This window comes from Burkholderia sp. DN3021 (assembly GCF_049805555.1).
GTDB lineage: Bacteria > Pseudomonadota > Gammaproteobacteria > Burkholderiales > Burkholderiaceae > Burkholderia > Burkholderia pyrrocinia_C.
This window is the reverse complement of record NZ_JBNCAB010000021.1, coordinates 1-56,030: the sequence shown is the minus strand read 5'-3', so window position 1 is coordinate 56,030 and position 56,030 is coordinate 1. Positions and strand designations below refer to the sequence as shown.

The window sequence follows — 56,030 nt, the reverse complement described above, 5'->3', positions numbered from 1 at the left end:
TGGTCGGGTTGACAGTCAGACCTACGGCCCACTCATCTATAGCGAGGCGGTACACGGCGGATATGGCGTCTAGCTCTCGGATCACCGTACTAGGAGCGACCTCTCCGATACGCCGGTCCCGCCATTCGACCAAATGGGGTTTGTCGAGCTTCGCGGCCGGCACGGCGCATAGCTTTTTTTCGTTGCGGATGAAGCGGCGGCATATCCCGCGCTCCCATTCGACATTCCGGCGGCCCGGTAAAGGGGCTTTGATGTACCGGGCAAAGAGGTCCCCGACGGTGAGCATAGGGGGCTTCTCGTGGACCTTACGGGGTTGTTTGGGCGCTGGCTTGATGGCCTCTTGTTCGGCCGCCCATTGCTCCGCAGCCTCCCTCGTATCGAAAGTTTTGGAGCGGATGGGCTGGCCCTGGGTCCGAATTTTGGCCTGCCATTTGTACCCACGTTGAACGATAGATGCCATTCTGACCTCCATATAGTTACAGGAAATCAGATTGGGTCGGGCTGTCGCACGACCGCGAATTCGTGAGCGGGCTGGCGAACCGGATCATCGAAGTGCGCACGGATGGCACGTTGTTCGACTTTGGTGGGAACTACGAGGAGTTTCTGACGAGTCAGGGGCAGGAGTAATTGTCCTGACGCTTCCGTTCATGTGCCGCGGCTGGGCAGTGCGAAGTCGGGTGCATGAAGCGAAGCCGCCAGCCACGCATCAGGCCCGCATCGGCACCTCGCCGATGCGGGCTTTTTCCTTTCTACGCCGGCGAAGCCCGGCAGTATCACGCATTCCGGTTTTTTCTCGCCAATGGCTCGCTACGTTGCCCGGGCACCAGCCAATAAGCGCTACGCCCCCGCGTCACGCATCGAACACCACTGCGGCTCGTCGGGAATCGCCCGCTCCGCCAGCGCGACGTAATCGCCCGACGCCGTGCGCTCGACCCGCGCGTCGACGCGGTACGCGCGCCGCAGGTTCGGCGGCGTCAGCACGTCGGCCGGCGCGCCGTCCGCGACGAGTCCGTCGGCACTCAGCAGCACGAGCCGGTCGCAGAAACGCGATGCGAGATTCAGGTCGTGCATCGCGACCAGCACGATCGCGCCGCGCCGGCGGGCCGCCTCACCGACCGCCTCCAGCGCGAGCAATTGCCAGCGCAGGTCGAGCGCGCTGGTCGGTTCGTCGAGCAGCAGCAGCGGCGTGTCGCGCACGAGCACCTGCGCGAGCCCGACCATCTGTCGCTGGCCGCCCGACAGCCGGTCGAGCGACGACATCGCCAGCGGGTGCAGCCGCAGCCGCGTGAACACCTGTTGCAAACGCCGGTCGCTCGTCGCGTCGGACAGGCCGCCGCAGGTGGCGCGCAACGCGCTGCGCACGGCTTCGTACACGAGCAGCGACGACGGTTGCGGCAAGGTCTGCGGCAGATAGCCAACCTGCCGCGTGTGTTCGCGGCGCGACCCGCACAGCAGGTCGAAGCTGCCGAATGCCGCGCGACCGGTGGCGGACGCGAGCCGCGCCAACGCGCGCAGCAGCGTTGACTTGCCGACGCCGTTCGGCCCGAGCAGCCCGATCGTCGTGCCCGGCTCGACCGGCGCGAGCGACAACCCGTCGAGCACGACCCGGGCGCCGTAGCGGACGGACAGCGCGTCGAGATGCAGCATCGGCTCAGCCATCGAGCCTCCTGCGCCGGCTGACGAGCAGCATGAACAGCGGCACGCCGACCAGCGCGGTGATGATGCCGATCGGCAGTGTCACGCCGGGGATCAGCGTCTTGCTGAGCACGGACGCGCCGGCCAGCATGATCGCGCCGGCGAGCACCGCGCCCGGCAGGTAGTAGCGATGCTCGTCGCCGACCAGCAGCCGCGCGACGTGCGGCCCGACGAGCCCGACGAAGCCGATCGTGCCGACGAACGACAGCGCCGTCGCGGACAGCAGGCTGATGCGCGCGAGCGCGACGAGCCGCAGCCGTTCGACCGCGATGCCCATGCTGCGCGCCTGCTCGTCGCCGGCGCGCAGCGCCGTCAACGACGCAACGTCGACGCTCGCCCACAGCGTGCAGGCAGCGAACACGCAGGTCAGCAGCGCGATCTTGCCCCAGGTCGCGCGCGCCAGGCTGCCCATGCTCCAGAACACGATCTGCTGCAGCGCATTCGCATCGGCGATGAACTGCAGCAGCCACAGCAGGGCTTCGAAGCTGAACATCAGGCCGATGCCGAACAGCACGACGGTTTCGGTCGTCGCGCCGTGGCGCCACGCGAGCCAGACGATCAGCAGCGTCGCAACGCTCGCGCACGCGAACGCGCCGAGCGACAGCGCGACGTTCTCGTTCCACAGCACGAGGTGCCAGCCGGAAATCACGACGAGCGACGCGCCGACGCTCGCGGCGGCCGACATGCCGAGCGTGAACGGGCTCGCGAGCGGGTTGTTCAGCACGGTCTGCATTTCGGCGCCGGCGAACCCGAGCGACGCGCCGACGAGCACGGCCATCAGCGCATACGGCAGGCGCACGTCCCACAGGATCACGCGCTGTTCGAGCGGCAGCCCGTCGGGCCGGAACAGGCCGCCGACCAGGTCGGCGACCGGAAACGGCGACGGGCCGGTCGAGACGTCGACGACGAGCAGTGCGACGAGCACGCATGCGAGCGCGGCCAGCGCACCGACGCGCCGCGCGGCGACCGCGCGGTAGCGGAGTCGCAGCGACGGAGGCGAAACGGGTGTCGTCGTGCTCATGCGGCCGCTCCGGACGCGGGCTCGACAACCACACGTGACGCAAGCGCGAGGCTCGGCAGCACGACGCCGCCGTGATCCTCGCCGTCGATCAGCCGGAACGCGGCGTCAAGCCCTGCGCGGCCGCCCACGCGCGCGACGAAGTCGCGGGCGGAACTGACCTGCTTGCGTGCCTGCTGGCGGCGCATCCGTTCGGCGTCGTGGTTCGGTGCACCTTCCTCGAGGCCGCCTGCGGTCACGAGGACGCGCAGCGGTGGTGCGAGCGGGGCGGTTTGCGCGGCGAATCGGTCGGCATAGGGCAGCAGCGCGCGCTCGCCCCACCAGATCGACGGGCTCGCGGCCACGTAGCGCCGAAACAGGTGCGCGCGCGCGAGCATCGCATACAGCGTCAGCAGGCCGCCGTACGAGTGGCCGAACAGCGTCTGCCGCTCGGGATCGACCGGCAACTGGCGGGCGAGCCACGGCTGCACGTCGTGCTCGATGAAGTCGAGAAAGCGGTCCGCGACGACGCCGCGGCCGTTCGGCAACGGCGCGAGCGTGTAGTCGTCCGCGCGCGCGGCCATGTCGTAGGGCCCGTCGACCGGATAGCCGATGCCGATCACGACGGCCTCGGCGTCGCGCGCGCCGTCCGGCCGAGAGCGGAGATTGCGGACGAGCTGCTCCGCGAGCGGGAACAGCGCATTGCCGTCGAGCACGGTAAGCACCGGATGGGGCGCCGAGCCGGAACGCTCGGCCGGCAGAGCGACGAACAGACGCCGCGTGCGGCCGGCGATCGTCACGTCGAACTGGCGGCTGTTCGGCACGACGACCGGCAGTGCGGCTTCGAGGCCGGGCCAGGCAGGCGCATCGGCGGCGCGCGCGGGCGCGAGCCGGCCGCCGAGCGGACCGGCCAATCCGGCGACGAGCAGGGAGCGACGCATGGAGGAGGCGGGCATCCGCATGTCAGGACCCTTCCTGCACCCAGTATTCGCCTTGCAGCGGAACGGGCTGGAAGCGTCGGACCATCGTATCGAACGTGGCGCGCGGATCGAGATCGGCGAACAACGCCGGATGCAGCCACTTGGCCATCGCCTGCACGGCGACGACGTTGAACGGCGAATTATAGAAGTGATGCCAGATCGCATATGCGCGCCGCTCGCGGACCGCGCGCAGCGGTGTGATCTGCGGCCGCTTCAGCGAGCGGTCGAGCGAACGGACGGCGGCGTCGTGCGGCACACCGGCGCCGAGCGCGATGCGTTGCGGCGCGCTTTGCAGCGTCTGGAGCGAGCCGATCGCGGTGCCGATGTAGAAATCGGGCCGGCGGCTCAGCAGGTATTCGGGGTTCAGCGTGCCGTGCTCGCCGGGCACGCGGCCTTTCGCGACGTTGTTGCCGCCAGCGGCGTCGAGCAGGTGGCCCATCATGCCGGTCATCGTGTCGCAGCAGTCGCCCGACAGGCCGACTCGGCTTTCGAGGAACACGCTCGGCGCGGCCGGGCGCGCGGTCGCGAGCCGCGTGCGGACGAGGTCGAGCTGCTGCCGCCAGTACGCGTTGAATTCCGTCGCGCGCTGCGGCGAGCCGAGCACCTGGCCGAGCAGCGCGATGCTGCGTGGCGTGTTGGCGAGCGGGTCGTGCCGGAAGTCGACGAACACGATCGCGACGCCGGCCGCCTCGAGCCGCGCGAGCGTTTCGCGATCGCGCTCGCCGGGGCCGTGGCCGCCGCCGAGCCCGAAGATCGCTATCTGCGGACGCAGCGCGAGCGCGCGCTCGTCGCTGAAGCTGCCGGACTGCGAGCGCCCGATGCGCGGCACGTCCTTCAGGCGCGGGAAGCGCGCGAGCCATTGGGCGTAGCTCGCGGGATCGAGCTGCTCGAAATCACCCATCATGCCGACAAGGCGGCGCGCCGGATCGTCACCGTCGACTACCGCCAGCGCCGGCAGCAGGCGCCCCTCGCCGAGCAGCACGCGCTCGACGCGCGCGGGAATCCGGACCTGCCGCCCGGCCAGGTCGGTGACGGTCGTCGTGTCCGCCTGTGCGGCCTGCATCACGAGCCAGCCGCACAGCCATACGCCAAGCATGGCCCACATTCCGCTTGTATTTCTCACGTGACTCCCGATACGATATAAATGAGAACAATTCTCATTTAATTGTAGCCGAGCCGACGCCGCGACAGGGGCGTCGGTCGTTTGATCGCACGCCAAAATAGTTTGCGTGGGCGCAAGAGGCCTGCGCGCGGGGGTATGACGACATGACAGCGCTGACACCAGCCGCTTCCCATTCCGATCGCTATCGACACGACGCACATGTCGCGCGGATCCGCGAGGTGCGGCCCGGGCTGCGGATCCATTCGGACGACGCAACGGATGAATTCGACGCCGTGATGTCGGGGCAGTGTTCACCGGGCCTGCATCTCGTGCTGCTGCTCGAGGGCGCGCTCGACGTGTCGTACGGTGACCGGCGCGTGGTGCTGACGACGGACGGGCGCCGCACCGGCCGCACGGACCGCGAAGCCATGCGGCCCGCGGTGCGGATGCAGTCGTTCCTGCTCAACGCGGTCGAGCCGGACACGTTCCGCAGGCGGCTCCGCAAGGGCGGTTATGCACGGCGGCTGAGCCTCGCGATGTCGGGCGAATGGCTCGGCCATCTGCAGGCGGCCAGCCGCGGCGTCCTGCCGGAACGGCTCGATGCGATGCTGTCCGCGCATCTCGCGATCCGCTTCTGGCAGCCGACGCCGCGTGCAACGGCGCTCGCCGAACAGATCGTGCGGCCGCCGGCCTATCAGCCGATGCTGCAGGCGATCTATCTGGAGAGTCGCGTGCTCGAACTGCTCGCCGAGGCCTTTACGCCGCTCGAGACCGGTGCGGCGCAGGCGGCGGAGGCGTCGCTCGGCTCGCGCGACTATCGGCGGATGGCCGAGTTGCGCGCGTTCCTCGCGAGCGACGCGGTTCAGGAACTGTCGCTCGACGACATCGCGCGGCACGCCGGGATGAGCGCGAACGCGATGCAGCGCCAGTTCCGCGCGGCCTATGGCACGACCGTGTTCGACTTCGTCCGCGAACATCATCTGCAGCGCGCGCGGCTCGCGCTCGAGCGCGATGCGGTGAGCGTCAAGCAGGCCGCGGCGCTGGCCGGCTACACGAGCGCCGCGAACTTCGCGACGGCCTACAAGCGCCGCTTCGGCGTCACGCCGACGCTCGCGCGACGCAGCGACCGGCGTTGACGATGGCCGGCGACGGCGCTCAAACGACTTCGATGCTTACGCAAAGATTTCGATTGGTTACATGTTTCATAATGCAAATGAGAATCAATAGCATCATGAAACGTAGAAGGCGCCACCATGTCGAGTCAAGCTGCAAGCTTTGCGTTGAAGCCGGTCGTCGTTGCCGGCCTGTATCTGATGGGCGTGTCGTGCGCGTGGGCGCAGACGCCTGGCCGGGTGGCGGAACCCGCCGCCGCGTCGTCCGTCGCCGCCAAACCGGATGACCCGGGCAAACCGGCCAAAGCGGTCGAATCCGTACCGCCGGATGCTGCCGCCGATCCGGCCGCGCTGAAGGAGATCGTCGTCACGGCGAGCCGCCGCGAGCAGGCGATCCGCGAGGCGCCCGCGAGCATTTCGGTGATCAGCCGGGAAGACATCGACGCGAAGCCGTATACGTCGGTCGCCGAGATCGTCGCCAACGTCGAGGGCGTGAGCGTCGTCGGTGCGTCGCCGAACGACCAGGACATCTCGATTCGCGGGATGCCGGGCGAGTACACGCTGATACTCGTCGACGGCCGCCGCCAGAACACGCGAGAAACGATGAACCGCGGCACGGCCGGCGTGCAGTCGAACCTGATGCCGCCGCTGTCCGCGATCGAGCGGATCGAGGTCGTGCGCGGGCCGATGTCGTCGCTGTACGGCGCCGACGCGATGGGCGGCGTGATCAACGTGATCACGCGCAAGGTGCCGAAGCGCTGGGGCGGCACGATCACGGCAGGCAGTGTGTGGCAGCTCGAATCGAACCAGGGCGACACGCAGAGCGTCGACTTCTGGCTTGGCGGCCCGCTGAAATCCGACGTGCTCGGGCTGCAGGCGTCGGGGCGTCTCCTGCATCGCGGCGAAGACGACATCTACTACCCGAACAGTGGAACGGGCGGGGCGAACGGGCAGCGGATCGGCAGCTTCGACGTGAAGCTGTCCGCGAAACCCGCGAGCAACCAGGACGTGAGCGTGAACATCGGGCGCGAGCAGCTCACCTATCTCAGCACGCCGGGCAAGAGCGCCGCGCCGCTCACGCCGCGCACGGCGGCCACCGCGCTCACGGAGACGCGTCATGTCCGCGATTACTGGGGCATCACGCACGACGGCCGCTGGGGCTTCGGCGACACGACGGTGTCGCTGTACGGCGAGCGCGGCGTGCAGGACCAGTGGACGCCGGCCGGGCGTTCGCCGGTGAAGCCCGCGCTGACCGACACGATCCTCGAAGGCAAGGCCGCGATACCGTGGTGGGGCGAGCGCAACATCCTGACCATGGGCGGCCAGCACATCTGGTCGCGGCTGTCGGGCGTCAGCGTGCAGGACGCGGTGCCGAAAGGGCATGGGGCCAATGCGGATCGCGTCACACGCAACGCGTGGGCGCTGTTCGGCGAGAACGACTACTTCTTCAACGACCGCTTCACGCTGACGACCGGCGTGCGGCTCGATCACGACGAGCGTTACGGCAGCCACGTCAGCCCGCGCATCTACGGCGTGTACCAGATCAGTCAAGCGTGGACGGTGCGCGGCGGCGTATCGACCGGGTTCCGGCCGCCGTCGCTGCGCCAGAGCACGGCCGGCTACTGCATGACGTCGGGCGGCGCGGCGGGCGCGACGCCCGGCACGCTGTGCGGCAATCCGGATCTCAAGCCGGAGACGAGCCTGACCGAAGAGCTCGGCGTGCGCTACGACCTGGGCGACACGTACGCGGGCCTGACGCTGTTCAACAATCTGTTCAAGAACAAGGTGGCGAGCTACGACACGGGCAAGCCCGATCCGCGCTCGCCGGGCCGCAACATCTATGTGTACGACAACATCGACCGGGTCAAGCTGTACGGGCTCGAGATCGGCGCGGGCACGCGCCTGTCGCGCACGCTGAAGGTGTCGGGCGTGTACACGCTGACCGAATCGCGCCGCGAAGGCAGCGGCGAGAAGGCGTTCAACGGCAGTTCGCTCGACGGCTATCCGCTCGACAAGACGCCGAAGCACAAATTCAACGTGCAGGTCGACTGGACGCCGACCGCCAAGCTCGATCTCTACGCGACGGCGAACTATATCGGCAGCGAATACTGGGCCGCGTTCCGCAACGGCGCGCAGGGCGTGCGCGAACGGCCGTCGACGACGACTTTCGATCTCGGCGGGCGCTACCGGATCGACAAGCGTTTCTCCGTCAATTTCGCGGTGCTGAACCTGACCAACAAGATGGTGCCGATCGACGATCGCACGCGCACGACCGGGCTGAGCGGCAACTGGCTCGTCGACCAGGGGCGCCGCATCGCGGTGAGTCTGACCGCCGAAATGTGACGGCATGGCCGGCGCGCCGCGCCGGCTCGTTCAATCTGGAGGCAATGTCAATGAATGCGATTTCCCGACTTTCCGAACTATTAGTACCCCATAGCGTGCGGGATGTTTATCGTGCGGATACGCCGCTGTTTCTCGCAACGCCGGCGCATATGCTGCTGGCCAGCGATGTTGCGGCGGCGATCCCGCATGCGGGCGCGCCGCTCGCGGCGCGCGAGGTGCCGTCCGCGGATGCTTATGCAGACGCGGTCGCGCAGGCGGTCGCCAGGATTCGCGCGGGCGAGCTCGACAAGGTCGTGCTGGCGCGCACGCTGGAGGCGACCGGCGGCGCGACGCTCGGTGTGTGACGGTCCGGCCGCCTTCCGTTTCCGGCGCATCGTCATGAAATACATCCCGGCCCTGTGCCGAACAAGGCGCGGCAGGCGCGTTCGCGTTGCCGTGTCACGAGGAACGGCAGCGCGTCGGTGCGCGGCTGCCCGTGCCCGATGCGCCGCGCCACGCGGTGCCGGCGTCCATTCGCACTGACGCACGACGCTTACCTTTTTCATCGGAACACCTTATGTCGATGACTTCCGCTGACTCCCTGCCCACGCCGGCCGATGCCGGCGTGTCTTTCCTGCCGCTGCTGTTCGTGAATTTCGCGATGGTGGCCGGCACCTACGCATTCGTCACGATCGCCGGGCCGATGGCGCGGCGCATGCATCTCGAGCCGCTGCATGTCGGCGCGATCATCGGCATCGTCGGGCTCGTGTGGATGATCGCCGCGCCGCGCTGGGGGCGCGCGGCCGACACCCGCGGGCGGCTGCCGGCGATGCGTGCGGCGATCGGCGGCTTCGTCGCGAGTTCGCTGCTGCTGGCCGGCTACGTCGGCTGGGCATTGCGCGACGGCGGCAGCGCCGTGCCGCCGGTATGGGCGGGCTTTGTCGCGCTGCTCGTCACGCGCGCGGCGATGGGCGGCTGCTATGCGGGGTTGCCAGTCGCGGCCATGGCGTGGATCGCGGACCGGACACCGGCCACGGGGCGCGCGGCCGCGATCGCACGATTCGGCGCGGCGGGCGCGATAGGGATGGTGCTCGCGCCGCCGCTCGCGGGCTGGCTGGCCGGGATCGACATGACGCTCGCGCTCGCCGTTTTCGCGCTGCTGCCGCTCGCCGGACTGGCGGGGCTGCGACGGCTGCGCGACGACGGCGCGCATGCGGTGCGGCAGGCGCCGCCCCGGCTGAAGCCGACCGATCCGCGCCTGCGCCTGCCGTGGTGCAGCGCGTTCGCGCTGTACAGCGCGGTGATGATCGCGAACAGCGTGCTCGGCTTTTACGCGATCGACCGGCTGCACGTGCGGACGGGCGACGCGTCGATGGTGGTCGGCTACGCGCTCGGCAGCGCCGGCATCGGGCTGATCGCGACGCAGTCGCTGGTTGGCCGCCTGCGTGCGGTCGCGCCGCTCCGGTGCCTGCGCTGGGGCGCGCTGGCGGGGGGCGTGGGGTTCGTGTCGGCGCTGGCCGCGGAGGCCGCGTACCCGCTGCTGCTGTGCGCGAGCTACTTCGTGGCGGCGTGCGGGTTGGGCGCCGCGTTTCCCGCAGTCGCGGCGCTCGCGAGCACGCGAGTCGAAGCGCACGAGCAGGCCGCGTGCGCGGGCGCGATGTCGATGGCGCAAGGGCTCAGCATAGTCGTCGCGCCGCTGGCCGGTACGATGCTGTACGAACTGCATCCGGCGGCGCCGTTCGTGTCGATCGGCGTGGTGCTCGCGGTCTTGTTCGTCGCGGCATGCGGCGACGGGGCACGCGCGCCGGAGGCGTGACGGTTTTCACGAGTGCTGCGCGAATCGGTCGCCGGTTATTCGACTGGCGCAACGACCAGCGGACAGGTGCCGACCGGACGCAGCCGCGTGCCGGTCCATTCGTAGAAGAACCGGGCCGCCTTCGCGTTGTCGTCGCCGCAATCGTCGTTGAAGCAGCCCGCGACGATCAGCAGCCGGCTGCCGGCGCGGAAATCGACGCGTTCGTCGTCGTTGCCCATCACGCCCGCGATGGCCTTCACGCCGGGCATCGTGTACGCCTTGCCCGTGTACTTGTATCGGGCCGGATGGTCCGGACGGCAGGCGACGACGATTCTATGACGCATCGCATGTACCGGCGACACGCAATGGCGATCGTGCGCGAGTGCAGTCTGTCGCGCATCGAACCGGCCGCGCATGCTGCGCGGGCATCCCGTCAAGCATTGTCAAATCGCGGCGATATCACGATGCCTGACGTTTCAGGCCGCGCACGAAGGCTGTCATGCACCGGTTGATTGGGTATCCTTTGATTCGATTCGAGGCACTTATGCAGTCACAGCCAGGAGGCTTCACATGAATGCACGTCTATACCGCGCGATCGTTGCCGGCGCGCTGATCGGATTGCTCGGGCCGTTTTCGGTGGCTCATGCGCAGCTTGGTGATGTCCTGAAACAGGTCGGCGGTGGTGGCGACTCGGGCGGCAGCGCAGGCAGTGCGCTCGGTAACCTCGGCAACCTCGGCGGCGCACTGACTGGCGGCGGTTCGTCGCTGATGCCGGGGAGTACCGGCAACGTCGCGGGCCTGCTGCAGTTCTGTATCCAGAACAACTATCTCGGCGGCGCGTCCGGCAGCGCATCGTCGGTGAAGGACGCGCTGCTCGGCAGGCTCGGCGGCAATGCGTCGACCGACAGCGGCTATACCAGCGGCGCGAGCGGGATCCTCGACGCCGGCAACGGCAGCAAGCTCGACCTGAGCGGCGGTGGCCTGAAACAGCAGGTGACCAGGCAGATCTGCGACAAGGTGCTGACACAGGCGAAGTCGCTGCTGTAAGCGCAACAGCGCGCATTGCGCGTGCCGGTGCAGCGGGCGGTGCTGGCGCGCCGTACCCCGTCAGCCAGTCCGGCCGCTACTTCCGCATCGACGACAAGACCGTCGCGCGAAGCGGTGCCGCGGCCCGCACGCGTACGGCTCGATATGCGGCTCGATATGCGACTCAATCGGCCAGCCGCTTGTCCGCGAGCGCCTTGCAGCAGTCGTCGTACACCCATTGCACGAGTTTTGCCCGATAGTCGAGATCGTCGGTATCGACGATTTCCTCGACCGCGTCGCGCGCCCACGGCGCGTCGACGAACCCGGCGTGCCGCTTCGCGATGTCCTGCGCGAGCGCCGCGAGCTTGGCGATCGCGAGCCAGTCGGCCTGGCGGTGATGGCGGTCGAGCCAGCGGTGCGCGGCCTGGACCTGGAACGTGGCGTCCGGCCATGATTCGTTGAGGTAAAACGCGCCGAGATTGCCGCAGGTGAGCCAGCAAAGCAGCTCCAGGCGGTCTTGCGAGCCGAGGGTATGGGATGCGTCGGACATGGCAGCGCTCACGAAATGCGTCGATTCCGGGCGGCGCCGGTCGCAATGGGCCGGTGCCGATAATAAAAACATAGCACGATGCGGGCCCGGCCGCGCACCCGGGCGGATGCTGACACCGCAGCGGCATGGCGGACGCCGGGCCGGCGCTCACGCCGACGGCGCAGCGAGGGTGCGGCAGAGGCCGGAGTCCTTTCGAATGGCTGTCAATCGTCACACCAGTCGACCGCAACGCTCGTTAGAATGTCGGCTTCCCCGCGAAGCATGGGGCTGGAGTACCTGCTCCCGCCGCCATAAGCGCTAAAGCGCCAACTCTGCCCGACAGGAGACGGAACACGATGAAAATCTACGACCAGTTCTATATCGACGGCGCATGGCGCAAACCGGCCGGAACCGGCACGATCGACGTGATCGACTCGGGCACCGAGGCCGTGATCGGCCGGATTCCGGAGGGCATCGCCTCCGACGCGCAGGATGCGATCCGCGCGGCGCGCGCGGCCTTCGACGCGTGGGCGGCCACGCCGGCCGCGACGCGCGCGGGCTATCTGCGCAAGATCGTCGAGCGTCTGCAGGCGCGCAGCGAGGAACTCGCGCAGTCGATCACCGGCGAAGTCGGGATGCCGATCAAGCTGTCGCGCGCGATCCAGGTCGGCGGCCCGATCTACAACTGGAAGGCATATGCGAAGCTCGCCGAGTCGTTCGAATTCGAGGCGCGGGTCGGCAACTCGCTCGTGGTGCGCGAGCCGGTCGGCGTGGTCGCGGCGATCACGCCGTGGAACTACCCGCTCAACCAGGTCACGCTGAAGGTCGCGCCGGCGCTCGCGGCCGGTTGCACGGTGGTCCTGAAGCCGTCCGAAGTCGCGCCGCTCAACGCATTCATGCTCGCCGAAGCGATTCACGAAGCCGGCCTGCCGGCCGGCGTGTTCAACCTCGTGTGCGGCTACGGTCCGGTCGTCGGCGAGGTGCTGGCTACCGACCCGGACGTCGACATGGTGTCGTTCACGGGCTCGACGCGCGCCGGCAAGCGCGTGGCCGAGCTGGCGGCCGCGGGCGTCAAGCGCGTCGCGCTTGAACTGGGCGGCAAGTCGGCGTCGGTGATCCTCGACGATGCCGATTTCGCGACGGCGGTGAAGGGCACGGTCAACGCGTGCTACCTGAACGCGGGCCAGACCTGCTCGGCGCACACGCGGATGCTGGTGCCGGAAACGCGCTACGAAGAGGCGCGCGAGATTGCGAAGGCCGCGGCCGAAACATACGTCGCGGGCGATCCGCGGCAGGACGCGACGCGCCTCGGCGCGCTCGCGTCGGCCGTGCAGCAGCAGCGCGTGCAGGCGTACATCCAGCGCGGGATCGATGAAGGCGCGGAACTCGTGACGGGCGGCACGGGCCTGCCGGAGGGGCTCGCGAAAGGTTTCTTCGTGAAGCCGACCGTGTTCGGCCGTGTCGATCCGAAATCGACGATCGCGCAGGAAGAGATCTTCGGGCCGGTGCTGTCGATCATCACGTATCGCGACGAAGACGAAGCCGTGCGGATCGCGAACGATTCGCCGTACGGGCTCGGCGGCGCGGTATGGGCCGGCAGCGACGAACGTGCGATGAGCATCGCGCGCCGCATCCGCACGGGGCAGGTCGACATCAACGGCGGCACGTGGAACGGCGCCGCGCCGTTCGGCGGCTACAAGCAGTCGGGGCACGGCCGCGAGAACGGCGTGTACGGGCTCGAAGAGTATCTCGAGTACAAGTCGATGCAGTTGAAGCCAGCGAAGCCGGCCTGAGCGTCTCGCACCGCATGAACCGGAAACGGCACGCTCGCGTGCCGTTTTTTATTGACGGACGTCAAGGTGCGCGGCGGTGAATCGTCGATCATCGCGGTTCCGATGTTCTGACGAGGTATCCGATGACCGTACGCACTTCCTTTCCGCCGCTGACGATACGCGGCCGCACCTTGCTGCCTGTCGTGCAGGGTGGCATGGGCGTCGGCATCTCCGCGCACCGGCTGGCGGGCAGCGTCGCCCGCGAAGGCGCGCTCGGCACGATCGCGAGCATCGACCTGCGCCACCATCATGCGGACCTGCTCGCGCGTTGTCGTGCGCAGCCCGATCGCGCGACGCTCGAGGCCGCGAACCTCGACGCATTGGCGCGCGAGATCCGTCTCGCGAAGACCTACGGCGAAGGGCGCGGGATGATCGCGGTCAACGTGATGAAGGCGGTGAGCGCGCATGCGGACTACGTGCGAGTCGCGTGCGACGAAGGCGCCGATGCGATCGTGATGGGCGCGGGCCTGCCGCTCGATCTGCCCGATCTCACGCAAGGACACGACGTCGCGCTGATCCCGATCCTGTCGGACAGCCGCGGGATCGCGCTCGTGCTGAAGAAGTGGATGAAGAAGGGGCGCCTGCCCGATGCGATCGTGATCGAGCATCCGGCGCACGCAGGCGGCCACCTCGGCGTCACGCAGATCGACGACATGCACGACGCGCGCTTCGATTTCGCGCGCGTGCTCGACGAGACCGCGCAGGTGATGGCGTCGCTGGGCCTCGCGCGCGACACGATCCCGCTGATCGTTGCGGGCGGGATCAACAGTCACGAGATGGTGCGTGCGGCGCTCGCGGCCGGTGCGAACGGCGTGCAGGTCGGGACGCCGTTCGCGGTGACGCAAGAGGGCGATGCGCATCCGGAGTTCAAGCGCGTGCTCGCCGATGCGGCGCCCGACGACATCGTCGAATTCGTCAGCGTGACGGGGCTGCCCGCGCGCGCGGTGAAGACGCCGTGGCTCGATCGTTACCTGCGCAACGAGACGCGCATCCGCAACAAGCTCGGCGCATTCAAGCAGCGCTGCCCGACCGCGCTCGAATGCCTGAGCGTATGCGGCTTGCGCGACGGCATCGAGAAGTTCGGCCATTTCTGCATCGACACGCGGTTGGCGGCCGCGCTGCGCGGCGACGTCGCGAACGGGCTGTTCTTCCGCGGCCGCGAAGCGCTGCCGTTCGGCCGCGCGATCCGCAGCGTGCGCGATTTGCTCGACCTGCTGCTGACGGGCCGTGCGACCGAGCCTGCGGCAAACCGTCCCACGTTTACGCTGGCTTGACGAATATCAAGATGACGAAAAGACCCTACGAGGAGAATGGGAACCATTCTTTGGGGGTCCGTACCATGCATCAAACGATTCGAACTTTTGTCACCGCTGCCGCCGTCGCGGCAAGCTTCGTCGCGATGCCGTCGGTGTCGCACGCGGCGTCGCCGGGCGACGGCATCAACCAGGGTGACGTACTGGTCCGGCTGCGCGCGATCAGCATCCAGCCGAACGAGCGCGCGAGCGACACGCTCGGCGCGCTCAACGTCGGCGTGAACAACGCGATCGTGCCCGAGCTCGACTTCACGTACATGATCCGCGACTACCTCGGCGTCGAGCTGATCCTCGGCACGTCGCGGCACCAGGTGACGTCGAGCCTCGGTAACCTCGGTGGCGTGGGCGTGCTGCCGCCGACGCTGCTGCTGCAGTATCACTTCAACCATGCCGGCAAGGTGCGTCCGTACGTCGGCGCCGGGTTGAACTACACGTACTTCTACAACAACGGGCTCAACGTCGGCGGGGAGGGCGTGTCGATCAACAAGAGCAGCTTCGGCCCCGCACTGCAGTTCGGCGTCGACGTGCAGTTGACGAAGAAGGTGTTCATGAACGTCGACGTGAAGAAGATCTGGATGAGCACCGATGCGACGCTCGGCGACAAGGGCATCGGCACGCTGCACATCGATCCGTTGATCGTCGGCGTGGGCGTCGGGATGAAGTTCTAGACGCGACAGGAAAAGAACAGAGTTGGGGTTCGCGGCATGGCGGTCGGCATGCCGCTTTTTTTATGCGCGGCGGATTTACAGCTTGTCGTACTGGAAGCGCATCGCGGTGCCTTCGCGCGTAATGCGTTCCCACACCGCGCGCTTTTCGACGTCGCTCAGGAACACCCAGTTCGACACTTCTGCGGCCGTGCGGCCGCAGCCTTTGCAGACTTCGTCGAAGAGGGTCGAGCACACGCCGATGCAGGGGCTGTCGGGCAGGTCGTGGAGATTGGAGGCCATCGGAAGGGTTCGCGCAGTTGAATCGTCAGCTGCCATTTTAATGCATCGTGGCCGATCGGCCCGGCGCCGGGGCGCGAGGCGCGAGGTACGCCGCGATTTCACCGGTGAAACGGCGGCGTGCCCGGCCGTCGGGCGCGCAATTCACGCAGCCGGCGAACGCGGTTGCGCCGCTGCCTGTTTTTCCCGGTGGACAGCCGTCGATTACCCGATAGAATTCCCCTCGGAATACCCAACCGCACGAGCGGCCTGACTGGCCGGCAGCGGTAATCTGTTCCGTTTGCGCGACACCGGCATGATTTTTTTGTGACGGAGCGCGAATGGTGGTAGTTTTCGGGGTTTTCGAGGGGCGGAGCACCAGAATGCGCCGCCGTGACGAGGCAGATGGCAGCCGGACAAACGGTCCGGCCGGAGGGAGAACGGGATGAAAGCAAAAGTAGTGGGCCGGTTCGCAGCGCTCGCGCTGTGCGTGGGTGCATCGGCGGCAGCGGCGAAGGATACGCAGCTCAATGTCTATAACTGGTCGGACTACATTGCGAAGGACACGATCCCGAACTTCGAGAAGCAGGCGGGCGTCAAGGTCCGCTACGACAACTACGACAGCGACGACACGCTGCAGGCGAAGCTGCTGACGGGTAGCTCGGGCTACGACATCGTCGTGCCGACCAGCAACTACGCGGGCAAGCAGATCGCCGCCGGCATCTTCGCGCCGCTCGACAAGTCGAAGCTGCCGAACCTCAAGTACCTCGATCCGCAACTGATGGCGCTCGTCGCGGGCGCGGACCCGGGCAACAAGTACTCGGTGCCCTGGGCGTACGGCACGACGGGTCTCGCGTACAACATGACCAAGGCGCAGCAGGCGCTCGGCAAGGTCCCGCTCGACAACTGGGACATCCTGTTCAAGCCGGAAAACATCTCGAAGCTGAAGACCTGCGGCGTGTCGGTGCTCGATGCGCCCGACCAGATGTTCGCGGCGACGCTGCACTACATCGGCAAGGATCCGATGAGCACGAACCCGGCCGACTACAAGGCCGCGATGGAAGTGCTGAAGAAGATCCGCCCGTACATCACGCAATTCAACTCGTCGGGCTACATCAACGATCTGGTCGGCGGCGACATCTGCTTCGCGTTCGGCTGGTCGGGCGACGTCGTGATCGCGAAGCATCGCGCGATCGAGGCGAAGAAGCCGTACAAGATCGAGTACTACATTCCGAAGGGCGGCGCGCCGGTATGGTTCGACGTGATGGCGATCCCGAAGGACGCGAAGAACAAGGATGCCGCGCTGCAGTGGATCAACTACATCGAGGATCCGAAAGTGCACGCGGCGATCACGAACGCGGTGTACTACCCGAGCGCCAACGCCGAGGCACGCAAGTACGTGCGGCCCGACGTCGCGAACGATCCGGCCGTCTACCCGCCGGCCGACGTCGTGAAGACGCTGTTCCTGCTCAAGCCGCTGCCGCCTGAAATCCAGCGCCTGCAGACGCGTCTGTGGACGGAGCTGAAATCGGGCCGCTGACGCGAGCCGGCGTTCCCCAGCAGTCATGAAGCCCCTGGTGCCCCCGGGGGCTTTGTTCGTCAAACGCAGGAGAGAAGCAGCACATCATGAATAGCCAGTCGGGTGCGCCGGTCGCGGGCGCACCGTTCTCCGTTTCCTCCTCCGGCGCCAATGCGCGCGCCGAGAACTTTGTCCAGATCGTCGACGTCGTGAAGAAATTCGGCGACACCGAAGCCGTGCGCAGCGTCAACCTGACCGTGCGCCAAGGCGAGCTGTTCGCGCTGCTCGGCAGCTCGGGCTGCGGCAAGTCGACGTTGCTGCGGATGCTCGCGGGCCTCGAGACGGTCACGTCGGGCAAGATCCTGATCGACGGCGAGGACCTCGCGCAGATGCCGCCGTACAAGCGGCCCGTGAACATGATGTTCCAGTCGTATGCGCTGTTCCCGCACATGTCGGTCGAGTCGAACGTCGCGTTCGGCCTGAAGCAGGAAGGCGTGCCGAAGGCCGAGCTGAAGGAGCGCGTGCATGCGGCGCTCGAACTCGTGCAGATGAGCAAGTACGCGAAGCGCAAGCCGCATCAGCTCTCCGGCGGCCAGCAGCAGCGCGTCGCGCTCGCGCGTTCGCTGGTCAAGCGCCCGAAGCTGCTGCTGCTCGACGAGCCGATGTCCGCGCTCGACAAGCAGATCCGCCAGCGCACGCAGATCGAGCTCGTCAACATCCTGAACAAGGTCGGCGTCACCTGCATCATGGTCACGCACGACCAGGAAGAAGCGATGACGATGGCGAACCGCCTCGCGGTGATGAGCGAAGGGCAGATCGTGCAGATCGGCTCGCCGAACGAGGTCTACGAATATCCGAGCAGCCGCTTCTCGGCCGAGTTCATCGGTTCGACGAACCTGTTCGACGGCGTGACCGTCGAGGACGAACCCGACCACGTGTACATCGAATCGCCGGAGCTGCCGAGCCGGCTGTACGTGAGCCACGGGATCTCGGGCCCGCTCGGGATGCCGGTCACGGTGTCGGTGCGCCCCGAGCGGATCGCGCTCACGCGCAAGCCGCCCGAAGGCGCGTTCAACTGGGCGCGCGGCAGGATCGGCAATGTCGCGTACATGGGCGGTTATTCGCTGTATCACGTGAAGCTCGACGCGGGCAAGACGGTGGTCGCGAACGTGTCGAGCCTCGCGATTTCGGAGCTCGACACGCCGTCGCTCGGCGACGAGATCTACGTGCGCTGGAGCGCGACCGCAGGCGTGGTGCTGACGTCATGAGCGCGTTCAAGTCCCTGCTCGAGTGGCCGGTGCGGCGCTTCAACCTGACGGGCGCCACGGCGGTCGTCGCCGGGCCGTTCACGTGGCTCGTGCTGTTCTTCCTCGTGCCGTTCGTGCTGGTCGTCAAGATCAGCTTCGCGGAGCTGCAGCTCGGCATCCCGCCGTACACGGAGCTCGCGTCGTACGCGGACGGCGTCGTGCACGTCGCGCTGAACCTGTCGCACTACGCGTTCCTGTTCACGGACAGCCTGTATTTCGCGACCTACGTGAACTCGGTGTGGGTGGCCGCGGTCACGACGCTGCTGTGTCTGCTGATCGGCTATCCGATGGCGTACTACATCGCGCGCTCGAACCCGGCGACCCGCAACCTGCTGATGATGGGCGTGATGCTGCCGTTCTGGACGTCGTTCCTGATCCGCGTGTACGCATGGATCGGCATCCTGAAGAACAACGGGCTGCTGAACAACTTCCTGATGTGGATCGGCCTGACCCATACGCCGATCGAGCTGTACCGCACGAACTACGCGGTGTACATCGGGATGGTGTATTCGTACCTGCCGTTTCTCGTGATGCCGCTCTACGCGCACCTCGTGAAGATGGACCTGCGCCTGCTGGAAGCCGCATACGATCTCGGGGCGAAACCATGGAAGGCGTTCGTGCAGATCACGCTGCCGCTGTCGAAGAACGGGATCATCGCGGGTTGCCTGCTGGTGTTCATCCCGGCGGTCGGCGAGTACGTGATTCCGGAACTGCTCGGCGGCGCGAACACGCTGATGATCGGCCGCGTGATGTGGAACGAGTTCTTCAACAACGCGGACTGGCCGATGGCGTCGGCCGTGACCTGCGCGATGGTGCTGCTGCTGCTCGTGCCGATGGCGATGTTCCAGCACTTCCAGGCGAAGGAGCAGGAGGCCCGTCGATGAAGCCGAATCGTTACCTGCAGTTCGCGGTGCTGTTTGCCGGCTTCGCGTTCCTGTACATCCCGATCCTCAGCCTGATCGTCTATTCGTTCAACGAGTCGAAGCTCGTCACCGTGTGGTCGGGTTTTTCGTTCCGCTGGTACTCGGCGCTCGTCGAGGACGACGAGCTGCTGACGGCCGCGTGGCTGTCGCTGAAGATCGGCGTGCTGACCGCGTTCGCATCGGTGTTCATCGGCACGTGGGCCGGCTTCGTGCTCGCGCGGATGGGGCGCTTTCGCGGCTTCGCGCTGTTCAGCGGGATGATCAACGCGCCGCTCGTGATTCCCGAGGTGATCCAGGGGATCTCGCTGCTGCTGCTGTTCATCGAGCTCGCGAAGTGGATCGGCTGGCCGGCCGAGCGCGGCATCTTCACGATCTGGCTCGGCCACGTGATGCTGTGCATCTCGTATGTCGCGATCATCGTGCAGTCGCGCGTGCGCGAGCTGAATCCGTCGCTGGAAGAAGCCGCGCTCGATCTCGGCGCGACGCCGCTGAAGGTGTTCTTCACGATCACGCTGCCGCTGATTTCGCAGGCGCTGATCGCGGGCTGGCTGCTGTCGTTCACGCTGTCGATCGACGACCTCGTGCTGTCGGCGTTCCTGTCGGGCCCCGGCTCGACGACGCTGCCGCTCGTCGTGTTCTCGCGCGTGCGCCTCGGGCTGAACCCGGAGATGAACGCGCTCGCGACGCTGTTCATCGTCGCGGTGACGGCCGGCGTCGTGATCGCGAACTTCGTGATGCTGCGCCAGGAGCGCAAGCGGATGGCGGGGTTCGCGACCTGACGCGCAGATTGCAGCCGCAACGAAAAAGCGCCCGGTGCCGACGACGAGTCGGGCCGGGCGTTTTGTTTGGCGGCGCTGACCGGCAGCCGCCGGAGGCTCACGCGCCGAACGCCGCCTTCGCCAGCATTCCGAGCGCGACGCACACGAGCACGGCCGCGAAGCCGGCCTGCACGTGTCGCGCGGCAAGGTGCCGCGACGCACCGCGTCCGGCGGCCATGCCGAGCGCGGTCGCGACGGTGAACCACAGCGTCACGTCGAGCGGCGCGCGCGTGCCCGACACGAGCGTCGCGAACACGCCGCCGGTGCCGACCAGCGCGATCACCATCAGCGACGTCGCGACGATGCCGTGCATCGACACGTTCGTGAACTTGCGCAGCATCGGCACGATCACGAAGCCGCCGCCGACGCCGAGCAGCCCCGTCATCAGGCCGGTTACCGCGCCGGTCGACGCGAGCGCGAAGCCGACCGGCCAGGACCACACGAGACGGCCCGTATCGGGATTCACGCGACCGACGCACAGCGGCGATGCGTCCGGGTCGACGGGTGTGTGTCGCAGCGCCTGCCGCAGCAGGCGGCCTGCGACGATCAGCATCGTCAGCGCGAACAGTGCGAGCAGCAGGCGCTGCGGCAGCACGTGCGCGAGCCGCACACCGAGCGTGGTCAGCGGCACGCCGGCCACGGCCATCAGCAGCGCGGCGCGATAGCGCACGAGCCCGCGGCGGAAGCCTTCGAGCGCGCCGAGCGCGGCACTGCCGGCTACCGCGACGAGCGCGACGGGCGTGGCCTGCTGCATCGGCCAGCTCATGCCGACGACGAGTGCGGGCACCGCGAGAATGCCGCCGCCGGCGCCGGTCAGGCCGAGCACGGCGCCGACGAAGCCGCCCAGTACGAGGGAAATCAGCATGACGTCATCGGGCTCCGCTCAACGTGCGATCGCGGGCTTCGCGAGCCATTCGCGGCCCTTGAGCATCGCCTTCCAGTAAAGCGGCGGCAGCACGCGTTCCTTGAGCAGCCACGCGAGCCGCGACGGGCGGCGGCCGTCGATCAGCCATGCGGGGAAGGTCGGCGCGACCTTGCCGCCGTACAGGAATTCGGCGAGCACGATCTTGCCGCGCTCGACGGTGAGCGGGCACGAGCCATAGCCGTCGTACGCGGCGTCGCCGTGCGCGCGGCCGAGCGATGCGAGCAGGTTGTGCGCGACGACGGGCGCCTGCTTGCGGGCGGCCGCGGCCGTCTTCGCATTGGTCGTGTTGGTGGCGTCGCCGAGCGCGTAGATGTCCGGAAAGTGCTTGTGCCGCAGCGTCGCCGGATCGACGTCGATCCAGCCGGCCGCGTCGGCGAGCGGGCTCGAACGCACGAAGTCGGGCGCCTTCTGCGGCGGCACGACGTGGATCATGTCGAACGAACGCACGACGGTTTCCTTGCCGCCGTCCGGCAGCGCACGCACGAACGTCGCGCGGCGCGCGGGCCCGTCGATCGCGACGAGGTTGTGGCCGAACGACAGCGCGATGTCATAGCTTTTCACGTACTCCATCAGCGCGGGCACGTAGTCGGCCACGCCGAACAGAGCACCGCCCGCATTCAGGAACTCGACGTTTGCGGCCTCGGGTCGCCCCGCGCGCCGCCAGTGGTCGCACGACAGGTACATCGCCTTCTGCGGCGCGCCCGCGCACTTGATCGGCATCGGCGGCTGCGTGAAGAGCGCATTGCCGCCGCGGAACGTACGGACGAGCTCCCACGTGTATGCCGCGAGATCGTAGCGGTAGTTCGACGTGACGCCGTTGCGGCCGAGCGTGTCGGCGAGGCCTTCGATCGCGTGCCAATCGAGCTTGAGGCCCGGGCACACGACGAGCTTGCGGTAGCCGATGCGCCGGCAGCCGTCGAGCACGACGGTGTGCGCGTCGGGCTCGAAGCCGGCGACGGCGGTCTGGATCCGGTGCACGCCGCGCGGCAGCAAGTCGGTCATCCGGCGCGCGGTGGTCTCGGGCCGGAACACACCCGCGCCGACCATCGTCCAGCCCGGCTGGTAGTAATGGACGTCGGCCGGATCGATCACCGCGATGTCGAGCGACGCGTCGCGCGCGAGCAGGCTCGATGCGACCGCGATACCGGCTGCGCCGGCACCGACGATCACGATGTCGTGCCGCGCATCGACGGCCGGCGCCGCCTGCCTGCCGCCTTGCGTGACGCGCGACGCGAGTGCGCGCAGATCGTAACCGGCCGCATCGGCCGTCGCGACGATGTCGTCCAGCGGGCGCTGGCCGGCTTGCGACAGCGCCCACAGCGTGGCCGAGCGCATGCCGCTGCGGCAGTATGCGAGCACCGGGCCGTCGAGCGACGCGACGAGCGCGCCGAACTGCGCGGCCTGGTCGTCGGTCACCTTGCCCGTATCGACCGGCAGATAATGCACGTCGATGCCGAGCGGCGCGGCGGCCGCGCGGATCTCGGTGACGGTCGGCTGGTCGGGGCCTTCGCCGTCGGGCCGGTTGCAGACGATCGCGCGGATGCCCGCCGCGTGCAGCGCGGGCAGGTCGGCCGCCGCGATCTGCGGCGAGACCGACAGCGCGTCGGTCAGCTTGCGGATGGTGGTCATGTCGGGGTTCTCGGTTGGGGGCGGCAGCGCTCAGATCGCGTCGAGCGGGATCTTCAGGTAGCGCACGCCATTGTTTTCGGGCTCCGGCAGGTGGCCGGCGCGCATGTTGACCTGCACGGACGGCAGCATCAGCACCGGCATGTCGAGCGTCGCATCGCGCGCGGTGCGCATCGCGACGAAATCGTCCTCGGTCACGCCGTCCTTCACGTGCACGTTCGCGCGGCGCTGCTCGGCGACCGTCGTCACGAACTGCACATCGCGGCCGCCCGGCTGGTAGTCGTGGCACAGGTACAGGCGCGTGTCGGGCGGCAGCGCGAGCACGCGGGAGATCGAGCGGTACAGCGTGCGCGCGTCGCCGCCCGGGAAGTCGCAGCGGGCCGTGCCGTAGTCGGGCATGAACAGCGTGTCGCCGACGAACGCCGCGCGCTGCGTCGCGTCGTCGACGCAATAGGTCATGCACGCGGGCGTGTGGCCCGGCGTGTGCAGCGCGCGGATCGTCAGCGCGCCGAGCGCGAGCGTGTCGCCGTCGTCGACGAGCCGGTCGAACTGGCGGCCGTCCTCGGCGAAGCCGGGACCTGCGTTGAACAGCGTGCCGAAGACGTGCTGCACGCGGCGCACGTGCGAACCGATCGCGATCCGGCCGCCGACCCGTGCCTTCAGGTACGGCGCGGCCGACAGGTGGTCGGCATGCACGTGCGTCTCCAGCAGCCAGTGCACGGTCGCGCCGAGTTCGGCGACGCGCGCGATCAGCCGGTCGGCGCTCGCGGTGCGCGTGCGGCCGGATTTCGGGTCGTAGTCGAGCACGCTGTCGACCAGCGCGCACGCGCGGCTCGCCGTATCGAGCAGGAGATAGCTGACGGTGTGGGTTGCCGGGTCGAAAAAGCCTTCGACCGACAGCGTGGGGGCGTTGCTCACGGGGTGTCCTCGATCGGGTTCTGCATTTGCAATCGGGATCTCTAACTCAAGAACCGTGCCAACCGGTACCGCGGCGCTGGCCGATGGGCCAGAGACTTGATTCGGCTCGGGTTTTCGGCGCGGCCGTGGCGCTGCACGGGCGTTGGCGCCAGCCGGTCGAGCAGGCGGACTGCCATATCTGGCAGTGCCGTGGCAGAATTGGCGGCCTGCCTGGCAGTCCGTCCGGCAGAACCGTCACCGAGCGTCCGCATGAATCCGCACGACACCATCCCGATCGTTCCCGCGCCGCGCCGCGATGTCACGCCCGACGTTCGCGCGCTCGTCGCCTATCTCGAGCAGGACCCGCAGCCGATGATCGTCGTCGATCCCGACTACCGCATCCTCGCGGCGAACGATGCGTATCGGCGCCAGTTCGGCGTGGCGGGCGTCGAGCACGTGGGCCGGCATTGCTTCCAGGTCTCGCATCACTACGACGTGCCGTGCGACCAGGCCGGCGAGCATTGCCCGATGAAGCAGGCGCTCGAATCGCGCGGGCTGAACCGCGTGCTGCACATCCACCACACGCCGCGCGGCCCCGAGCACGTCGACGTCGAACTGCGGCCGATCTTCGATGCGGACGGCAACGTGATCGCGTATGTCGAGCGGCTGACGACGGTGCGCAGCGCGTCCGCGCAGCCGAGCGCGGAAGGGCTGGTCGGCGGCGCCGACGCGTTCAACGCGGCGCTCGGCGCACTGCAGCGCGTCGCGCCGTCGCTGTTGCCGGTGCTGCTGCTCGGCGAGTCGGGCACCGGCAAGGAGCTGTTCGCGCGCGCGCTGCACGAGGCGAGCGATCGCGCGATGGGGCCGTTCGTCGTCGTCGATTGCTCGGGGATCGCCGAGACGCTGTTCGAGAGCGAACTGTTCGGCTATGAGAAGGGCGCGTTCACGGGCGCGAACCAGCGCAAGCCGGGCCTCGTCGAGACCGCGCAGGGCGGCACGCTGTTTCTCGACGAGATCGGCGACGTGCCGCTGCCGATGCAGGTGAAGCTGCTGCGGCTGATCGAGTCGGGCACGTTCCGGCGCGTCGGCGGCGTCGAGGCGCTGCGCGCGGATTTCCGGCTCGTCGCGGCCACGCACAAGCCGCTGCGCGAGATGATCGACGACGGCCGGTTCCGGCAGGACCTCTACTACCGGATCAGCGCGTTTCCGATTCCGCTGCCGGCGCTGCGCGAACGGCAGGGCGACGTTGCGCTGCTCGCCGAATCGATCCTGCGGCGGATCGCAAACGCGCGCGCGAACGCGGGCGATGCGGGCGCGCGGCCGTTCGCGGCCCGGCCGTTCGTGCTGACCGAGCGCGCGCGCGCGTGCCTCGACGCGTATGCATGGCCGGGCAACATCCGCGAACTGCGCAACGTGCTCGAACGCGCATGCCTGTTCGCGGACGACGGGACGATCCGGGTCGAGCATCTGCCGGCCGAACTCGTGGCGGCATCGGCGACGCAGCAGGATGGCGCGGGCGCGGCGGGCGCGCTGACGGATGCCGAACTGGTGCGGATCGCCGGCGAATTCACCGGCACGCGCAAGGCGCTGGCCGAGCGCACGGGGATGAGCGAGCGCACGTTGTACCGGCGGTTGAAGGCGCTCGGGCTGGGCACGCGCGGCGGGTGAGCGGGTGTTCCTACGTATCGATGACGAATATGCTCGGCAATCATAAATTCATGTGATACGAAAAATAATTATCGTTTTACGATAATTATCGACGTACAATCGATGCGTGTTCACCACCATCGAAGAGGATGTCGCATGCATTCCGATCGTATTGCCCGCATCAGCCAACGCATGGCTGCCGTCACGCTGTGGTTCATCGTCGCCATGCTGGTGCTCAACGCTGATTGCTGGGCGTTTCCGTCGCTGAGCGCGGCCGACTCCGGGCCCGGTTTCGTATTCGGCCTCACCGACTCGGTAATGTCGAACCTGCACGTGGATGTCGCTGCTTTCCCGTGGTGGCAAAAGGCGGTCGGCATCCTGCTGTCGAGCGTGCCGCTCGTCGCGCTCGCGAACGGCCTGCGCCATCTGCGCGCGCTGTTCCGGACTTATGCGCGCCGTGACTATTTCTCCGCGCAGGCGGCAGGCCATCTCGGCAAGACGGGCCGTGCGATCGGCCTGTGGGTGCTGCTGAGCCTGTTGTGCGAACCGCTCCTGAGCGTGTGGGCGACGATGCGCGAGCCGGTCGGCCATCGCGTGGTCAGCATCGGCTTCAGCATGCCTTACGTCGTCGCGTTGTTTACCGCGGCGTGTATTGCGGTCATCGCGCATATCCTCCGGCAGGCGAGCGAACTCGACGCCGAACATCGGCAGTTCGTCTGAGGCCCGCCATGACGATCGTGGTCAAGCTCGACGTGATGCTCGCGACCCGCAAGGTCCGCTCGAAAGATCTCGCGGCGGCGGTCGGCATCACCGAGCAGAATCTGTCGTTGCTCAAGCAGGGGAAGGTCAAGGGCATCCGTTTCGCTACGCTCGAAGCCATCTGCCGCTATCTCGATTGCCAACCCGGCGACCTGCTCGCGTTCAGCGATGACGGCGGCGGCGAGCCGGATTGACGTGCCGCCACGGCGGACTGCCGATGCGGCGCGGCGTCGCCGGTCGGGGATCGTTGCAGTCGCCGCGGTGGTCGCTTTATCGGTCCACGTGCTCGGATGGTTCGCGCTTCAGTGGATGCCGACGGCGGCCGGCCCGGCTGCAAAAAAGATCGACGAATCGGACAGGATCGCGCTGAGCGTCCGGTTGATTCCGGTTACGCCGGAGCACGCGCGCGCGACGAAGGCAGACGGGCGCACCGCGCCTGACGCACGCGTACCCGGCACGCGTGAATCGGCGCGCCGCTCCGGCGCTGCGGCGACGCCGCGCATCGCGACACGTTCGCTGTCCGAAATGCCGCGCGCGTCGGACACGCAAAGGACGGCGCGCGCAACCCGCACGCCGGATCAGCGCGAAAGCCGGTCGGAGCGTGCGTCAATGCCCGAGCTCGACTGGGGGCGCGATCTGGCGACGATCGGCGCGCGGCGCGCGACGCCGCACAGTCCAGCGGCCGCGGCGGTCGGCGCGTTGGGCGCATCGTCCGGACTCCCGGCGTCACGCCGCAATTCGGTCGACGAAAAGCTGGCAGGCGGAATGTCGGGGGCGCGTCGCGCCGATTGCCGAAGCGCATATTCGGGCGCAGGCTTGCTTGCGCTGCCGATGCTCGCGCTGGATGCGGTTCGCGATACGGGCTGCAAGTGGTGAAGCGTGCGGCTCGAACCGTGGTGCGTGTGCGCGGGTTGCGCGGCGGTCTCGTTGCGCGATCGACCGTCGGCCGGACCGGCTGCTGGCTACCGTGACGGCCTGCCCGGGCGGCGCGCGAAACCGCCACGCACCCGCCCGGGCATCACGCGATCAGCGCGCCGGTGCCAACTGCGCCATCGCCTCGCGGATGAAGCCGAGCAGCGTATCGTCGACCCACGCGTCCTTCGTCAGCGCCGGCTCGTTCATCATCGCGTGACGGAATTTCGCGTGCGTGGCCGGATCGTGGCCCGCATAGCTGCAGAACAGGTCGAGCCAGCGCTGCGCGAGCGCGCGGCCTTCCGGCGAATCGGGCGTCGCGCCCGCGTCGATCGCGTCGCGCACGTCGGCCATCAGTTGCGGCCATTCCATCGCGCGTTCGCCGTAGTGCGCGCGCATGAAGCGGATCTCGTCCGGCGCGAGATACTTCTCGAAGATCCGCATCTTCGTTTCGGCTGTCGCGCGCAGCACATAGTCGCGCAGCGCGGTCGAAATGCCGATCTTCGACTGCATCGCCGGTTCGCGCTCGTGCATCAGGTTCAACTTCGCCAGCAGCCGAGGGTCGTTGTTCGTGTCGCGCACGAGCAGCGCCATCCAGCGGCCGGCGAGCGCACGGGCGCGCTCGTCCTCGGGCGGCACGCCCGCGTCGTGCAGCGCGCGGACCTCGCCGACGAGCGCGATCCATTCCGCGTCGCCCGCCTGGCTCTTTCGGTACATCGGCATGCGCGCGAGTTCTTCCTCGGAAAAATATTTGTCGTACACGGTCATCAACTCCAGTGTGGTGAGCCAATCGGCCAGCTCCGGCTCCGTGCCGGCGGCGAGCTGCGCGTGCAGGCTCACGAGCCGCTCGCGCAGCTGCGCGGTTTGCGCGAGCTGACGGTCGAGCAGCGCGATCTGCTTCGCGACGAGATCGACGAGCGGGGTGCCGGGCTGGTTCAGGTAGTCGCCGATTTCGGTGAGCGACAGTCCGAAGCGACGCAGCGCCTGGATCTGGTGGAGCCGGGCGATGTCGTGGCGGTCGTACAGCCGATAGCCGTTGTCGGCACGTGCCGAAGGCGTCAGCAGACCGATCGCGTGATAGTGATGAAGCGTGCGGACGGTCAGCCCGCTGCGTTTCGCCAGTTCTCCCACTTTCAGCTGCATTCGTTCCTCCGTTCGGTACGCACACTGGAGTCTCGAACGTTACGCTACGTGAGGGTCAAGCGGAAGATCGGAAATCGGGCGCGCGACGGGTTGACCGCGCGCGCCCGATCGGAGGGCCGGCTTATTGCGGCGAAGGCGCGGTGCCGGGCGTGGCGGCGCGCGCTTCCTTGCCGGTTGCGTCGTCGCCGGCCGCCTTGCCGGATTTGCCGGACTGATCGGCGTTGTCGGCCGGCGGCGTGCCCATTGCCTGATAGAGTCGCGCGGTATCCGCGAACCGCGCGCCGGTCGCGCGGATCTCGTCGAGCCGCGCGTTGCGGTACTGCAGTTCGCTGGCGCGCGCGGCCGACGGCGGCAGCGCGCCGAGCCGCACGCGGGCGGTTGCGTCGTCGTACGCGCCGCGTGCGGACAGCGCGGCGCGCGACGATGCGTCGAGCGCCTCCGCGTCATGCTCGAGCGCCGCGAGCGAATCGGCGACGTTCTGGAACGCGCCGAGCACGGCCTGCTTGTACTGGTCGACCGCGGCTTCGTAGGCGGCCTTCGCCGCGCGGCGCTGCGCGAGCAGCGCGCCGCCGTGGAAGATCGGCTGGCTCAGCGACGCGCCGACGTTCCAGATCGCGCCGGCGCCCGACAGCATCGTCGGCCAGCTGAAGCCGCCTTTGCCCATCGCCGCCGACAGCGAAAGTTGCGGGAACATCTGCGCAGTCGCGACGCCCACTTCGGCAGCGGCCGCCTTCAGCCCCGCGTCGGCCGCCTGGATGTCCGGGCGGCTTTGCAGCAGGTCCGACGGCACCACGACGGGCACCTGTTCGGGCAGGTGCAGATCGGCGAGCGTGAGATCGGCCGGCGGCCGGTCGGGCGTGCGGCCGACCAGCACCGCGAGCGCGTGGCGCGCCGAATCGCGCTGCTGGCGCAGCGCGGGCAGGCTCGCCGCGAACGTGTCGGCGCTTTGCCGCGCGTTCAGCGCGTCGCTGCGCGACGCCGAGCCGAGCGCGTAGCGGCGTTCGGCGTCGTGCGCCTGGTCGTTCGCGAGCGCGACGAGCCGCTCGGTCGTGTCGATCTGCGCGTTGAGCACCGATACCGTGATCGACGCGGTGACGATGTTCGCGGCCAGCGCGCGCCGCGCGGATTCGAGCTGGAACGCACTGACGTCGACGCGTTTCGCGAGCGCGCGGTTCGCGAAGCGGGAGGCGCCGAACAGGTCGACCGTGTAGCTCGCCTGCAGTTGCCCGACGAATGTGTCGTACAGCAGCGTCGGTGCGCCGAGCGCCGGAATCGGCACGCCGAGCGCACGCTGACGCGTGGCCTGGCCGACCGCGTCGATCGACGGCAGCATCGAGCTGCCGATCTGCCCGCGCAACTGCTCGCGCGCGGCATCCAGCGAGTGCGACGCCGCACTGAGCGTCGGGCTGTTGCGCAGCCCTTCGTCGACGAGCGCGTTCAGCGCATCGGAACGGTACTGCTTCCACCAGTCGGGCACCGGCTGCGCGCCGACTTCGAACTGCTGCGCGACGCCTTGCGCGGACACGGTCTGCTCGACTTGCGGCACCGCGCCGTAATGCGCGGGCGACGGCATCGCGGGCGGCTCGCCGCTCGGCGCGAACCACGCGCAGCCGGCCAGGGGCCCGGCGAGGCTCGCGGCCGCGAGCGCGCGCACGGCTTGGGTTTTCAGCTTCATCGACAGATCCATGGTCAGGCTCCCGACGGCGCGGCCGGCGTGCTGCCGTCATGCGGCGGGCCGTCCTGCGGGTCGCGTTCGTCGCGCTTCACGCGGAACCACGTCGCGTACAGCGCAGGCAGGTAGAACAGCGTCAGCACGGTCGCGCTCGTGATGCCGCCCATCAGCGCGGTCGCCATCGGCCCGAAGAAGTTCGAGCGCAGCAGCGGGATCAGCGCGAGCACGGCGGCCGCGGCCGTCAGCGTGATCGGGCGGAAGCGCCGCACCGTCGCGCCGATGATCGCGTCGACGCGGCCGTGGCCGACCGCGATGTCCTGCTCGATCTGATCGACCAGGATCACCGAGTTGCGCATGATGATCCCGAACATCGCGATCACGCCGAGCATCGCGACGAAGCCGAACGGCTTGCCGAACAGCAGCAGCGTGGCGACCACGCCGATCAGCCCGAGCGGCGCGGTCAGCACGACCATCAGCACGCGCGAGAAGCTCTGCAACTGGATCATCAGCAGCGTGAACACGGCGATCGCCATCAGCGGCATCTGCACGTTGATCGAGTTCTGCGCCTTCGCGCTTTCCTCGACCGAGCCGCCGATGTTGATCTGATAGCCGACCGGCAACTGCGCGCGCAGCGCGTTCAGCTTCGCGTCGACCGCGTGCGTGACGTCGATGCCCTGTGCGCCGGCGCGCACGTCCGACTGCACGGTGATGGTCGGCTGGCGGTCGCGTTCCCACACGACGCCGTATTCGAGCGTCGGCTCGAAGCGGCCGAGCGAGCCGAGCGGCACCGGGCCGTTCGGCGTCGGCAGCGCCAGACCCGCGAGCTTGGCCGGATCGACGCGGTCGGCCTGCGGTGCGCGCAGGTCGACCGCGATCAGCTTGTCGCGCTCGCGGTACTGCGTGACGGTCGTGCCGGACAGCGTCATCGCGAGGAAGCTCGACACATCCTGCGACGTGACGTTCAGCTCGCGCGCCTTCTTCTGGTCGATCTCGAAGCGCACCGAGCGCTCGGCCGGCTCGTCCCAGTCGAACTGCACGTTGACCGTGCGCGCATCGCCGCGCATCGTCGCCGCGACCTTCTCGGCGATCGAGCGGACCGTCGCGATGCTGTCGCCGCTCACGCGGAACTGCACCGGATAGCCGACCGGCGGGCCGTTCTCGAGCCGCGACAGCCTCCAGCGCACGGCCGGGAACCGGTCGCGCAGCGTGGTTTCGAGCCAGGTCGCGAGCTTCTCGCGATCCTCGACCGATTTCGCGGTGATCACGAACTGCGCGAAGTTCGGCAGTTGCAGCTGCTGGTCGAGCGGCAGGTAGAAGCGCGGCGCGCCGCTGCCGACGAAGTTCACCGAATGATCGATCTCGGGGCGCTTGTCGATCGCCTGTTCGAGGCGTTCGGTTTCGCGCAGCGTCGCCGCGAACGACGCACCCTCGGGCAGCCGCAGGTCGACCAGCAGCTCGGGCCGGTCGGAGCTCGGGAAGAACTGCTGCGGCACCAGCGAGAAGCCCATCAGCGACACGACGAACAGGGCGCCCGTGATCAGCAGCACGACGAAGCGCCGCTCGATGCACCAGTCGACCCAGCCGCGCAGCCGCCGGTAGAAGCGCGTGTCGTAGATGTCGTGCTCGTGGTCGTCGGGCAGGTGTGCTTCGTGCGCCTGCCGCTTGCGCTCGGGCAGCATGTGGTAGCCGAGCAGCGGGATCAGCACGACGGCCGCGAACCACGACGCGATCAGCGCGATCGCCGACACCTCGAAGATCGAGCGCGTGTATTCGCCGGTGCTCGATTTCGCGAGCGCGATCGGCAGGAAGCCCGACACCGTGACGAGCGTGCCCGTCAGCATCGGGAACGCGGTGCTGGTGTACGCGAACGCGGCGGCGCGCGCGCGGCTGTAGCCCTGTTCGAGCTTCACGGCCATCATCTCGACCGCGATGATCGCGTCGTCGACGAGCAGCCCGAGCGCGAGCACGAGCGTGCCGAGCGACACCTTGTGCAGCCCGATGTCGAACAGGTACATGAACAGGGCCGTGACCGCGAGCACGACCGGAATCGAGATCACGACGACCATCCCGGTGCGCAGGCCGAGCGACACGAGGCTCACGACCAGCACGATCGCGACGGCTTCGGCGACCGCCTCGAGGAAGTCGTCGACCGAATGCGCGACCGCGTGCGGCATGCTCGACACCTCGACCAGCTTGAGGCCGGCCGGCAGGCGCGCCTGCAGGTCCTTCGATTCCGCGTCGAGCGCCTTGCCGAGCCGGATCACGTCGCCGCCCGGCTGCATCGTCACGCCGATGCCGAGCACCGCCTTGCCGGCCGCGCGCATCTGCGTGACGACCGGATCGTCGTAGCCGCGCTTGACCGTCGCGAGATCGCCGAGCCGGAACGTGCGGCCGTTGATGCGGATCAGCGTATCGGCGATCGCGTCGACGTTGTCGAGCTGGCCGCTCGGCCGCACGAACACGCGATCGTCGGCGGTCGTCAGCACGCCGGCCGACGAGATGTCGTTCTGCGCGTTGATCGCCTGCCCGAGCTGCTGCGGCGAGATGCCGAGGCGCGTGAGCTGCGCGTTGTTCACCTCGATGAAGATCCGCTGGTCGGGGTCGCCGAAATAGTCGACCTTGCCGACCCCCGGCACGCGCAGCAGCACGGTGCGCAACTGGTCCGCGTAGTCGTGCAGCTGCGCGGGCGTGAAGCCGTCGCCTTCGAGCGTCCAGATGTTGGTGTAGACGTCGCCGAATTCGTCGTTGAAGAACGGGCCCTGCACGCCGGGCGGCAGCGTATAGCCGATGTCGCCGACTTTCTTGCGGATCTGGTACCAGGTCTCGGGCACGTCCTTCACGGGCGCCGAATCCTTCATCGTGAAGAAGATCAGCGATTCGCCGGGGCGCGAATAACTGCGCAGGAAGTCGATGGCCGGCGTTTCCTGCAGCTTGCGGCCGATCCGGTCGGTCACCTGTTCCTGCACCTGCCGCGCGGTCGCGCCGGGCCAGAACGTGCGGATCACCATCACGCGGAACGTGAACGGCGGGTCTTCGGACTGCGCGAGCCGCGTGTACGCGAGGATGCCCGCGAGCGTCGCGAGCGCGATCAGGTAGACGACGAGCGCCTGATGGCGCAGTGCCCACGCCGACAGGTTGAACCGGCCTTCTTCGCGGGGGGCGCTCACGATGCGAAGTCCTCCGGATGCAGCGGCGCGACCGGGTGCACCTTCTCGCCCGCGCTGACCGTATGCACGCCCTGCAGCACGACGCGCTCGCCCGGCTGCAGCCCATGCGACACGGTGACGGTGCGCTCGTTGAAGCGCGCGACGTCGACGCGGCGCAATTCGAGCGTGTCGTCCTTCGTGCGCACGACCCACACGGCCGGCTGCGCGCCGTCGTGGAACAGCGCGGTCGCGGGTAGCGTGATCGGCTGCGCGTCGCCGGCGGCCGGCGCGCCGTCGAATGCGACGTTCGCGGTCATCCCGAGGCGGATCGCCGGATCGGGCGCGGCGAGCGTGAGCTTCACGCGATACGTGCGGCTTTGCGGATCGGCGGCCGGCGCGACTTCGCGCACCTTCGCCGCGAACTGGCGGCCCGGCAGCGACGGCAGCGTGACGGTCGCCGCATGGCCCGGCGCGAGCGACGCGAGCGCGGCTTCGGACACGTCGCTGACGACGTCCACGTCGCCGGACCACGCGAGCTGGTAGACGGCCTGGCCGGCCGACACGTTCTGGCCGGTGTCGGCCTGTTCGGCGGTGATGTAGCCGGCATGATCGGCGACGAGCGTCGCGTAGCGGAGCTGGTTCTTCGCGAGCGCGAGCTGCTGCTGTGCCTGGTCGCGCTGCGCGAGCGCCGACGTGTAGCTGTTCTGGGTCTGCTCGAGCTGCGCGGTCGCGATCAGGTTTTCATGCGCCTGCGCGCGGTCGCGGTCGAGCTGCTGCTTCGCGAACGCGAGGGTGTGCGTCGCGGCATCGAGCTGCGCCTGCGCGCTCGCGGCGTTTTTCTCGACGTCGGACGGATCGAGCAGCGCGACGACCTGGCCGACCTTGACCGTATCGCCGAGCCGCACCTTGCGCTCGACGATCTTGCCGGCGATGCGGAACGACAGCGGCGTCGCGTAGCGCGGCTGGATTTCGCCGGGCAGCGTGCGCGCGGCCGCGGCGGCATCGGCATGCGCAGGCAGCGCGACGACGGGGCGCGGCGCGGGCGGCGCGGATTCTTTCGGATGACAGGCGGCGACGAAGAGCGCGACGCCGATCAGCAGCGCGGCGCGGGAACCGGAGCGATTCACGAAACCCCCAGGGGAGATGGAGCGGAACGAAGCCGGCAAGCGCGACGGGCGCTTGCCCCAAGCGACGCCGGCAGCGGCGCGCGGACAACAATTTCAGAAACTGCGGCGAATTCTAATACACACCTGTATCTGAATGCAAAGATGAATCCGAAAGGGGAGTGGTGCTAGACTGCGCGCCATGAAACCACAGCGCTTAACTCGCGAGCAGAGCAGGGACCAGACGCGCGAACGTCTGCTGAAAGCCGCGCATCGTATTTTTCTGAAGAAAGGCTATGTGGCCGCGAGCGTCGAGGACATCGCGGCCGCGGCCGGCTTTACGCGCGGTGCGTTCTACTCGAATTTCCGCAGCAAGTCGGACCTGCTGCTCGAACTGCTCGCGCGCGACCATGATTCGGTGCGGGCCGATTTCGAAGCGATCTTCGAGGAAGGCGGTCCGCGCGAGCAGATGGAGTCGATGGCGCTCGCGTACTACCGGACGCTGTTTCGCGACGACGAATATTCGCTGCTGTGGGGCGAGGCGAAGCTGCAGGCGGCGCGCGACGCGAAGTTTCGCGTGCGCTTCAACCAGTTCCTGCACGGCAAGCGGCTGCAGATGGCCGAATTCATCCAGCGCTTCGCCGAGCGTGCGGGCACGCCGCTGCTGTTGCCGGCCGAGACGCTCGCGTTCGGCCTGATGTGCCTGTGCGACGGCGTGCAGTCGTTTTATACGGCCGATCCACAGCACGTGTCGGCCGACTCGGCCGAAGCGGTGCTCGCCGGGTTCTTCGCGCGGGTCGTGCTGGGGCGCGCGCCGGACTGACGGGGAAGCGGGTTCGCGGGCGTCGTGTTCACCCGTGGCAGGCCGGATGCGATGAAGTGGTGCGGCGCGGTGAGGCCCGAGCCGCACCATGCGCATCAGCGCTCGCCCGTCATCCGCCGGTACGCGTCGAGCAGCGACGTCTTGTAGACGACGCCCGCGAGCGTCGGCTCGGCTTCGCTTTCGATCACCGGCAGCCGTTCGCCCTGGAACGCCATGAAGCGTTCGAGCGCGGTGGCAAGCGGCATGTCGGGCGTGAGGAGCGGAAACGGCGTATGCGCATAATGCGCGGCCGTCTTGTCGGACGTGTCGCGCTTGTCGAGCAGGTCGGACGTGATGTCCTTCAGCGCGACCGCGCCGCGGAAGCGCCCGGCGTCGTCGGTCACGTACAGATACTTCACCGGATATTCGAGAAACACGCGCGTCATGTCGGCGACGCTCGCGGTGAGCGGCACGACCGTCTGCGCGGGCTGGATCAGCTCGCGCATCTGCGTGGTGCGCAGCCGCAGCCGTTCCTGCGCGTCCTGGTAGTGGTGCAGCGTGATCTCGTACATCGACGTCGTGCCCGTCGCGCGTGCGACGAAGTACGCGAACACGCACGACACCAGCAACGGCAGCACGACCTGATAGCTCAGCGTCATCTCGAAGATCATCAGGATCGCCATCAGCGGCGCCTGCGTGGCGCCCGCCATGAACGCGCCCATCCCGACGATCGCATACGCGAAATACGCCGACGTATGGCCGGGCCACAGTGCTTGCATCGCGAGCCCGAACAACGAACCGAACACCGCGCCGACGAACAGCGTCGGCGTGAAGACGCCGCCGATCGCACCCGAGCCGGCGGTCGCGGCGGTCGCGATCACCTTGAACACGAGTACCGCGACGAGCGCCTGCCAGGTCCACGGCGAATGAAGGATGTGGTTCACGACGCTGTAGCCGTTGCCCCATACGTCCGGAATCCACACCGAGATCACGCCGACGACGAGGCCGCCGAGCGCGAGCCGCAGGGGCAGCGGCACGGGCAGCCGCTTGAACTGGTTCTTCGACGCGTCGAGCAGGTGCAGGAACTGCGGCGCGAGCACGCCGCACAGCGCGCCGAGCACGACGAACGGCAGCACCTCGGGGCCCGTGACGGCCGGAAACACCGGCATTTCGTACGGCGGCCGGTAGCCGGCGAATTCGCGCATCACGATGTTCGCGACGACCGACGCGACGACCATCGGCCCGAAGCTCTCCATCGCGATCGTGCCGAGCACGATCTCCGACACGAAGAACGCGCCGGCGATCGGCGCGTTGTACGCGGACGTGATGCCGGCCGCTGCCCCGCACGCGACCAGCAGGCGCAGGCGCGGCGGGTCGAAGTGCACGAAGCGGCCGACGAGCGACGCGGCAAGCGCCGCGAGCTGCACCATCGGGCCTTCGCGGCCGATCGAGCCGCCGCTGCCGATCGTCAACAGCGACGACACGCTGCGCCACAGGCTCTGCCGCACGGGCACGATGCCGTTGCCGAGCGCGACGGATTCCATGTAGTCGGTCTTGCCGGACGGCTTGTCGCCGCGTGTCGCGAGCAGCAGCACGCAGCCGGCGAGGAAGCCGCCCGCGGCCGGCATCCAGAACCGCACGTACCACGGCAGGCTCTTCGCCATCTGGACGAAGCTGCCGCTGTGCCCGGAGATCAGGTGCTGCATCAGGTCGATGCCTTCGCGGAACGCCATGGTGGCGAAGGCGCCGCCGACGCCGACGATGGCCGACCAGATCAGCATCGTATGGGCGTCCGACAGGCGGAACAGCGTTTCGGCGCGAGTGCGCAGCTTCAGCAGGAACGAGAGCACGGCTGAAAGGGGGCGATGGAAAACGACGCGAAGCATAGCACCGCGCCGCGCCCGCGGGACCATCCCGTCGGGCGCGGCGCGCGAAGTGTTGCGGACGGGCGGCTCAGCCAAGCCAGTGCTGCACGGCCCGGGTGATCCCGTAGCCGCCGGCGATCAGCCACACGTACAGGATCAGGCCGGTTACCAGTGCACGAGGGCCGGCTGCGCGGATCTGCGACACGCGCGTCTCGATGCCGAGCGCGGTCATCGCCATCGTCAGCGCGAAGGTATCGAGCACGTTCAGCGTATGCGTGACGTCGGTGGGCAGCACGTTCAGCGAATTGACGATCACGAAGCCGAGGAAGCCGAGCGCGAACCAGGGCACGGCCACCTTGCGCTTGCCTTGCGCACCGCCGGCCGTCGCGCGGGCCGAGCGGGCGAGCCACCAGCCGAGCACGAGCAGCACCGGGACCAGCAGCATCACGCGCGTCATCTTGACGATCGTCGCGATGTGCGCGACCTGCGGGCTGATGTCGCTGGCTGCGCCGACCACCTGCGCGACCTCGTGGATCGTGCCGCCGAAGAACAGGCCGAGGCCGGCCGGATCGAGGTTCAGCACCCCGGCGTGATACGCGATCGGGTACAGGAACATCGACAGCGTGCCGAACAGCACGACGCTGCCCACGGCCATCGCGCTCTGGTGCGGCTTCGACTGCAGCGTCGACTCGAACGCGAGCACGGCGGCCGCGCCGCAGATCGCGCTGCCGGCGGCGGTCAGCAGCGCCGCGTCGCGGTCGAGCTTCATCAGCTTCATGCCGGCCCAGGTGCCGATCACGAGCGTGCTGACGACGACCAGCACCGAGACCGTCAGGCCCGGCAGGCCGACCTGCGCGATTTCCTGCAGGCTCACGCGCAACCCGAAGAACGCGACCGCGATGCGCAGCAGCTTGCGCGCGGAGAAATTGACGCCGGCTGCCCAGCTGGCCGGCATGCCGTCGCGCAGCGCATTGCCGTACAGCGCGCCGGCGACGATGCCGACGATCAGCGGCGACAGGCCGAGCCCCGCGATCGCGGGGAGCTCGGACAGGCTCGTGACGGCGGCGGCGAACAGCGCGACGAACAGCACGCCGTTCAACTGGCCGCGCATCGACGGCGCGGCGTGGCTGAGATGGGGAGTCGGGGCAGTGGACATGGCGCACCGTCATTGAGCGTGTTGCGATGCTGCAATCCTAATTTTGTTATATCGATATGAAAAATTGTGATTTGTGACGTAAACTATCCGGAAAGCCGATAATTCATCCCCATGACCCCGGATCAACTGATAACGTTCGCAGCCGTCGCCGAGCACCTGAACATCAGCCATGCCGCCGTGGCGCTGCACCTGTCGCAGCCGGCCGTGTCGGGCCAGTTGCGGCTGCTGCAGGACGAATTCGGCGAGCCGCTGTACCAGCGCGACGGCCGCGGCATCCGGCTGACGCCGGTCGGCGAACAGCTCGCGCAATACGCGAAGGCGCAGCGCGACACGTTTGCGCAGGCGCGCGCGTTTCGCGACGCGGTGCGCGGCCTCGAGGCCGGCACGCTGCGCATCGGCGCGAGCACGACGCCGGCGAGCTATCTGCTGCCGTACCTGATCGCGGCGTTCCAGCCGCTTGCGCCGCGCGTGACGATCCAGACGATGAGCGGCAATACGGCCGACGTGGTCGCCGCGCTGCCGTCGCTCGACATCGCGATGATCGAAGGGCCGCCCGGCGAGGCGCTGCCGTCCGGCACGGCCGTGCATGCGTGGCACGAGGACGAGATCGTCGCGATCGTGCCGGCCGGCCATCCGCTGGCCGCGCGCGGCTACGATGCGGGCGTGACGCTCGATGCGCTCGCTGCCCATCCGCTCGTGTTGCGCGAGGAAGGCTCCGGCGTGCGGCAGCTCGTCGAGCGCGCGTTCGCGCACGGTGGCGCGCCGATGCGCGTGGCGTTCGAGATCGCGGGCGTCGAAGCGGTGAAGGAGGCCGTGCGTGCCGGGATGGGCGTCGGGTTCGTGTCCGCGATGTCGCTGCGTCACCAGGATGCGGCGCTCGTGTTGCGCTCGCTCGCGCCCGTGCCGCTCACGCGCCATTTCTCGATTCTCGTGCCGCATGGCGGCGCGCCGTCGCGGGTCGCCGCGCAGTTCCTCGAAATGAGTCTCGCAAAGGATCTCGCATAGGTGGCCGAAGCCGATCCGGGGCCACACGATGCACGCCGTCGGGCGCGCGTTAGCGTGGCATCCGGTCTTAGGGATTTCCTCTATGGCGTGTGTCCGAAGCGAAGCGCACCATCCGTCTCAAGCAAATGGAACCGGTTCCATTCCGGTAAAAAAGGGCAAAATGGCAGACATCGTGATTGTGGCGAGCGCATTCGGGATGGACCGTGTGCGCCAGGAGGGCCACAGCGCATTCGTCGCGACCGCGGCGGCATCCGGTGCGACGGGCTTCGAGGTAAGGCGCGAGTTGTTCGCGTCGGACGACGACGCGACGCCCGGCGCGCTGGCCGCGCTCGGCGCGCAACTGGCCGGCCACGGGCTGTGGTCGGTCTATTCGACGCCGGCCTCGCTGTACACGGAAACGGGCGCGCTCGACGCCGACGCATTGCGCGACGCGCTCGCGGAAGCCGACGCGCTCGGCGCGCGTTTCGTGAAATTCCAGCTCGGCGGCTTCGCCGGCGATGCGCACGCGGCCGACATCGTCGCGCTGTCGCGCGGCGCGCGTGCCCGGGTGGTGGTCGAGAACGGCCAGCTTCCGGTCGGCGGCGCGCTCGCGCAGTTCCGCGGGCTGTTCGACGCGCTGGCCGCGGCGGGCATGCCCGATGCGCTCGGGATGACGTTCGACATCGGCAACTGGCAGTGGCCGGGCGAAGTGCCGCTCGACTGCGCGCAGATGCTCGCGCCGCATGTGGAATACATTCATTGCAAGGCGGTCGTCGGCGAGGGCGCGCGCCGTTTCGCGGCCGCGCCGGCGCCGAACGACCCGCTCGTGACCGGCGTGCTCGCGGTGCTGCCGCAGCATGCGCCGCGCGGCATCGAGTTTCCGTTCGACGCGGCCGACCTGGCGGGCGATGCATGCCGGCGCGTCGCGTGGCTTGCAACGGCGTGACGGCAGAAGAATCCTGAGGAGTTCACTCATGAAAGCAGCACTCGATGTCGTGACCTACGGCGAGGCGATGGCGATGTTCGTCGCGACCGAGCCCGGCCATCTCGCGCATGCGGCGCAATTCACGAAGCGGATCGCGGGCGCCGACCTGAACGTCGCGATCGGCCTGTCGCGGCTCGGCTTCCGGGTCGGCTGGATGAGCCGCATCGGCCGCGATTCGTTCGGCGGCTACGTGCTCGACACACTCGCACGCGAAGGCATCGACGCATCATGCGTGACCGTCGATTCGCGTTACCCGACCGGTTTCCAGCTGAAGTCGCGCAACGACGACGGCAGCGACCCGACCGTCGAATATTTCCGCAAGGGCTCGGCCGCAAGCCACCTGTCGTGCGACGATTACGTGGCCGACTATGTGCTCGGTGCGCGCCACCTGCACCTGACGGGTGTCGCGCCGGCGATCTCCGCGACGTCGTGCGAGCTCGCGTTCCGGCTCGCGCGCGAGATGCGCGCGGCCGGCAAGACGATCTCGTTCGACCCGAACCTGCGCCCGACGCTGTGGCCGTCCGCCGACATGATGGCGAAGACGCTGAACGCGTTGGCTACGCTCGCCGACTGGGTGCTGCCGGGCCTCGCCGAAGGGCGGCAGCTCACCGGGCACGACACGCCGGCCGACATCGCGGGCTTCTATCTCGCACAGGGCGCGCGCGGCGTCGTGATCAAGCTCGGCGAGCAGGGCGCGTACTTCCGGACGGCCGACGGCCGCGAAGGCACGGTCGCGGGCGAGCGCGTCGAACGCGTCGTCGACACGGTCGGCGCCGGCGACGGCTTCGCGGTCGGTGTGGTCAGCGCGCTGCTGGAAGGCCGCAGCGTCGAACAGGCCGTCGCGCGCGGCAACCGGATCGGCGCGCTCGCGATCCAGGTGATCGGCGATTCGGAAGGCTTGCCGACGCGCGAAGCACTCGACCGGCTCGAAAATGTCAGCAATCGCGCCGATCGCTTAGAGGAAACCGTCACCGCGCAATGAGAGGCCGAACACGGCACAATCCGCGGATTCATTTTGTGCGTCAAGCACCGCTTTGCGTGAGACCGGACGGCAAAGCAGGCGGCCGGAGCGGTGCTGACGCACCGGTTCCGGCCGCGAAGCGCTGAGGCGTCAGCCCGGTCAACAAAGGAGACATTCTGATGGCAACCAATCTCGCAGCCCGACGCTGGTGGACGATCATGCCGATCGTGTTCATCACGTACAGCCTCGCCTACCTCGACCGCGCGAACTACGGGTTCGCGGCGGCGGCCGGCATCAACCAGGACCTCGGCATCAGCAAGGGCCTGTCGTCGCTGATCGGCGCGCTGTTCTTCCTCGGCTACTTCTTCTTCCAGATTCCCGGCGCGATCTATGCGGAGCGCCGCAGCGTGAAGAAGCTCGTGTTCGTCAGCCTCGTGCTGTGGGGCGGCTGCGCGGCGCTCACCGGCGTGGTCAGCAACATCCCGTCGCTGATGGCGATCCGCTTCGTGCTCGGCGTCGTCGAGGCGGCCGTGATGCCGGCGATGCTGATCTACATCAGCAACTGGTTCACGAAGAACGAACGCTCGCGCGCGAACACGTTCCTGATCCTCGGCAATCCGGTCACCGTGCTGTGGATGTCGATCGTGTCGGGCTATCTCGTGCACGAATTCGGCTGGCGCCATATGTTCATCGCCGAAGGCGTGCCCGCCGTCCTCTGGGCCGTGTGCTGGTGGTTCCTCGTGCAGGACAAGCCGGCCGATTCGCCGTGGCTCACCGCGCAGGAAAAACGCGACCTCGACGCCGCGCTCGCGGCCGAGCAGGCGGCGATCAAGCCCGTGCGCAACTATGGCGAGGCGTTCCGCTCGCCGGCCGTGATCAAGCTGTGCGCGCAGTATTTCTGCTGGAGCATCGGCGTGTACGGCTTCGTGCTGTGGCTGCCGTCGATCGTCAAGAACGGCTCCGACCTCGGGATGGTCGCGACCGGCTGGCTGTCCGCGCTGCCGTATCTCGCGGCGACGATCGCGATGCTTGCCGCATCGTGGGCGTCCGACAAGGTCGGCTCGCGCCGCGGCTTCGTATGGCCGTTCCTGCTGATCGGCGCAGCCGCGTTCGCCGCGTCGTACGCGCTCGGCTCGTCGCATTTCTGGATCTCGTATGCGCTGCTGGTCGTCGCGGGCGCCGCGATGTACGCGCCGTACGGCCCGTTCTTCGCGATCGTGCCGGAGCTGCTGCCGAAGAACGTCGCCGGCGGCGCGATGGCGCTGATCAACAGCATGGGCGCGCTCGGTTCGTTCGTCGGCTCGTACTTCGTCGGCTACCTGAACGGGGCGACCGGGTCGCCCGTCGCGTCGTACGCGTTCATGAGCGCCGCGCTCGTCGCCGCGGTGATCCTCACGCTGTCCGTCAAACCCCAGGCGCGCGATGCGCATCCGCTCGCCGCGCCGCTGCAAGGAAAATGAAACCGATGAAGCCTCGTATCGTCGCCTACAAGCCGCTGCCCGATGACGTTCTCGCGTACCTGCGCGAGCATGCGGACGTCGTGCAGGCAGACGGCGCCGACGTGCTCGCCGATGCGCTCGGCAGCGCGGACGGCGCGATCGGCGCGAGCCTGAAGGTCACGCCGCAGATGCTCGACCGCGCACCGCGGCTGAAGGCCTGGTCGACGATCTCGGTCGGCTACGACAACTTCGACGTCGCGGATCTCACGCGGCGCGGGATCGTGCTCGCGCATACGCCGGACGTGCTGACCGAGTCGACCGCCGATACGGTGTTTTCGCTGATCCTGGCGTCCGCACGGCGCGTGGTCGAGCTGGCCGAGTGGGTGAAGGCCGGCCACTGGCATCGCAGCATCGGCCCGGACCTGTACGGCACCGACGTGCAGGGCAAGACGCTCGGCATCGTCGGGCTCGGGCGGATCGGCGGCGCGGTCGCGCGTCGCGCGGCGCTCGGCTTCCGGATGCAGGTGCTGTACGCGAATCGGTCCGCGCATGCCGAAGCCGAGACGCAGTACGGCGCGCGGCGCGTGACGCTCGACGAACTGCTCGCGCAGTCGGATTTCGTGTGCGTGCAGGTGCCGCTGTCGCCGGAAACGCACCACCTGATCGGCGCGGCCGAATTCGCGAAGATGAAGCGCGGCGCGATCCTGATCAACGCGTCGCGCGGGCCGGTCGTCGACGAAGCCGCGCTGGTCGACGCGCTGCGCGCGGGCACGATCCGTGGCGCGGGGCTCGACGTGTTCGAGAAGGAGCCGCTGCCGGCGGATTCGCCGCTGTTGCAGATGAAGAATGTCGTCGCGCTGCCGCATATCGGTTCGGCGACGCACGAGACGCGCCACGCGATGGCGCGCTGCGCCGCGGAAAACCTGGTCGGCGCGCTGGCCGGCACGCTGCGCGCGAATCTCGTCAATCCGGACGCGCTCGCGCGGGCCTGAGCCGCGCCGGGTAACGGGAAGACAGCCGGCCGGCGGGGTGCCGGCGCCGTTAGAGTCGACGGTCTTGGTGCCGGAGGGCTGGCTGCGTTATGATCGCCCGCTTGTCGCATCGACGGCCCGGCAACGCTGCCGGCGGCGTTCGGCGACGGGCATCCGCGCCAGGTCCGGTGCGGCCGACTGCTTTTGCACGTGACTGGAGCGGGCGCCGATGCGCCGGCGCCGATCGACCGCGAAGCATGGGATCAACGTAAGCGCTGAAGGGCTGACGCTGGTCGACCGCGAAGCATGGGACCAGCGTAAGCGCTGAAGCGCTAACGCTGGTCGACAGAGGAGTCCGCCGGGTGGCTTACGTTTCCAACAACAAAGGTCCGTCCGCTCACGAAGCGGCACGGATCGTACGTCGCGAGGCACGACAGTGACCGATTCGCATCCTTCCACGCCGCGTCCGGCGACGATCAGCGATGTCGCACGCGAGGCCGGCACGGGCAAGACCAGCGTTTCGCGCTACCTGAACGGCGAAACGCATGTGCTGTCCGTCGATCTGCGTCAGCGGATCGAGGCCGCGATCGCGCGCCTCAACTACCGGCCGAACCAGATGGCGCGCGGGCTCAAGCGCGGCCGCAACCGGCTGCTCGGCATGCTCGCGGCCGACCTGACCAATCCTTATACCGTTGAAGTGCTGCAGGGCGTCGAGGCCGCGTGCCACGCGCTCGGCTACATGCCGCTCATCTGTCACGCGGCGAACGAGGTCGAGATGGAGCGCCGCTTCCTGCAGCTGCTCACGACCTACCGTGTCGAAGGGCTGATCGTCAACGCACTCGGCGCCGAAGAGGACGCGCTGCGCCCGCTGCGCGGCGCTGGCATCCCGGCCGTGCTCGTCGACCGGACCGTCGAGGGTTTCGAGGCCGACCTGATCGGCCTCGACAACGTCGATGCGATCGAGACGGCGCTCGCGCACCTGATCGAGCACGGCTTCGACGCGATCCATTTCGTCGTGCAGCCGTTCGAGCACGTCAGCTCGCGGCGCCTGCGCGAGGCCGCGTTCCGCACGGCGCTGGGCGCGCGCGGGCTGCCGGTGCCGTCGACGGTCGTGCTCGACCTGAACGAGCCGGATGCGGCCGCGGCGGCGCTCGCCGACCTCGATACGCGCATCGACGACGCAACGCGGCGCGGCGTGCGCGCGGCGCTGTTCGCCGCGAACGCGCCGGTCGCGCTCGCGATCGCGCGCCACCTGCGCGCGCGTTTCGGCGCCGCGTGGCAGCAGAAGGCCGCGCTGCTGTCGATCGACGATCCGGAATGGGCCGAGCTGATCGGCATCACGACGATCCGTCAGCCGACCTACGAAATCGGCTACAAGGCCGTCGAATTCGTGCACGAGCGGATCGACGGCGCAGCGGGCGACGTGCGCGTCGCGATGCTGCCGGGCGAGCTGATTGCGCGCGCGTCGACCGCAAGCTGAGTATCATGCGGGGCACGCAGCGCGTCAGGTGCGCTGCCCCGAACAAGGAAATACATGACTGTCGCTCCCGTCACGCTGGCGGTGCTGATTGCCGCCACGCTGATCATCGCGCTGCTGCCGCTCGTCCTCTTCCGTATCGTGCGCAAGCCGCTTGCGCTCAACCGCCGCGACACGATCGTCGGCGTCGCCGTCTTCACGCTGTTCGCGATGATCGTCGAACGCGCGTTCCACGGGCTCGTGCTGAGCCAGACGCCGGCGGATGGCTGGCTGACGCAGCCGCTCGCGTTCGTCGCGTACAGCGCGCTCGCGACCGCCGTATTCGAGGAAGTCGGCCGTTATCTCGGGATGCGTTTCCTGAACCGGCGCTACGGCACGTCGGCCGGCGACGGTCGCGCGATCGGCTACGGGATCGGCCACGGCGGCGCCGAAGCGTGGTTCGTCGGCGTGCTCGTATGGGGCCAGTGGTCGTATCTCGCGTGGCTGGCAAGCCGCGGCCAGCTCGAGACGCAGCTTTCCGACCTGCCGGGCGATACCGTCGTGCGGCTGCACGTGATGCTCGCGACGCTGTCGGTGCAGTCGATCCTGCTGTTGCTGCTCGAACGCTGCGCGGCGTTCGTGCTGCAGCTTGCGCTGTCGGTGCTGGTCTGGCGCGGCGTGCGCGCCGGCCGTGCGGGCGTGTTGCCGCTCGCGATCGTGCTGCATGCGCTCGCCGCGGCGCCGGCGCTGCTGTACCAGGTGCGCGTGCTGCCGGCCGCATGGGTCGAGGCCGCGTATTTCGTGCTGGCCGCGATCCTGGTCGTCGTGATGGTGAAGACGTGCCGGCCGCCGCGTACGGCTGCCTGACGGGAGAGACGGGATGGACGACTATCTGATCGAATGCCGGAGCGCCGAATTCGACGCGCTCGCGCGCGTGATCTGCGATCTCTTTCCGGAGCAGACGCGCTTCGCCGAAAGCGGCGACGAGCGCGGGCGGTTCCTGTCCGTGCACTGGCTCGCGATGCGTTTCGGCGCGACGCCGAAGCGGATGACGCTCGATATCCGCATCGTGCCGGCCGCGCTCGCGCGTTATCTCGCGCTCAAGCCGATGCAGCGCGCGCGCAGCCATGCGGTGCTGCATGCCTATACGGAAGCGATGCTCGGGTCGCTCGAGGAGCGACACGCGGCCGGTGAGGCCGTCGAGCGCAACGCGGAACTCGAACTCGACGAAGACTTTGCGTGAGCATGCACGCCGGCTTCATGCCGGCGCGGCGGATTACGCGTCGCGGTAGACCTGCGCGAAGCGCTGCGCCTGCACGACGCCGTAGTCGCCGGGTGCGTACTGCATGACCCAGTCGCCGGCGACGCCGCGCAGCGTGTCGCCGTTTTCCGAGCGGGCGATCGTAAACGGCTCGTCCATCCGGCGTGCGAGCACGACGGCCGGCCGGTTACGGTAGGCGCCCGGCGCGCCGTGCGCGAGTGCCGGATCGGCGGGCAGGTATTTGGCGTCGAAGCGCGCGCGCGACACGACCCAGCGGTCGCCGGTCGAGCCCGTGATCAACGCGTCGCCCGCGACATAGCGGTTCGGGCCTTCGAGGCTCATCAGTTCGCCGTCGGCGTGTGCGAATGAAACGGCGACGGTTTCGTCCTTGACGACGCGACGGGCCTGCGGGTCGGTACGCAGATCGATGTGCTTGAGTTCGAGCATGGCGAGGAAGTGCGGGAAAAGCCGGGAGCTTATCCCGAATTCGGCGCGCCGTGTGACGCGCGCCGATCGCCGGCGGGGAGGGCGTCAGGGTTGCGCGGGTGCGCTTGCGGCCGGCGCGGCTGCCGCCTTGCCTTCCTTGCCCATCGTCTTGCCCTTGCCGCGGTGCTCGCCGCCATGGTTCAGCCAGCTGCGGAACGTCGTGTCGGCCAGCGCCTTCTGCTCGGCCGGGAAGCTCGCGTAGAGCGGCGCGAATGCGTCGGAGAGCTTCTTCGCGCCGTCGGCGTTCGCCTGCGACAATTCCGCATACTGCTTCATGTCGTCGAGCGCGGAGACGTCGTGCTTGGCCATCCGGTCGCGATAGAGGCGGCCCATCGTTTCGCCGTTGTCGCGCATCGTGTCGGCGAACGTCTTCCATTGCGGTTCCTGCGCCGACGTGATCTTCAACTGGTCGTGCAGGTACTTGATGCGCTGCTCGACGCGCGCTTCGTGGCGCGCCGCGCGCTGCTCGGCGCTCGGGGCCGATGCTGCGGCCGCAGCCGTCGTGGCCGGAGCGGGCGCTTGCGGCTGCGCCGGGGTTTGCGCGAACGCGCTGGCTGCAACGGCGAGCGTAGCGAGGGTGAGCGAGATTTTCTTCATGGTTGGCTCTCCGGGGTGGTGTCTTGCGAGCGGGCGCGGCGGCAATTGCCGCAAGCACGCATCTCGCGTCGCACGGTATTAGTAGCACGTTGCATGCAGCGCGGTAGTGAAAGCGACACTTGCTTACATCCGATACGAATCGAAACTGAAAGGGACATAGCGGATCGGCGCGGGGCTGGCGATGGTCCGGCACGTACCGGCGACGGGCTCGGCAAGTGAGCGGCAAGTGAGCGGCAAGCGCGATCCGGATGCGGTCGTTGTGCACGAACAAGGCAGCGAGACCGCATGACGGCGCGCGATGCCGTTTGGGCGTACCGGCGTTCGGCGCTATCATCGCGTCACCTTCCACTTAGCCGGCGCGTCGCACGCCGGCCCGGCCTCATGCGTCCACCCCGTCTCGACCAACTCGACGATCTCGACCGGCAGCTCGTCGCGCTGCTGCAAGCCGATGCGCGCGCAAGCGTCGCGGATCTCGCGCGCCAGCTCGACGTCGCGCGCACGACGGTCGTCGCACGCATCGCGCGGCTCGAACGCACCAACGTGATCGCCGGCTACAGCGTCCGGCTCGGGCAGGACGTGCTCGACGCGAGCATTTACGCGTATGTCGGCATCATCCTCACGCCGAAGTTCGGCAAGGATGTGTTGCGCAAGCTCGACCGGATGCCCGAAGTGCAGTTGCTGTGTGCGGTGAGCGGCGAGTACGACTACGTCGCGTGGCTGCGCGCCGATTCGCCCGAACGGCTCAACGACCTCCTCGACCAGATCGGCACGCTCGAAGGCGTCGAACGCACGACGACGTCGATCATTCTTTCGCGCAAGATCGATCGCGGGACGATCGGCGGCTGATGCGCACCTCGCGACATCGCATTGGATGTCGCAGTCGAGTATTCCGCACAGATATCTGCCTGATCCACGGGCACATTCGTGCGCGCCGAGTGCACGAGCCTCCACATATTTGACACCGCCGTGCCCGATGTTCCGCAGGGGCGCGGACGGCCGTTTCCACGCGTCGTTCGACGCATCCATGCCGCATTCTCTTGCGCATTTCCGCGCATGACGAGCGCGCGCGTCGTTCCTCCTTCTTTCCGCCTTCGAGAACGCAGGCCGTAACGGTCCGCTTGCGGCACGAGCTATACGCGATTTTTAGATGATTTGGTCGTTTAGACGAAATGACTCGTTATTTCGTCGAAATTATCGGTCGTTTCGCATCATTCTTCGTCTTGGAACTGATTTTGAGCGTCCCTAAACTGTGTTCATGGCTCAACGCCGTCCACAACACCAACCCATCATCAGGAGATAAGCGCATGAAAATCGCCATCGTCGGCGCAGGTCTGATCGGCCACACCATTGCTCACATGCTGCGTGAAACGGGCGATTACGAAGTCGTCGCGTTCGACCGCGATGCGGATGCGCTCGCAAAGCTGTCGCGCGAAGGCATAGCGACGCAACGGGTCGATTCAGCCGACGCGAACGCGATTCGCGAAGCAGTGAAGGGCTTCGATGCGCTCGTCAACGCGCTGCCTTATTACCTCGCGGTCAACGTCGCCGCCGCCGCGAAGGCTGCCGGCGTCCATTACTTCGACCTGACCGAAGACGTGCGCGCGACCCACGCGATCCGCGAACTGGCCGACGGTTCGGACCGCGCGTTCATGCCGCAATGCGGCCTCGCGCCGGGCTTCATCGGCATCGCCGCGCATGAACTCGTGAACGGCTTCAGCGAAGTGCGCGACGTGAAGATGCGCGTCGGCGCGCTGCCCGAGTATCCGACCAACGCGCTGAAGTACAACCTGACGTGGAGCGTCGACGGCCTGATCAACGAATACTGCCAGCCGTGCGAAGCGATCCGCGACGGCCGCAAGCAGTGGGTGCAGCCGCTCGAAGGCCTCGAGCACTTCTCGCTCGACGGCACCGAATACGAAGCGTTCAACACGTCGGGCGGCCTGGGCACGCTGTGCGAGACGCTGTCGGGCAAGGTCGAGACGCTCGACTACAAGTCGGTGCGCTACCCGGGCCACCGCGAGCTCATTCAGTTCCTGCTCGAGGACCTGCGCCTGTCGACCGACCGCGACACGCTGAAGTCGATCATGCGCCGCGCGGTGCCGTCGACGAAGCAGGACGTCGTGCTCGTGTTCGTCACGGTGACGGGCGTGAAGGACGGCCAGCTCGTGCAGGACGTGTTCACGCGCAAGATCTTCGCAAAGGACGTGTGCGGGATGCACATGAGCGCGATCCAGATCACGACGGCCGGCGCGATGTGCGCGGTGCTGGATCTGTTCCGCGAGAAGAAGTTGCCGCAGAGCGGTTTCATCCCGCAGGAAAAGGTATCGCTGAAGGCGTTCCTGTCGAACCGTTTCGGCAAGCTGTACGAAGGCGGCACGATGGAGCGCGTGCACGCGGTGGCCTGACCACCCGCCAGTTTCAGGCACGAGGGCCGTACGACGCCGGTAGCGCAGCAGCGCTTCCGGCGTTGTTTTTTTGAGGGAGAGAGAAGGGCGCCGGTGCCGGTCAGGCCGGCAGCGGCGGGACGATCGTCGCGGCGGGCGCGGGCGGCACGATGCGGTACAGCAATGCGTCGACGTCCGCGTCGGACGGCGCGGTGTTGTCGAACATCACGATGCCGTCGCATTCGTGGCCGGTCGGTACGAAGCGGCGCTGCCGGTATTCGTCCCAGTGCGCGAGCTTGTACGCGTCGTTCGGGTTGCCGCGCGCGACGATCCGCGCGTGCGCGACGTCTTCCGACGTGTGGACCCAGACGACCGTCAGCGTGACGTCGGGCGCGATGCCGAGCCACGCGCGGTCGAGGATGCGCCGGTCGCGCACTTCGCGCGACAGCGGGCCGACGACGATCGCGCTGATGCCGAGCGCAAGATTTTCACGGGCCGTGTCGAGCAGGCCGTGGTATTCGGGATCGCGCAGATGCTTCAGGTAGAGCGGGCTGTCGCGGTCGTTCGGATCGTCGGTGAGCGCGCCCATCGCGGCCGAGCTGTAGCGGCCGTACAGCGTGTCCTTGTCGAGCAGGCAGAAAGCTTCGCCGGTCGCGCGCATCAGCGGCCGGATGAGCCGCTTCGCGAGCGTGGTCTTGCCGGTGCCGGCGTGACCGCAGAAGAACACCAGGTGCGTCACGAATATTTGCTCCCCGACCCCTGGCTCGACGTGTCGCTGCGCTTGTCGCCGCGCGAGAACACTTCCGCTTCCAGCCACATCGCGTTGATGATGCCGAAGCCGAGTGCCACGCCGATGCCGAGTATCCACGAGAAATACCACATGGGTCTGCCTCCTTGACGGTTGGGCCGCACGGCCGTGCGGCGTACGTGCCGAAGTGCGTTGGTGCGCGTGCTGCGGTGCACGCAGCCCGATCATGACCAATATCGGTGTGCCGCGCAAGCCGGGCCGACCGTGCAGCAAAGCGGTAAACTGATGCGTAAACCGCAACATCACAGACAACATGCTGATCAACTGTGCTGCATACCAGGACGGCCGCAAGCTGGCCGACATCGATATCGACGCCATCAGCGACTACGTGTCGAAGCCCGAATGCTTCGTGTGGGTCGCGCTGAAGGATCCGACGCCCGACGAAATCGACCTGATGGGCGAGGAGTTCGGGCTGCACGAGCTCGCGCTCGAGGATGCCCGCAAGGGACATCAGCGGCCGAAGATCGAGGAGTACGGCGATTCGCTGTTCGCGGTGCTGCATATGGTCGAGCTCGACGGCGACGGCGAACTCAACGTCGGCGAGCTGAACGTGTTCGTCGGCCCGAACTATGTGCTGTCGATCCGCAACCGCACCGAGCAGGACTTCCGCGACGTGCGCAAGCGCTGCGAGCGCGAGCCGCATCTGCTGCAGGAAGGCTCGGCGTTCGTGTTCTACGCGCTGATGGACCAGGTCGTCGACCGCTATTTCCCGATCCTCGAAACGCTCGGCGCCGAGCTCGAGGAACTCGAGGACCGCATCTTCACGAAGGCCACGCCCGCGTCGTCGCGCGCGATCATCGAGGATCTCTATTCGCTGAAGCGCCGCCTCGTGATGCTGCATCAGCACACGGCGCCGCTGATCGAGCCGCTCGCGAAGCTCACGGGCGGACGCATCCCGCAGATATGCAGCGGGATGGAGCATTACTTCCGCGACGTGTACGACCATCTGCAGCGGATCGTGAAGACGATCGAAGGGCGGCGCGAGATGGTCGTGACGGCGATCCAGGTCAACCTCGGAATGATCTCGCTCGCCGAGAACGAGGTGACCAAGCGGCTCGGCTCGTTCGCCGCGCTGTTCGCCATTCCGACGATGATTGCCGGCATCTACGGGATGAACTTCGCGAACATGCCGGAGCTGCACCTGAAATACGGCTTCTACGGCTGCATTGCGGTGATGGTCGCGGCCGATCTCGCGCTGTGGTGGCGCTTCAAGCGGGCAGGGTGGCTGTAGCCACGCGCGTCTAGCGCGGCGCGTGCTTGCCGACCACGACGCGCCACGGGCGCACGCGCCAGGATTTCACGAGGCCGTTCTGCACGTACGGATCGGCGCGCGCGAACGACTCGGCCGCTTCCGGCGAATCGCCTTCGAACACGAGCACGGCCTGGTCGGCCGGGTCCGCCAACGCGCCGGCAAGCATGAGCTCACCGCGCTCGGTCGCGGCCTGTGCGAGCGCGAGGTGCTGCGCGCGGAACGGTTCGCGACGGGACAGGTAATCGTCGACGAGTTCGTAAATCAGCTGGTAATGCATGCGTTGCTCCGGGAAGAGTCGGCGGCTGTGGCCGGTGTGTCGGCGCGGCCGTCGGTCGGTCTGCTGCGGCCAGTATAGGACAGCCGGGCGGCGGCAGCGCGATGCAAGCGGAAGCGTATTCCCGCCCTCTAAAATGCAACTAACGGTCTGGTTGTCCTGCGCCCCGAGATTGCCGCCGCGAACGCGCCGCTGATGCATGGGCTTTTGCATCTCGTTCGACAAAGCCGAGACACGAAGGTCCGTCCAATGATGACGCAGCGTCTGCAGGGCAGGCCCCGGCAGAAGCGACGCGATCATGACCCATCCGTCCCGGCGGCCCACGCTATGCCTTGTATCCGATCGTGCGCAGCAGATCCTTGCGCCAGCGCACGTCGTCGTCGTTCTCGATGCCGAGCGGCGGAAAGCCGTCGACGACGCCGACGATCCCGCGTCCTTGCGCGGTTTCCGCGACGATCACGTCGGTCGGGTTCGCGGTCGCGCAGTAGATCCGGCAGACCTCCGGCACAGCCTTGATCGCATTGAGCACGTTGACCGGATAGAAACCGTCGCCGAGGAACACGATGAAAGCGTGCCCGGCGCCGATTGCGCTGGCGTTGCGGCACGCGAGTTCGACGAGCTCCGCATCGGTGCCGGAACGGCGCACGAGCCGCTTGCCCGATGCCTCGCAGAACGCGAGCCCGAAACGGATGCCGGGCACGGTGCCGACCAGCGTCTCGTGGATGTCCTCGACGGACTTGATGAAATGCGACTGGCCGAGGATGAAATTCATGGCCTCGGGCTTGTCGACGGCGACGGTTTGCAATTGCAGCATGGCGGACCTCGTCTGGCGATGCGGCGCGCGCCGCAATGGGCTCTCCAAGCTTAGTACGCGGCGGGCGGCGCCGAAAGCGGCGGGCGCGTCCTATCCTTCGTTGTGTAGGGTGCCGCGAGCGCGAATGCAAAGGAGGGGGACATGGACGTGCGACAGGGCTTCGTCGACTGTGTGGGTCGCACACCGTTGATCCGGCTGGCGAAGCTCAGCGCGGAAACGGGCTGCGAGATCCTCGGCAAGGCGGAATTCATGAATCCGGGCGGCTCGGTGAAGGATCGCGCGGCGCTCTACATCATCCGCGACGCCGAGCAGCGTGGCGCGCTGAAGCCGGGCGGCACCGTCGTCGAGGGCACGGCGGGCAACACGGGTATCGGTCTTGCGCATATCTGCGCGGCGCGCGGTTATCGCTGCGTGATCGTGATTCCCGACACGCAATCGCCGGACAAGATGGCGATCCTGCGCACGCTCGGCGCCGACGTGCGCCCGGTGCCGGCGGCGCCGTACCGCGACCCGAACAACTATCAGAAGATTGCCGGGCGGCTCGCGGACGAACTCGACAACGCAGTATGGGCCAACCAGTTCGACAACGTCGTCAACCGGCAGGCACACTACGAGACGACCGGGCCGGAAATCTGGCGCGACACGGCGGGCACGGTCGATGCGTTCGTCTGCGCGACCGGCACGGGCGGCACGCTGGCAGGCGTGAGCCGCTACCTGAAGGAGCAGAATCCGGAGGTCCGGATCGTGCTGGCCGATCCCCACGGCAGTGGGCTCTACGGTTACGTGAAAACGGGCGATCTCGGCGCCGAAGGCAACTCGATCACAGAAGGCATCGGCTCGACGCGCGTCACCGCGAATCTCGCCGGTGCGCCGATCGATGACGCCGTGCGGATCGACGATGCGCAGTGCGTGAAGATGGTCTACCGGCTGCTGCGCGAAGAAGGGCTGTACGTTGGCGGATCGAGCGGCATCAACGTCGCGGCGGCGGTTTGGCTGGCCCGCCGGATGGGCCCGGGGCACACGATCGTGACCTTGCTGTGCGATCGCGGCGACATTTATCGCGCGCGGCTTTTCAACCGCGAATGGCTGCGCGAAAAGGGGTTGGAACCGGAGCTGGAGCCCGAATGAGGAAGGGGCGAGGCAGCGATTTCCATTGGCCCGAATGCGAGCTATGCTGAACAAATCCGGAGCGAACTCCGTTCGCCCGATTCGCCCAGACGAGGTGTGCCATGCCTGTATCTGCCACCCTGCAGGATTGCCTGCGCCAGAAGTCATCGCGGTACGAAGTCGTGTACCACCCCTATAGCCATACGAGCATGGAGACGGCCGCCGCCGCGCATATTCCCGGCGATCGCCTCGCGAAAACCGTGCTCCTCGAGGACGACGAGGGCTACGTCGCCGCCGTATTGCCGACGACGCACGCCGTGCGCCTGTCGGATCTCTGGGTGAAGACGGGGCGCCATCTCGTGCTCGCCCGGGAGGTCGAACTGCGCGAACTGTTCAAGGATTGCGACATGGGCGCGCTGCCGCCGGTCTGCATGGCGTACGGGATGAAGACGTTCCTCGAGGAACGCCTCGCGCAGCAGCCGGATGTTTATTTCGAGGCCGGCGACCACGAAGCGCTGATCCACATGACTCAGGACGAATTCCTGATGCTGATGGAGACGGCCGAGCGCGCGCATTTTTCGCACAAGATGCAGGGTATGCAGTCGTGATTGCGCGGCGCGTGCGGTGACGCGCGGGGCTGGTGCGCACGTGTGCGTGCCGAAGTGTGGGCGACGTGTTCGTGCGCCGGGACTTCGCGTGTCATCCTCCACAGTTAATTCGATATCCGAAGTGGTTTAGTGGACTTTCATGTTATGAAGGTCCTTCTTCTGTTTGTATCGGATTACAGATCAATTATGAGGCGGGCCATTCGTGCTCTCGATGTGTCCCGGGAGCGGTGTCGGCGACTAGAGGAGGGTGAGCGGCGGCACTGGACGACCGATGTCGGCATTGGCGACATGAAGGGATAAGCCTTGCACGTCGCTTCAGGGGTGAACCATTTTGGTGCGGCGGGGGGGAATATACGGATATATATGTCGAAATGATTCAACATTCGATTTCGAATATACCCATACAAATCAATTACCGTTTCAATAATAAAAGGTGGATTTCTGCTTACCAGAATATTACTTGAATAAATCCTCCAAACTTTGTATTCGGACATCAAATAAAGTTTGACGGCAAAATTTTTTCCTTGCTATCTTCTGCACCCAAGTGAACGGCGTCATTGACATCACCGCGTAACGAACGGCGCATCGTCATACGGAATGCCGGGTTACGCCAGCACAGCTGACAATTGCCTGACCGTGCGGGCGCGTGGATTCCCGGTGTGACACCGGGCCGAGCCGGCCGGATCGATTCCTTGAAAAAGAATGAATTGGAATTCGAGTGTGATTCTTTCAATTCGGATTGCAAATTGAATTTGAAATGAAATATTCGGGTTGATGCGGTGGCGATGCCGACCTGGCTTCGCCACCGGCAGCAACCCGAAACTGGGCGAATCGCTTGGGGGATGCATGGTGGGCATGAAAGTCGAAGAAGGTCTGGCTACTTCGAACAGCGGACTGGCTACGCTGGGGCGTCCGCGAGAGTTCGGCAAGAAGCAGCAGAATCCGGTGCGCCGGTTCGGCGGCATCGGAATCGTCCTGGTACTGCATGCAGTGCTGATCTACGCATTGCTCAACGGCCTCGCGACGAAAGTCGTGCAGGTGATCCAGCATCCGATCGAAACCCGCATCATCGAGCCGGTCAAGCCGCCGCCGCCGCCGCCGATGCCCGTCGTCAAGCTCCCGCCGCCGAAATTCGCGCCGCCGCCACCGCCGTTCGTCCCGCCGCCGGAAGTGCCGGTGCAGGCGCCGCCGCAGGCGACGATCACGCACCAGTCGGCCCCGGTTCCTTCCGCGCCGGCCGTGCAGGCGCCGGTCGTGGCGCCCGCTCCGGCGCCGGCCAAGCCGGTCAGCCATGACGTAGGCGTCGTCTGCCCGAATTCCGACACGCTGCGCGCAGCGATCCAGTACCCGAAGGAAGCGCAGGAAAACAACATCACGGGCGACGTGACGATCGAATTCGTCGTGGATGCGGAAGGGAACATCACGAACGAGCGCGTGGCGCAGTCCGCCGATCCGATCCTCGATCGCGCCGCCTACAACACCGTGAAACGGTTCAAGTGCGTCGCGCAGGGCCAGCCGGTACGGGTCCAGGTGCCGTTCTCGTTCAATCTGAATTGATGCAGTGGGCGGCCCGGCACGCGCCGGGTCGGGGAAAACCGTATCGAACTTAAGTATTAAGTTCACCGAAAGAACTGGAGTGGGGTATGACGAAGCGTTCACTGGCCGCGCTGGCGGCAAGCATGTTGATGTCCGTCGCGGCAGTCGACGGGTTCGTTGCACCGCGGCTCGCTCATGCGCAGGCAAGCGGGGCGGCCGGCACGTCGGCGCAGGCCGCGACGCCGTCGGCCACGCCGGCAC

At 67.6% G+C, this 56,030-nt stretch carries 53 protein-coding genes and 1 pseudogene (1 of these 54 running past the window's edge); 31 read left to right on the top strand and 23 right to left on the bottom strand.

Annotated features, from left to right (window positions below; genetic code table 11):
• From ACPUER_RS13510 to ACPUER_RS13490, 5 genes are all read right to left on the bottom strand, one after another.
• Window positions 1-460: the 5' portion of a site-specific integrase gene (locus ACPUER_RS13510; protein WP_425131350.1), read on the bottom strand. The gene continues 530 nt to the left of window position 1, outside the view; the window shows 460 of its 990 coding nt (coding positions 1-460); it begins with the start codon at window positions 458-460; the stop codon falls past the left edge of the window.
• 377 nt (window positions 461-837) lie between these two features.
• On the bottom strand, window positions 838-1,659 hold the full coding sequence (locus ACPUER_RS13505; protein ID WP_425131349.1) for an ABC transporter ATP-binding protein: 822 nt from the start codon (window positions 1,657-1,659) through the stop codon (window positions 838-840).
• The gene (locus tag ACPUER_RS13500) at window positions 1,652-2,716 is read right to left on the bottom strand and encodes a FecCD family ABC transporter permease (RefSeq protein WP_425131348.1); all 1,065 of its coding nucleotides are present in this window, start codon (window positions 2,714-2,716) and stop codon (window positions 1,652-1,654) included. Before ACPUER_RS13500 ends, ACPUER_RS13505 begins: the two co-directional genes overlap by 8 nt.
• Entirely contained in the window at window positions 2,713-3,633 is a 921-nt protein-coding gene (locus ACPUER_RS13495; RefSeq protein WP_425131347.1) for an alpha/beta hydrolase, read from the bottom strand. Before ACPUER_RS13495 ends, ACPUER_RS13500 begins: the two co-directional genes overlap by 4 nt.
• A gap of 22 nt (window positions 3,634-3,655) precedes the next feature.
• Window positions 3,656-4,777, bottom strand: coding sequence for an ABC transporter substrate-binding protein (locus tag ACPUER_RS13490; protein WP_425131346.1), 1,122 nt, complete (start codon window positions 4,775-4,777; stop codon window positions 3,656-3,658).
• A 161-nt stretch (window positions 4,778-4,938) separates the two neighbouring features.
• Between ACPUER_RS13490 and ACPUER_RS13485 the strand changes: the two genes are divergently transcribed.
• From ACPUER_RS13485 to ACPUER_RS13470, 4 genes are all read left to right on the top strand, one after another.
• Complete coding sequence (locus ACPUER_RS13485; RefSeq protein ID WP_425131345.1) at window positions 4,939-5,910, top strand: helix-turn-helix domain-containing protein; 972 nt, start codon at window positions 4,939-4,941, stop codon at window positions 5,908-5,910.
• A 117-nt stretch (window positions 5,911-6,027) separates the two neighbouring features.
• Window positions 6,028-8,229, top strand: coding sequence for a TonB-dependent receptor domain-containing protein (locus ACPUER_RS13480; protein ID WP_425131344.1), 2,202 nt, complete (start codon window positions 6,028-6,030; stop codon window positions 8,227-8,229).
• A 50-nt stretch (window positions 8,230-8,279) separates the two neighbouring features.
• The gene (locus ACPUER_RS13475; protein WP_425131343.1) at window positions 8,280-8,573 is read left to right on the top strand and encodes a hypothetical protein; all 294 of its coding nucleotides are present in this window, start codon (window positions 8,280-8,282) and stop codon (window positions 8,571-8,573) included.
• 212 nt (window positions 8,574-8,785) lie between these two features.
• Complete coding sequence (locus ACPUER_RS13470) at window positions 8,786-10,024, top strand: MFS transporter (protein ID WP_425131342.1); 1,239 nt, start codon at window positions 8,786-8,788, stop codon at window positions 10,022-10,024.
• Window positions 10,025-10,059: 35 nt separating this feature from the next.
• Here the strand turns inward: ACPUER_RS13470 and ACPUER_RS13465 are convergent.
• Window positions 10,060-10,296 (bottom strand): annotated as a pseudogene (locus ACPUER_RS13465) (hypothetical protein); the annotation flags it as partial.
• A gap of 277 nt (window positions 10,297-10,573) precedes the next feature.
• Here ACPUER_RS13465 and ACPUER_RS13460 point away from each other — a divergent pair.
• Window positions 10,574-11,050 (top strand): DUF2501 domain-containing protein, encoded by a 477-nt coding sequence (locus ACPUER_RS13460; protein WP_310143148.1) that lies wholly within the window; start codon window positions 10,574-10,576, stop codon window positions 11,048-11,050.
• Window positions 11,051-11,213: 163 nt separating this feature from the next.
• Here ACPUER_RS13460 and ACPUER_RS13455 read toward each other — a convergent pair whose 3' ends face one another.
• Complete coding sequence (locus tag ACPUER_RS13455) at window positions 11,214-11,579, bottom strand: hypothetical protein (RefSeq protein WP_034181339.1); 366 nt, start codon at window positions 11,577-11,579, stop codon at window positions 11,214-11,216.
• 335 nt (window positions 11,580-11,914) lie between these two features.
• On the opposite strand from ACPUER_RS13455, the gene ACPUER_RS13450 reads away from it, so the two are divergent.
• The 3 genes from ACPUER_RS13450 (at window position 11,915) to ACPUER_RS13440 (ending at window position 15,371) form a co-directional block, all read left to right on the top strand.
• Window positions 11,915-13,351 carry an aldehyde dehydrogenase family protein gene (locus tag ACPUER_RS13450; RefSeq protein WP_175961320.1) on the top strand — a complete coding sequence of 479 codons (1,437 nt, stop codon included), beginning with the start codon at window positions 11,915-11,917 and terminating at the stop codon, window positions 13,349-13,351.
• Window positions 13,352-13,473: 122 nt separating this feature from the next.
• Entirely contained in the window at window positions 13,474-14,664 is a 1,191-nt protein-coding gene (locus ACPUER_RS13445; protein WP_310143142.1) for a nitronate monooxygenase family protein, read from the top strand.
• Window positions 14,665-14,729: 65 nt separating this feature from the next.
• Window positions 14,730-15,371: an OmpW family outer membrane protein gene (locus ACPUER_RS13440; RefSeq protein ID WP_310143140.1), complete on the top strand. Its 642-nt coding sequence runs from the start codon at window positions 14,730-14,732 to the stop codon at window positions 15,369-15,371.
• Between the two features lie 75 nt (window positions 15,372-15,446).
• Here the strand turns inward: ACPUER_RS13440 and ACPUER_RS13435 are convergent, their stop codons facing one another.
• Window positions 15,447-15,650 carry a DUF1289 domain-containing protein gene (locus tag ACPUER_RS13435; RefSeq protein WP_310143137.1) on the bottom strand — a complete coding sequence of 68 codons (204 nt, stop codon included), beginning with the start codon at window positions 15,648-15,650 and terminating at the stop codon, window positions 15,447-15,449.
• 421 nt (window positions 15,651-16,071) lie between these two features.
• Between ACPUER_RS13435 and ACPUER_RS13430 the strand changes: the two genes are divergently transcribed.
• The 4 genes from ACPUER_RS13430 (at window position 16,072) to ACPUER_RS13415 (ending at window position 20,154) form a co-directional block, all read left to right on the top strand.
• On the top strand, window positions 16,072-17,166 hold the full coding sequence (locus tag ACPUER_RS13430; RefSeq protein ID WP_175961323.1) for a polyamine ABC transporter substrate-binding protein: 1,095 nt from the start codon (window positions 16,072-16,074) through the stop codon (window positions 17,164-17,166).
• Window positions 17,167-17,252: 86 nt separating this feature from the next.
• The gene (locus tag ACPUER_RS13425; RefSeq protein WP_175961324.1) at window positions 17,253-18,413 is read left to right on the top strand and encodes an ABC transporter ATP-binding protein; all 1,161 of its coding nucleotides are present in this window, start codon (window positions 17,253-17,255) and stop codon (window positions 18,411-18,413) included.
• The gene (locus ACPUER_RS13420; RefSeq protein WP_072441279.1) at window positions 18,410-19,336 is read left to right on the top strand and encodes an ABC transporter permease subunit; all 927 of its coding nucleotides are present in this window, start codon (window positions 18,410-18,412) and stop codon (window positions 19,334-19,336) included. The genes ACPUER_RS13425 and ACPUER_RS13420 overlap by 4 nt, the downstream gene beginning before the upstream one ends.
• Window positions 19,333-20,154, top strand: coding sequence for an ABC transporter permease subunit (locus tag ACPUER_RS13415; protein WP_175961325.1), 822 nt, complete (start codon window positions 19,333-19,335; stop codon window positions 20,152-20,154). Before ACPUER_RS13420 ends, ACPUER_RS13415 begins: the two co-directional genes overlap by 4 nt.
• Window positions 20,155-20,251: 97 nt before the next feature.
• Here the strand turns inward: ACPUER_RS13415 and ACPUER_RS13410 are convergent, their stop codons facing one another.
• Genes ACPUER_RS13410 through ACPUER_RS13400 form a run of 3 tightly spaced genes read right to left on the bottom strand, consistent with a single transcriptional unit; the run spans window position 20,252 to window position 23,662 of the window.
• On the bottom strand, window positions 20,252-21,058 hold the full coding sequence (locus ACPUER_RS13410; RefSeq protein ID WP_175961326.1) for a sulfite exporter TauE/SafE family protein: 807 nt from the start codon (window positions 21,056-21,058) through the stop codon (window positions 20,252-20,254).
• Window positions 21,059-21,076: 18 nt separating this feature from the next.
• Window positions 21,077-22,747, bottom strand: coding sequence for a TIGR01244 family sulfur transferase (locus tag ACPUER_RS13405; RefSeq protein WP_425131341.1), 1,671 nt, complete (start codon window positions 22,745-22,747; stop codon window positions 21,077-21,079).
• A gap of 30 nt (window positions 22,748-22,777) precedes the next feature.
• Window positions 22,778-23,662: an MBL fold metallo-hydrolase gene (locus ACPUER_RS13400; protein WP_425131340.1), complete on the bottom strand. Its 885-nt coding sequence runs from the start codon at window positions 23,660-23,662 to the stop codon at window positions 22,778-22,780.
• A gap of 249 nt (window positions 23,663-23,911) precedes the next feature.
• Here ACPUER_RS13400 and ACPUER_RS13395 point away from each other — a divergent pair, with 249 nt between their 5' ends.
• The 4 genes from ACPUER_RS13395 (at window position 23,912) to ACPUER_RS13380 (ending at window position 26,923) form a co-directional block, all read left to right on the top strand.
• Entirely contained in the window at window positions 23,912-25,309 is a 1,398-nt protein-coding gene (locus tag ACPUER_RS13395) for a sigma-54 interaction domain-containing protein (protein WP_425131339.1), read from the top strand.
• Window positions 25,310-25,444: 135 nt separating this feature from the next.
• Window positions 25,445-26,008, top strand: a complete 564-nt coding sequence (locus ACPUER_RS13390; RefSeq protein ID WP_425131338.1) for a DUF2975 domain-containing protein — start codon at window positions 25,445-25,447, stop codon at window positions 26,006-26,008.
• An 8-nt stretch (window positions 26,009-26,016) separates the two neighbouring features.
• Window positions 26,017-26,241, top strand: a complete 225-nt coding sequence (locus ACPUER_RS13385) for a helix-turn-helix domain-containing protein (protein WP_006488139.1) — start codon at window positions 26,017-26,019, stop codon at window positions 26,239-26,241.
• Window positions 26,242-26,308: 67 nt separating this feature from the next.
• Window positions 26,309-26,923 (top strand): hypothetical protein, encoded by a 615-nt coding sequence (locus tag ACPUER_RS13380; protein WP_425131337.1) that lies wholly within the window; start codon window positions 26,309-26,311, stop codon window positions 26,921-26,923.
• Window positions 26,924-27,073: 150 nt separating this feature from the next.
• On the opposite strand, the gene ACPUER_RS13375 is transcribed toward ACPUER_RS13380, so the two are convergent.
• The 4 genes from ACPUER_RS13375 to ACPUER_RS13360 form a co-directional block, all read right to left on the bottom strand.
• Window positions 27,074-28,102 (bottom strand): MerR family transcriptional regulator, encoded by a 1,029-nt coding sequence (locus tag ACPUER_RS13375; RefSeq protein ID WP_425131336.1) that lies wholly within the window; start codon window positions 28,100-28,102, stop codon window positions 27,074-27,076.
• 121 nt (window positions 28,103-28,223) lie between these two features.
• Complete coding sequence (locus ACPUER_RS13370; RefSeq protein ID WP_425131335.1) at window positions 28,224-29,789, bottom strand: efflux transporter outer membrane subunit; 1,566 nt, start codon at window positions 29,787-29,789, stop codon at window positions 28,224-28,226.
• A 2-nt stretch (window positions 29,790-29,791) separates the two neighbouring features.
• Entirely contained in the window at window positions 29,792-32,941 is a 3,150-nt protein-coding gene (locus ACPUER_RS13365; protein WP_425131334.1) for an efflux RND transporter permease subunit, read from the bottom strand.
• Window positions 32,938-34,047: an efflux RND transporter periplasmic adaptor subunit gene (locus tag ACPUER_RS13360; protein ID WP_425131333.1), complete on the bottom strand. Its 1,110-nt coding sequence runs from the start codon at window positions 34,045-34,047 to the stop codon at window positions 32,938-32,940. Before ACPUER_RS13360 ends, ACPUER_RS13365 begins: the two co-directional genes overlap by 4 nt.
• 178 nt (window positions 34,048-34,225) lie before the next feature.
• Between ACPUER_RS13360 and ACPUER_RS13355 the strand changes: the two genes are divergently transcribed.
• Window positions 34,226-34,846, top strand: a complete 621-nt coding sequence (locus ACPUER_RS13355; protein WP_425131332.1) for a TetR/AcrR family transcriptional regulator — start codon at window positions 34,226-34,228, stop codon at window positions 34,844-34,846.
• A gap of 95 nt (window positions 34,847-34,941) precedes the next feature.
• On the opposite strand, the gene ACPUER_RS13350 is transcribed toward ACPUER_RS13355, so the two are convergent.
• Window positions 34,942-36,675, bottom strand: a complete 1,734-nt coding sequence (locus ACPUER_RS13350) for a ClcB-like voltage-gated chloride channel protein (protein WP_425131375.1) — start codon at window positions 36,673-36,675, stop codon at window positions 34,942-34,944.
• 103 nt (window positions 36,676-36,778) lie between these two features.
• Window positions 36,779-37,846: a YeiH family protein gene (locus ACPUER_RS13345; protein WP_425131331.1), complete on the bottom strand. Its 1,068-nt coding sequence runs from the start codon at window positions 37,844-37,846 to the stop codon at window positions 36,779-36,781.
• A gap of 111 nt (window positions 37,847-37,957) precedes the next feature.
• On the opposite strand from ACPUER_RS13345, the gene ACPUER_RS13340 reads away from it, so the two are divergent.
• From ACPUER_RS13340 to ACPUER_RS13305, 8 genes are all read left to right on the top strand, one after another.
• Window positions 37,958-38,851, top strand: coding sequence for a LysR family transcriptional regulator (locus ACPUER_RS13340; protein ID WP_425131330.1), 894 nt, complete (start codon window positions 37,958-37,960; stop codon window positions 38,849-38,851).
• 160 nt (window positions 38,852-39,011) lie between these two features.
• The gene (locus tag ACPUER_RS13335; RefSeq protein ID WP_425131329.1) at window positions 39,012-39,776 is read left to right on the top strand and encodes a sugar phosphate isomerase/epimerase; all 765 of its coding nucleotides are present in this window, start codon (window positions 39,012-39,014) and stop codon (window positions 39,774-39,776) included.
• 28 nt (window positions 39,777-39,804) lie between these two features.
• Entirely contained in the window at window positions 39,805-40,797 is a 993-nt protein-coding gene (locus ACPUER_RS13330; RefSeq protein WP_425131328.1) for a sugar kinase, read from the top strand.
• 158 nt (window positions 40,798-40,955) lie between these two features.
• Window positions 40,956-42,236: an MFS transporter gene (locus ACPUER_RS13325; RefSeq protein ID WP_175961341.1), complete on the top strand. Its 1,281-nt coding sequence runs from the start codon at window positions 40,956-40,958 to the stop codon at window positions 42,234-42,236.
• Between the two features lie 5 nt (window positions 42,237-42,241).
• Complete coding sequence (locus ACPUER_RS13320) at window positions 42,242-43,207, top strand: 2-hydroxyacid dehydrogenase (RefSeq protein ID WP_425131327.1); 966 nt, start codon at window positions 42,242-42,244, stop codon at window positions 43,205-43,207.
• A gap of 415 nt (window positions 43,208-43,622) precedes the next feature.
• Window positions 43,623-44,666, top strand: coding sequence for a LacI family DNA-binding transcriptional regulator (locus ACPUER_RS13315; RefSeq protein ID WP_425131326.1), 1,044 nt, complete (start codon window positions 43,623-43,625; stop codon window positions 44,664-44,666).
• A gap of 54 nt (window positions 44,667-44,720) precedes the next feature.
• On the top strand, window positions 44,721-45,509 hold the full coding sequence (locus ACPUER_RS13310; protein ID WP_425131325.1) for a YhfC family intramembrane metalloprotease: 789 nt from the start codon (window positions 44,721-44,723) through the stop codon (window positions 45,507-45,509).
• A gap of 13 nt (window positions 45,510-45,522) precedes the next feature.
• A complete protein-coding gene (locus ACPUER_RS13305) occupies window positions 45,523-45,885 on the top strand; it encodes a DUF3022 domain-containing protein (protein WP_175961345.1) in 363 nt (120 codons plus the stop codon).
• A gap of 33 nt (window positions 45,886-45,918) precedes the next feature.
• Here the strand turns inward: ACPUER_RS13305 and ACPUER_RS13300 are convergent, their stop codons facing one another.
• On the bottom strand, window positions 45,919-46,350 hold the full coding sequence (locus ACPUER_RS13300; protein ID WP_072441226.1) for a PGDYG domain-containing protein: 432 nt from the start codon (window positions 46,348-46,350) through the stop codon (window positions 45,919-45,921).
• Between the two features lie 84 nt (window positions 46,351-46,434).
• Window positions 46,435-46,986, bottom strand: a complete 552-nt coding sequence (locus ACPUER_RS13295; protein WP_310143090.1) for a Spy/CpxP family protein refolding chaperone — start codon at window positions 46,984-46,986, stop codon at window positions 46,435-46,437.
• Window positions 46,987-47,367: 381 nt separating this feature from the next.
• On the opposite strand from ACPUER_RS13295, the gene ACPUER_RS13290 reads away from it, so the two are divergent.
• Both ACPUER_RS13290 and ACPUER_RS13285 read left to right on the top strand, forming a co-directional pair.
• Entirely contained in the window at window positions 47,368-47,832 is a 465-nt protein-coding gene (locus ACPUER_RS13290; protein WP_006481526.1) for an Lrp/AsnC family transcriptional regulator, read from the top strand.
• 458 nt (window positions 47,833-48,290) lie between these two features.
• Window positions 48,291-49,391, top strand: a complete 1,101-nt coding sequence (locus ACPUER_RS13285) for a saccharopine dehydrogenase family protein (protein ID WP_175961347.1) — start codon at window positions 48,291-48,293, stop codon at window positions 49,389-49,391.
• Between the two features lie 100 nt (window positions 49,392-49,491).
• Here the strand turns inward: ACPUER_RS13285 and ACPUER_RS13280 are convergent, their stop codons facing one another.
• Window positions 49,492-50,109 carry an ATP-binding protein gene (locus ACPUER_RS13280; RefSeq protein WP_310143083.1) on the bottom strand — a complete coding sequence of 206 codons (618 nt, stop codon included), beginning with the start codon at window positions 50,107-50,109 and terminating at the stop codon, window positions 49,492-49,494.
• Window positions 50,106-50,252, bottom strand: a complete 147-nt coding sequence (gene cydX / locus ACPUER_RS13275; protein WP_034181373.1) for a cytochrome bd-I oxidase subunit CydX — start codon at window positions 50,250-50,252, stop codon at window positions 50,106-50,108. The genes ACPUER_RS13280 and cydX overlap by 4 nt, the downstream gene beginning before the upstream one ends.
• Before the next feature lie 179 nt (window positions 50,253-50,431).
• Here cydX and corA point away from each other — a divergent pair, with 179 nt between their 5' ends.
• Window positions 50,432-51,409 carry a magnesium/cobalt transporter CorA gene (gene corA / locus ACPUER_RS13270; RefSeq protein ID WP_175961349.1) on the top strand — a complete coding sequence of 326 codons (978 nt, stop codon included), beginning with the start codon at window positions 50,432-50,434 and terminating at the stop codon, window positions 51,407-51,409.
• A gap of 10 nt (window positions 51,410-51,419) precedes the next feature.
• Here the strand turns inward: corA and ACPUER_RS13265 are convergent, their stop codons facing one another.
• Both ACPUER_RS13265 and ACPUER_RS13260 read right to left on the bottom strand, forming a co-directional pair.
• Window positions 51,420-51,707: a YciI-like protein gene (locus ACPUER_RS13265; RefSeq protein WP_310143080.1), complete on the bottom strand. Its 288-nt coding sequence runs from the start codon at window positions 51,705-51,707 to the stop codon at window positions 51,420-51,422.
• A 322-nt stretch (window positions 51,708-52,029) separates the two neighbouring features.
• Complete coding sequence (locus ACPUER_RS13260; RefSeq protein ID WP_175961351.1) at window positions 52,030-52,518, bottom strand: adenosine-specific kinase; 489 nt, start codon at window positions 52,516-52,518, stop codon at window positions 52,030-52,032.
• A 141-nt stretch (window positions 52,519-52,659) separates the two neighbouring features.
• Here ACPUER_RS13260 and ACPUER_RS13255 point away from each other — a divergent pair, with 141 nt between their 5' ends.
• From ACPUER_RS13255 to ACPUER_RS13245, 3 genes are all read left to right on the top strand, one after another.
• Window positions 52,660-53,646 (top strand): cysteine synthase A, encoded by a 987-nt coding sequence (locus ACPUER_RS13255; protein ID WP_175961352.1) that lies wholly within the window; start codon window positions 52,660-52,662, stop codon window positions 53,644-53,646.
• A 101-nt stretch (window positions 53,647-53,747) separates the two neighbouring features.
• On the top strand, window positions 53,748-54,233 hold the full coding sequence (locus ACPUER_RS13250; RefSeq protein ID WP_047900737.1) for an aminoacyl-tRNA deacylase: 486 nt from the start codon (window positions 53,748-53,750) through the stop codon (window positions 54,231-54,233).
• Between the two features lie 855 nt (window positions 54,234-55,088).
• Entirely contained in the window at window positions 55,089-55,790 is a 702-nt protein-coding gene (locus ACPUER_RS13245; protein ID WP_425131324.1) for an energy transducer TonB, read from the top strand.
• The last annotated feature ends 240 nt before the right edge of the window (window positions 55,791-56,030 follow it).

Excerpts from the sequence above, each read along its gene's own strand:
- ACPUER_RS13335 (WP_425131329.1), top strand. The coding sequence starts at position 39,012 with ATGGCAGACATCGTGATTGTGGCGAGCGCATTCGGGATGGACCGTGTG.
- ACPUER_RS13245 (WP_425131324.1), top strand. The coding sequence starts at position 55,089 with ATGAAAGTCGAAGAAGGTCTGGCTACTTCGAACAGCGGACTGGCTACG.
- ACPUER_RS13440 (WP_310143140.1), top strand. The coding sequence starts at position 14,730 with ATGCATCAAACGATTCGAACTTTTGTCACCGCTGCCGCCGTCGCGGCA.
- ACPUER_RS13385 (WP_006488139.1), top strand. The coding sequence starts at position 26,017 with ATGACGATCGTGGTCAAGCTCGACGTGATGCTCGCGACCCGCAAGGTC.
- ACPUER_RS13265 (WP_310143080.1), bottom strand. The coding sequence starts at position 51,707 with ATGCATTACCAGCTGATTTACGAACTCGTCGACGATTACCTGTCCCGT.
- ACPUER_RS13480 (WP_425131344.1), top strand. The coding sequence starts at position 6,028 with ATGTCGAGTCAAGCTGCAAGCTTTGCGTTGAAGCCGGTCGTCGTTGCC.
- ACPUER_RS13495 (WP_425131347.1), bottom strand. The coding sequence starts at position 3,633 with ATGCGTCGCTCCCTGCTCGTCGCCGGATTGGCCGGTCCGCTCGGCGGC.
- cydX (WP_034181373.1), bottom strand. The coding sequence starts at position 50,252 with ATGTGGTATTTCTCGTGGATACTCGGCATCGGCGTGGCACTCGGCTTC.
- ACPUER_RS13395 (WP_425131339.1), top strand. The coding sequence starts at position 23,912 with ATGAATCCGCACGACACCATCCCGATCGTTCCCGCGCCGCGCCGCGAT.
- ACPUER_RS13415 (WP_175961325.1), top strand. The coding sequence starts at position 19,333 with ATGAAGCCGAATCGTTACCTGCAGTTCGCGGTGCTGTTTGCCGGCTTC.
- ACPUER_RS13295 (WP_310143090.1), bottom strand. The coding sequence starts at position 46,986 with ATGAAGAAAATCTCGCTCACCCTCGCTACGCTCGCCGTTGCAGCCAGC.
- ACPUER_RS13345 (WP_425131331.1), bottom strand. The coding sequence starts at position 37,846 with ATGTCCACTGCCCCGACTCCCCATCTCAGCCACGCCGCGCCGTCGATG.
- ACPUER_RS13375 (WP_425131336.1), bottom strand. The coding sequence starts at position 28,102 with ATGCAGCTGAAAGTGGGAGAACTGGCGAAACGCAGCGGGCTGACCGTC.
- ACPUER_RS13425 (WP_175961324.1), top strand. The coding sequence starts at position 17,253 with ATGAATAGCCAGTCGGGTGCGCCGGTCGCGGGCGCACCGTTCTCCGTT.
- ACPUER_RS13300 (WP_072441226.1), bottom strand. The coding sequence starts at position 46,350 with ATGCTCGAACTCAAGCACATCGATCTGCGTACCGACCCGCAGGCCCGT.
- ACPUER_RS13325 (WP_175961341.1), top strand. The coding sequence starts at position 40,956 with ATGGCAACCAATCTCGCAGCCCGACGCTGGTGGACGATCATGCCGATC.
- ACPUER_RS13500 (WP_425131348.1), bottom strand. The coding sequence starts at position 2,716 with ATGAGCACGACGACACCCGTTTCGCCTCCGTCGCTGCGACTCCGCTAC.
- ACPUER_RS13450 (WP_175961320.1), top strand. The coding sequence starts at position 11,915 with ATGAAAATCTACGACCAGTTCTATATCGACGGCGCATGGCGCAAACCG.
- ACPUER_RS13320 (WP_425131327.1), top strand. The coding sequence starts at position 42,242 with ATGAAGCCTCGTATCGTCGCCTACAAGCCGCTGCCCGATGACGTTCTC.
- corA (WP_175961349.1), top strand. The coding sequence starts at position 50,432 with ATGCTGATCAACTGTGCTGCATACCAGGACGGCCGCAAGCTGGCCGAC.
- ACPUER_RS13420 (WP_072441279.1), top strand. The coding sequence starts at position 18,410 with ATGAGCGCGTTCAAGTCCCTGCTCGAGTGGCCGGTGCGGCGCTTCAAC.
- ACPUER_RS13285 (WP_175961347.1), top strand. The coding sequence starts at position 48,291 with ATGAAAATCGCCATCGTCGGCGCAGGTCTGATCGGCCACACCATTGCT.
- ACPUER_RS13405 (WP_425131341.1), bottom strand. The coding sequence starts at position 22,747 with ATGACCACCATCCGCAAGCTGACCGACGCGCTGTCGGTCTCGCCGCAG.
- ACPUER_RS13490 (WP_425131346.1), bottom strand. The coding sequence starts at position 4,777 with ATGTGGGCCATGCTTGGCGTATGGCTGTGCGGCTGGCTCGTGATGCAG.
- ACPUER_RS13250 (WP_047900737.1), top strand. The coding sequence starts at position 53,748 with ATGCCTGTATCTGCCACCCTGCAGGATTGCCTGCGCCAGAAGTCATCG.
- ACPUER_RS13260 (WP_175961351.1), bottom strand. The coding sequence starts at position 52,518 with ATGCTGCAATTGCAAACCGTCGCCGTCGACAAGCCCGAGGCCATGAAT.
- ACPUER_RS13305 (WP_175961345.1), top strand. The coding sequence starts at position 45,523 with ATGGACGACTATCTGATCGAATGCCGGAGCGCCGAATTCGACGCGCTC.
- ACPUER_RS13435 (WP_310143137.1), bottom strand. The coding sequence starts at position 15,650 with ATGGCCTCCAATCTCCACGACCTGCCCGACAGCCCCTGCATCGGCGTG.
- ACPUER_RS13505 (WP_425131349.1), bottom strand. The coding sequence starts at position 1,659 with ATGGCTGAGCCGATGCTGCATCTCGACGCGCTGTCCGTCCGCTACGGC.
- ACPUER_RS13290 (WP_006481526.1), top strand. The coding sequence starts at position 47,368 with ATGCGTCCACCCCGTCTCGACCAACTCGACGATCTCGACCGGCAGCTC.
- ACPUER_RS13390 (WP_425131338.1), top strand. The coding sequence starts at position 25,445 with ATGCATTCCGATCGTATTGCCCGCATCAGCCAACGCATGGCTGCCGTC.
- ACPUER_RS13460 (WP_310143148.1), top strand. The coding sequence starts at position 10,574 with ATGAATGCACGTCTATACCGCGCGATCGTTGCCGGCGCGCTGATCGGA.
- ACPUER_RS13355 (WP_425131332.1), top strand. The coding sequence starts at position 34,226 with ATGAAACCACAGCGCTTAACTCGCGAGCAGAGCAGGGACCAGACGCGC.
- ACPUER_RS13430 (WP_175961323.1), top strand. The coding sequence starts at position 16,072 with ATGAAAGCAAAAGTAGTGGGCCGGTTCGCAGCGCTCGCGCTGTGCGTG.
- ACPUER_RS13310 (WP_425131325.1), top strand. The coding sequence starts at position 44,721 with ATGACTGTCGCTCCCGTCACGCTGGCGGTGCTGATTGCCGCCACGCTG.
- ACPUER_RS13470 (WP_425131342.1), top strand. The coding sequence starts at position 8,786 with ATGTCGATGACTTCCGCTGACTCCCTGCCCACGCCGGCCGATGCCGGC.
- ACPUER_RS13255 (WP_175961352.1), top strand. The coding sequence starts at position 52,660 with ATGGACGTGCGACAGGGCTTCGTCGACTGTGTGGGTCGCACACCGTTG.
- ACPUER_RS13340 (WP_425131330.1), top strand. The coding sequence starts at position 37,958 with ATGACCCCGGATCAACTGATAACGTTCGCAGCCGTCGCCGAGCACCTG.
- ACPUER_RS13410 (WP_175961326.1), bottom strand. The coding sequence starts at position 21,058 with ATGCTGATTTCCCTCGTACTGGGCGGCTTCGTCGGCGCCGTGCTCGGC.
- ACPUER_RS13370 (WP_425131335.1), bottom strand. The coding sequence starts at position 29,789 with ATGGATCTGTCGATGAAGCTGAAAACCCAAGCCGTGCGCGCGCTCGCG.
- ACPUER_RS13485 (WP_425131345.1), top strand. The coding sequence starts at position 4,939 with ATGACAGCGCTGACACCAGCCGCTTCCCATTCCGATCGCTATCGACAC.
- ACPUER_RS13455 (WP_034181339.1), bottom strand. The coding sequence starts at position 11,579 with ATGTCCGACGCATCCCATACCCTCGGCTCGCAAGACCGCCTGGAGCTG.
- ACPUER_RS13475 (WP_425131343.1), top strand. The coding sequence starts at position 8,280 with ATGAATGCGATTTCCCGACTTTCCGAACTATTAGTACCCCATAGCGTG.
- ACPUER_RS13445 (WP_310143142.1), top strand. The coding sequence starts at position 13,474 with ATGACCGTACGCACTTCCTTTCCGCCGCTGACGATACGCGGCCGCACC.
- ACPUER_RS13330 (WP_425131328.1), top strand. The coding sequence starts at position 39,805 with ATGAAAGCAGCACTCGATGTCGTGACCTACGGCGAGGCGATGGCGATG.